This window comes from Micromonospora sp. NPDC050187 (assembly GCF_044459745.1).
Lineage (GTDB): Bacteria > Actinomycetota > Actinomycetes > Mycobacteriales > Micromonosporaceae > Micromonospora.
The window spans coordinates 1-56,533 of sequence record NZ_JBITJH010000001.1 but is presented as its reverse complement, the minus strand read 5'-3'; the positions used below and the strand labels follow the sequence as shown (position 1 = coordinate 56,533).

General features: G+C 73.5%; 55 protein-coding genes, 3 tRNA genes and 1 pseudogene (1 of these 59 cut by a window edge). 22 read left to right on the top strand and 37 right to left on the bottom strand.

Features of this window, described 5'->3' with window-relative positions:
- The 10 genes from mutM to ACIBJE_RS00250 form a co-directional block, all read right to left on the bottom strand.
- Positions 1–771: the 5' portion of a bifunctional DNA-formamidopyrimidine glycosylase/DNA-(apurinic or apyrimidinic site) lyase gene (gene mutM / locus ACIBJE_RS00295; RefSeq protein WP_396741174.1), read on the bottom strand. It extends 87 nt beyond the left edge of the window; the window shows 771 of its 858 coding nt (coding positions 1–771); the start codon lies at positions 769–771; its stop codon lies off the left edge, out of view.
- Positions 764–1,657: a ribonuclease III gene (gene rnc / locus ACIBJE_RS00290; RefSeq protein WP_396741172.1), complete on the bottom strand. Its 894-nt coding sequence runs from the start codon at positions 1,655–1,657 to the stop codon at positions 764–766. The genes mutM and rnc overlap by 8 nt, the downstream gene beginning before the upstream one ends.
- Complete coding sequence (locus ACIBJE_RS00285) at positions 1,654–2,631, bottom strand: phosphate acyltransferase PlsX (RefSeq protein WP_396742195.1); 978 nt, start codon at positions 2,629–2,631, stop codon at positions 1,654–1,656. The genes rnc and ACIBJE_RS00285 overlap by 4 nt, the downstream gene beginning before the upstream one ends.
- A 114-nt stretch (positions 2,632–2,745) precedes the next feature.
- Entirely contained in the window at positions 2,746–2,919 is a 174-nt protein-coding gene (gene rpmF, locus ACIBJE_RS00280; RefSeq protein ID WP_088963525.1) for a 50S ribosomal protein L32, read from the bottom strand.
- A 5-nt stretch (positions 2,920–2,924) separates the two neighbouring features.
- Positions 2,925–3,488, bottom strand: a complete 564-nt coding sequence (locus tag ACIBJE_RS00275) for a YceD family protein (protein WP_396741170.1) — start codon at positions 3,486–3,488, stop codon at positions 2,925–2,927.
- A gap of 112 nt (positions 3,489–3,600) precedes the next feature.
- Positions 3,601–4,098, bottom strand: a complete 498-nt coding sequence (locus ACIBJE_RS00270; protein WP_088980218.1) for a hypothetical protein — start codon at positions 4,096–4,098, stop codon at positions 3,601–3,603.
- Positions 4,099–4,245: 147 nt separating this feature from the next.
- Positions 4,246–4,734, bottom strand: a complete 489-nt coding sequence (gene coaD, locus ACIBJE_RS00265; RefSeq protein WP_396741168.1) for a pantetheine-phosphate adenylyltransferase — start codon at positions 4,732–4,734, stop codon at positions 4,246–4,248.
- Complete coding sequence (rsmD, locus tag ACIBJE_RS00260; RefSeq protein ID WP_396741166.1) at positions 4,731–5,294, bottom strand: 16S rRNA (guanine(966)-N(2))-methyltransferase RsmD; 564 nt, start codon at positions 5,292–5,294, stop codon at positions 4,731–4,733. Before rsmD ends, coaD begins: the two co-directional genes overlap by 4 nt.
- Before the next feature lie 45 nt (positions 5,295–5,339).
- Complete coding sequence (recG, locus tag ACIBJE_RS00255) at positions 5,340–7,538, bottom strand: ATP-dependent DNA helicase RecG (RefSeq protein ID WP_396741164.1); 2,199 nt, start codon at positions 7,536–7,538, stop codon at positions 5,340–5,342.
- Positions 7,535–9,160 (bottom strand): DAK2 domain-containing protein, encoded by a 1,626-nt coding sequence (locus tag ACIBJE_RS00250; protein ID WP_396741162.1) that lies wholly within the window; start codon positions 9,158–9,160, stop codon positions 7,535–7,537. The genes recG and ACIBJE_RS00250 overlap by 4 nt, the downstream gene beginning before the upstream one ends.
- A gap of 259 nt (positions 9,161–9,419) precedes the next feature.
- On the opposite strand from ACIBJE_RS00250, the gene rpmB reads away from it, so the two are divergent.
- Both rpmB and ACIBJE_RS00240 read left to right on the top strand, forming a co-directional pair.
- Positions 9,420–9,611, top strand: coding sequence for a 50S ribosomal protein L28 (gene rpmB, locus ACIBJE_RS00245; RefSeq protein WP_011905179.1), 192 nt, complete (start codon positions 9,420–9,422; stop codon positions 9,609–9,611).
- A gap of 240 nt (positions 9,612–9,851) precedes the next feature.
- Positions 9,852–11,105, top strand: coding sequence for an ATP-grasp domain-containing protein (locus ACIBJE_RS00240; protein WP_396741160.1), 1,254 nt, complete (start codon positions 9,852–9,854; stop codon positions 11,103–11,105).
- Positions 11,106–11,227: 122 nt separating this feature from the next.
- On the opposite strand, the gene ACIBJE_RS00235 is transcribed toward ACIBJE_RS00240, so the two are convergent.
- A complete protein-coding gene (locus ACIBJE_RS00235; RefSeq protein ID WP_396741158.1) occupies positions 11,228–11,695 on the bottom strand; it encodes a GNAT family N-acetyltransferase in 468 nt (155 codons plus the stop codon).
- A gap of 197 nt (positions 11,696–11,892) precedes the next feature.
- The gene (locus ACIBJE_RS00230) at positions 11,893–12,882 is read right to left on the bottom strand and encodes a thiamine-phosphate kinase (RefSeq protein WP_396741156.1); all 990 of its coding nucleotides are present in this window, start codon (positions 12,880–12,882) and stop codon (positions 11,893–11,895) included.
- Positions 12,883–12,977: 95 nt separating this feature from the next.
- Here ACIBJE_RS00230 and ACIBJE_RS00225 point away from each other — a divergent pair, with 95 nt between their 5' ends.
- Together ACIBJE_RS00225 and ACIBJE_RS00220 are read left to right on the top strand one after the other, a co-directional pair.
- Positions 12,978–13,211, top strand: a complete 234-nt coding sequence (locus ACIBJE_RS00225) for an Lrp/AsnC ligand binding domain-containing protein (protein WP_088980226.1) — start codon at positions 12,978–12,980, stop codon at positions 13,209–13,211.
- On the top strand, positions 13,212–13,934 hold the full coding sequence (locus tag ACIBJE_RS00220) for a DUF3515 family protein (RefSeq protein ID WP_396741154.1): 723 nt from the start codon (positions 13,212–13,214) through the stop codon (positions 13,932–13,934).
- A gap of 147 nt (positions 13,935–14,081) precedes the next feature.
- Here ACIBJE_RS00220 and ACIBJE_RS00215 read toward each other — a convergent pair whose 3' ends face one another.
- Positions 14,082–15,176: a D-alanine--D-alanine ligase family protein gene (locus ACIBJE_RS00215; RefSeq protein ID WP_396741152.1), complete on the bottom strand. Its 1,095-nt coding sequence runs from the start codon at positions 15,174–15,176 to the stop codon at positions 14,082–14,084.
- 206 nt (positions 15,177–15,382) lie between these two features.
- Between ACIBJE_RS00215 and ACIBJE_RS00210 the strand changes: the two genes are divergently transcribed.
- The gene (locus ACIBJE_RS00210; protein ID WP_396741150.1) at positions 15,383–16,636 is read left to right on the top strand and encodes an ATP-binding protein; all 1,254 of its coding nucleotides are present in this window, start codon (positions 15,383–15,385) and stop codon (positions 16,634–16,636) included.
- Positions 16,637–16,674: 38 nt separating this feature from the next.
- On the opposite strand, the gene ACIBJE_RS00205 is transcribed toward ACIBJE_RS00210, so the two are convergent.
- Complete coding sequence (locus tag ACIBJE_RS00205; RefSeq protein ID WP_396741148.1) at positions 16,675–16,893, bottom strand: hypothetical protein; 219 nt, start codon at positions 16,891–16,893, stop codon at positions 16,675–16,677.
- Positions 16,894–17,522: 629 nt separating this feature from the next.
- Here ACIBJE_RS00205 and ACIBJE_RS00200 point away from each other — a divergent pair.
- Positions 17,523–18,368: a helix-turn-helix domain-containing protein gene (locus ACIBJE_RS00200; RefSeq protein WP_396741146.1), complete on the top strand. Its 846-nt coding sequence runs from the start codon at positions 17,523–17,525 to the stop codon at positions 18,366–18,368.
- 2 nt (positions 18,369–18,370) lie between these two features.
- Positions 18,371–18,607: a DUF397 domain-containing protein gene (locus ACIBJE_RS00195; protein WP_396741144.1), complete on the top strand. Its 237-nt coding sequence runs from the start codon at positions 18,371–18,373 to the stop codon at positions 18,605–18,607.
- A 32-nt stretch (positions 18,608–18,639) separates the two neighbouring features.
- Here the strand turns inward: ACIBJE_RS00195 and ACIBJE_RS00190 are convergent, their stop codons facing one another.
- The 4 genes from ACIBJE_RS00190 to ACIBJE_RS00175 are packed head-to-tail and all read right to left on the bottom strand — an operon-like array spanning position 18,640 to position 22,393.
- Positions 18,640–19,449, bottom strand: coding sequence for a putative protein N(5)-glutamine methyltransferase (locus ACIBJE_RS00190; RefSeq protein WP_396741142.1), 810 nt, complete (start codon positions 19,447–19,449; stop codon positions 18,640–18,642).
- Positions 19,450–19,459: 10 nt separating this feature from the next.
- Positions 19,460–20,602: a cystathionine gamma-lyase gene (locus tag ACIBJE_RS00185; protein WP_396741140.1), complete on the bottom strand. Its 1,143-nt coding sequence runs from the start codon at positions 20,600–20,602 to the stop codon at positions 19,460–19,462.
- 13 nt (positions 20,603–20,615) lie between these two features.
- Complete coding sequence (locus ACIBJE_RS00180) at positions 20,616–21,614, bottom strand: NAD(P)H-dependent glycerol-3-phosphate dehydrogenase (RefSeq protein ID WP_396741138.1); 999 nt, start codon at positions 21,612–21,614, stop codon at positions 20,616–20,618.
- Between the two features lie 23 nt (positions 21,615–21,637).
- Positions 21,638–22,393, bottom strand: a complete 756-nt coding sequence (locus tag ACIBJE_RS00175; RefSeq protein WP_396741136.1) for a lysophospholipid acyltransferase family protein — start codon at positions 22,391–22,393, stop codon at positions 21,638–21,640.
- A 123-nt stretch (positions 22,394–22,516) separates the two neighbouring features.
- On the opposite strand from ACIBJE_RS00175, the gene cofC reads away from it, so the two are divergent.
- The 5 genes from cofC to ACIBJE_RS00150 all read left to right on the top strand — a co-directional run bounded on the left by cofC (position 22,517) and on the right by ACIBJE_RS00150 (position 28,266).
- Positions 22,517–23,158: a 2-phospho-L-lactate guanylyltransferase gene (gene cofC, locus ACIBJE_RS00170; protein WP_396741134.1), complete on the top strand. Its 642-nt coding sequence runs from the start codon at positions 22,517–22,519 to the stop codon at positions 23,156–23,158.
- A 25-nt stretch (positions 23,159–23,183) separates the two neighbouring features.
- Positions 23,184–23,381, top strand: a complete 198-nt coding sequence (locus ACIBJE_RS00165; protein WP_396741132.1) for a cold-shock protein — start codon at positions 23,184–23,186, stop codon at positions 23,379–23,381.
- A 234-nt stretch (positions 23,382–23,615) separates the two neighbouring features.
- Positions 23,616–25,838: an RNA degradosome polyphosphate kinase gene (locus tag ACIBJE_RS00160; protein WP_396742193.1), complete on the top strand. Its 2,223-nt coding sequence runs from the start codon at positions 23,616–23,618 to the stop codon at positions 25,836–25,838.
- A gap of 26 nt (positions 25,839–25,864) precedes the next feature.
- Complete coding sequence (locus ACIBJE_RS00155) at positions 25,865–27,400, top strand: CHAD domain-containing protein (protein WP_396741130.1); 1,536 nt, start codon at positions 25,865–25,867, stop codon at positions 27,398–27,400.
- A complete protein-coding gene (locus ACIBJE_RS00150) occupies positions 27,388–28,266 on the top strand; it encodes an NUDIX domain-containing protein (RefSeq protein WP_396742191.1) in 879 nt (292 codons plus the stop codon). Before ACIBJE_RS00155 ends, ACIBJE_RS00150 begins: the two co-directional genes overlap by 13 nt.
- A gap of 205 nt (positions 28,267–28,471) precedes the next feature.
- Here ACIBJE_RS00150 and ACIBJE_RS00145 read toward each other — a convergent pair whose 3' ends face one another.
- The 3 genes from ACIBJE_RS00145 to leuC form a co-directional block, all read right to left on the bottom strand.
- On the bottom strand, positions 28,472–29,266 hold the full coding sequence (locus tag ACIBJE_RS00145; RefSeq protein WP_396741128.1) for an HU family DNA-binding protein: 795 nt from the start codon (positions 29,264–29,266) through the stop codon (positions 28,472–28,474).
- 173 nt (positions 29,267–29,439) lie between these two features.
- Positions 29,440–30,027 (bottom strand): 3-isopropylmalate dehydratase small subunit, encoded by a 588-nt coding sequence (gene leuD, locus ACIBJE_RS00140; RefSeq protein ID WP_396741126.1) that lies wholly within the window; start codon positions 30,025–30,027, stop codon positions 29,440–29,442.
- 16 nt (positions 30,028–30,043) lie between these two features.
- A complete protein-coding gene (gene leuC, locus ACIBJE_RS00135; RefSeq protein ID WP_396741124.1) occupies positions 30,044–31,489 on the bottom strand; it encodes a 3-isopropylmalate dehydratase large subunit in 1,446 nt (481 codons plus the stop codon).
- Positions 31,490–31,538: 49 nt separating this feature from the next.
- Between leuC and ACIBJE_RS00130 the strand changes: the two genes are divergently transcribed.
- Entirely contained in the window at positions 31,539–32,225 is a 687-nt protein-coding gene (locus ACIBJE_RS00130) for an IclR family transcriptional regulator (RefSeq protein ID WP_091458257.1), read from the top strand.
- A 174-nt stretch (positions 32,226–32,399) separates the two neighbouring features.
- On the opposite strand, the gene ACIBJE_RS00125 is transcribed toward ACIBJE_RS00130, so the two are convergent.
- From ACIBJE_RS00125 to ACIBJE_RS00110, 4 genes are all read right to left on the bottom strand, one after another.
- A tRNA-Glu gene (locus ACIBJE_RS00125) sits at positions 32,400–32,475 on the bottom strand.
- 153 nt (positions 32,476–32,628) lie between these two features.
- Positions 32,629–32,701: transfer RNA gene (locus tag ACIBJE_RS00120), tRNA-Glu, on the bottom strand.
- A gap of 138 nt (positions 32,702–32,839) precedes the next feature.
- A tRNA-Gln gene (locus tag ACIBJE_RS00115) sits at positions 32,840–32,911 on the bottom strand.
- Positions 32,912–33,040: 129 nt separating this feature from the next.
- Entirely contained in the window at positions 33,041–33,841 is an 801-nt protein-coding gene (locus ACIBJE_RS00110; protein WP_396741122.1) for a fumarylacetoacetate hydrolase family protein, read from the bottom strand.
- A 150-nt stretch (positions 33,842–33,991) separates the two neighbouring features.
- Between ACIBJE_RS00110 and ACIBJE_RS00105 the strand changes: the two genes are divergently transcribed.
- Both ACIBJE_RS00105 and ACIBJE_RS00100 read left to right on the top strand, forming a co-directional pair.
- Positions 33,992–35,476, top strand: a complete 1,485-nt coding sequence (locus tag ACIBJE_RS00105) for a hypothetical protein (RefSeq protein ID WP_396741121.1) — start codon at positions 33,992–33,994, stop codon at positions 35,474–35,476.
- A gap of 35 nt (positions 35,477–35,511) precedes the next feature.
- On the top strand, positions 35,512–36,372 hold the full coding sequence (locus ACIBJE_RS00100) for a 3-methyladenine DNA glycosylase (RefSeq protein WP_396741119.1): 861 nt from the start codon (positions 35,512–35,514) through the stop codon (positions 36,370–36,372).
- Between the two features lie 97 nt (positions 36,373–36,469).
- On the opposite strand, the gene ACIBJE_RS00095 is transcribed toward ACIBJE_RS00100, so the two are convergent.
- From ACIBJE_RS00095 to ACIBJE_RS00060, 8 genes are all read right to left on the bottom strand, one after another.
- Positions 36,470–37,594, bottom strand: coding sequence for a cellulose binding domain-containing protein (locus tag ACIBJE_RS00095; protein WP_396741117.1), 1,125 nt, complete (start codon positions 37,592–37,594; stop codon positions 36,470–36,472).
- A 135-nt stretch (positions 37,595–37,729) separates the two neighbouring features.
- A complete protein-coding gene (locus ACIBJE_RS00090; RefSeq protein WP_396741115.1) occupies positions 37,730–38,335 on the bottom strand; it encodes a GNAT family N-acetyltransferase in 606 nt (201 codons plus the stop codon).
- 50 nt (positions 38,336–38,385) lie between these two features.
- Entirely contained in the window at positions 38,386–38,811 is a 426-nt protein-coding gene (arfB, locus tag ACIBJE_RS00085) for an alternative ribosome rescue aminoacyl-tRNA hydrolase ArfB (protein WP_396741113.1), read from the bottom strand.
- A 66-nt stretch (positions 38,812–38,877) separates the two neighbouring features.
- Positions 38,878–39,738 carry a S1C family serine protease gene (locus tag ACIBJE_RS00080; RefSeq protein WP_396741111.1) on the bottom strand — a complete coding sequence of 287 codons (861 nt, stop codon included), beginning with the start codon at positions 39,736–39,738 and terminating at the stop codon, positions 38,878–38,880.
- Positions 39,739–39,851: 113 nt separating this feature from the next.
- A complete protein-coding gene (locus ACIBJE_RS00075) occupies positions 39,852–40,811 on the bottom strand; it encodes a VWA domain-containing protein (RefSeq protein ID WP_396741109.1) in 960 nt (319 codons plus the stop codon).
- Positions 40,808–41,854 carry a DUF58 domain-containing protein gene (locus tag ACIBJE_RS00070; RefSeq protein WP_396741107.1) on the bottom strand — a complete coding sequence of 349 codons (1,047 nt, stop codon included), beginning with the start codon at positions 41,852–41,854 and terminating at the stop codon, positions 40,808–40,810. The genes ACIBJE_RS00075 and ACIBJE_RS00070 overlap by 4 nt, the downstream gene beginning before the upstream one ends.
- Positions 41,851–42,900, bottom strand: coding sequence for an AAA family ATPase (locus ACIBJE_RS00065; RefSeq protein WP_396741105.1), 1,050 nt, complete (start codon positions 42,898–42,900; stop codon positions 41,851–41,853). Before ACIBJE_RS00065 ends, ACIBJE_RS00070 begins: the two co-directional genes overlap by 4 nt.
- 195 nt (positions 42,901–43,095) lie before the next feature.
- Positions 43,096–43,596, bottom strand: a complete 501-nt coding sequence (locus ACIBJE_RS00060) for a hypothetical protein (protein ID WP_396741103.1) — start codon at positions 43,594–43,596, stop codon at positions 43,096–43,098.
- Positions 43,597–43,986: 390 nt separating this feature from the next.
- On the opposite strand from ACIBJE_RS00060, the gene ACIBJE_RS00055 reads away from it, so the two are divergent.
- The gene (locus ACIBJE_RS00055; protein ID WP_396742189.1) at positions 43,987–44,928 is read left to right on the top strand and encodes an endonuclease/exonuclease/phosphatase family protein; all 942 of its coding nucleotides are present in this window, start codon (positions 43,987–43,989) and stop codon (positions 44,926–44,928) included.
- A gap of 162 nt (positions 44,929–45,090) precedes the next feature.
- On the opposite strand, the gene cimA is transcribed toward ACIBJE_RS00055, so the two are convergent.
- Complete coding sequence (gene cimA, locus ACIBJE_RS00050; RefSeq protein WP_396741101.1) at positions 45,091–46,671, bottom strand: citramalate synthase; 1,581 nt, start codon at positions 46,669–46,671, stop codon at positions 45,091–45,093.
- Between the two features lie 344 nt (positions 46,672–47,015).
- Between cimA and ACIBJE_RS00045 the strand changes: the two genes are divergently transcribed.
- From ACIBJE_RS00045 to ACIBJE_RS00030, 4 genes are all read left to right on the top strand, one after another.
- The gene (locus tag ACIBJE_RS00045) at positions 47,016–47,570 is read left to right on the top strand and encodes a peroxiredoxin (protein ID WP_396741100.1); all 555 of its coding nucleotides are present in this window, start codon (positions 47,016–47,018) and stop codon (positions 47,568–47,570) included.
- Positions 47,571–47,573: 3 nt separating this feature from the next.
- Positions 47,574–48,104: a carboxymuconolactone decarboxylase family protein gene (locus tag ACIBJE_RS00040; protein WP_396741098.1), complete on the top strand. Its 531-nt coding sequence runs from the start codon at positions 47,574–47,576 to the stop codon at positions 48,102–48,104.
- A 352-nt stretch (positions 48,105–48,456) separates the two neighbouring features.
- A complete protein-coding gene (locus ACIBJE_RS00035) occupies positions 48,457–48,912 on the top strand; it encodes a PRC-barrel domain containing protein (protein ID WP_396741096.1) in 456 nt (151 codons plus the stop codon).
- 57 nt (positions 48,913–48,969) lie between these two features.
- The gene (locus tag ACIBJE_RS00030; protein WP_396741094.1) at positions 48,970–49,710 is read left to right on the top strand and encodes a tyrosine-protein phosphatase; all 741 of its coding nucleotides are present in this window, start codon (positions 48,970–48,972) and stop codon (positions 49,708–49,710) included.
- Between the two features lie 269 nt (positions 49,711–49,979).
- Here ACIBJE_RS00030 and ACIBJE_RS00025 read toward each other — a convergent pair whose 3' ends face one another.
- Both ACIBJE_RS00025 and ACIBJE_RS00020 read right to left on the bottom strand, forming a co-directional pair.
- Positions 49,980–51,077, bottom strand: a complete 1,098-nt coding sequence (locus ACIBJE_RS00025; protein WP_396741092.1) for a branched-chain amino acid aminotransferase — start codon at positions 51,075–51,077, stop codon at positions 49,980–49,982.
- Positions 51,078–51,238: 161 nt separating this feature from the next.
- Positions 51,239–52,270, bottom strand: coding sequence for a 3-isopropylmalate dehydrogenase (locus ACIBJE_RS00020; RefSeq protein WP_396741090.1), 1,032 nt, complete (start codon positions 52,268–52,270; stop codon positions 51,239–51,241).
- A gap of 219 nt (positions 52,271–52,489) precedes the next feature.
- Here ACIBJE_RS00020 and ACIBJE_RS00015 point away from each other — a divergent pair, with 219 nt between their 5' ends.
- Together ACIBJE_RS00015 and ACIBJE_RS00010 are read left to right on the top strand one after the other, a co-directional pair.
- Complete coding sequence (locus ACIBJE_RS00015) at positions 52,490–53,329, top strand: FAD:protein FMN transferase (RefSeq protein ID WP_396741088.1); 840 nt, start codon at positions 52,490–52,492, stop codon at positions 53,327–53,329.
- A gap of 470 nt (positions 53,330–53,799) precedes the next feature.
- Positions 53,800–54,144: pseudogene (locus ACIBJE_RS00010) on the top strand (hypothetical protein); the annotation flags it as partial.
- A gap of 242 nt (positions 54,145–54,386) precedes the next feature.
- Here the strand turns inward: ACIBJE_RS00010 and serA are convergent.
- Positions 54,387–55,982: a phosphoglycerate dehydrogenase gene (serA, locus tag ACIBJE_RS00005; RefSeq protein ID WP_396741086.1), complete on the bottom strand. Its 1,596-nt coding sequence runs from the start codon at positions 55,980–55,982 to the stop codon at positions 54,387–54,389.
- Between the last annotated feature and the right edge of the window lie 551 nt (positions 55,983–56,533).

Sequence of the window (56,533 nt, the reverse complement as noted above, 5' to 3'; positions counted from 1 at the left end):
CGCACCGCACCGCCGGCAGGGCTCGCCCTCGCGGCCGTAGACGTTCAGGGACCGGTCGAAGTAGCCGCTCTCGCCGTTCACGTTGACGTACAGCGCGTCGAAGCTCGTGCCGCCGACCGTGATCGCCTCGCCGAGCACGTCCCGGACGTGGCCGAGCAGCCGCGTCACGGCCGGGCCGGTCAACGCGTCGGTGGGACGGGCACCGTGCAGCCCGGACCGCCAGAGCGCCTCGTCGGCGTAGATGTTGCCGACCCCGGAGATCAGGGTCTGGTCGAGCAGGGCCCGCTTCACCTCGGTACGCCGCCGCCGCAACGCGCTGATGAACCCGGCGTCGGAGAACTCCGGGTCCATCGGGTCCCGGGCGATGTGGGCGATCTCGGCGGGCAGCTCCGCCCCACCGGCGGAGACGGCGAGACCGCCGAACGTGCGCTGGTCGACGAAACGCAGCTCGGGCCCGTCGTCGGCGAAGGTGAACCGGACCCGCAGGTGCAGCTCGTCCGGAGCCTCGGCGGGTTGGACGAGGAGCTGACCGGACATGCCGAGGTGCCCGACCAGCGCGTCCCCACTGTCGAGCGGAAGCCAGAGGTACTTGCCGCGTCGCCGGGCGTCCCGGACGGTGCGGCCGGTGAGCACGTCCGCGAAGTGCACCGCGCCGGGCAGGTGCCGGCGTACCGCCCGAGGATGCCGCACCTGCACCGCGTCGACCCGTCGCCCGGTGACCCAGCGGGCCAGCCCCTGCCGGACCGTCTCGACCTCGGGCAGTTCAGGCACGGCCGGACTCCGGGCGCCCGTCGGGGGTGGCGTCGGCGGGGACCCGGTCGTCGGGCAGGTCGACCACGACCACCTCGGCGACGGCGGCGGGCACACCGGTCGCGGCGGTCCCGGTGCGGGCCTCCGGGGCGGTCGTCTCCCGGGCGGCGGCCTCCGAAGCGGCGGCGTCGGCCTCGGCCTGGTCGGTGAGGGTGCGCCAGGCCGACTCGGCCGCCCGCTGCTCGGCCTCCTTCTTGCTGCGCCCCTCCGCACCGCCGTACCGGTTGCCGGCGACCACCACCCAGGCGGTGAACGTCTTCAGGTGGTCCGGGCCGGTCCCCTCGATGCGGTACTCCGGCACGCCCAGGCCGAGCGCCGCGGTCAGCTCCTGGAGGCTGGTCTTCCAGTCCAGCGCCGCACCCCGCCCGGCCGACTCGGCCATCAGCGGGTCGAAGAGCCGGTGGATGACCTGGGCTGCGATGTCCAGGCCGTACTGGAGGTAGATCGCGCCGAGCAGCGCCTCCAGGGTGTCCGCCAGGATGCTGGCCTTGTCCCGGCCGCCGGTCGCCTCCTCGCCCTTGCCGAGGAGGAGGTACTGACCGAGGCCCTCCGGCCCCAGCCCCCGGGCCACCTCGGCCAGCGCGCGCATGTTGACCACGCTGGCCCGCAGCTTCGCCAGCTGCCCCTCCGGGAGGTCCGGGTGGTTGCGGAAGAGCGCGGTCGTGATGACCACCCCGAGCACCGAGTCGCCGAGGAACTCCAGCCGCTCGTTGGTGGGCAGGCCACCGTTCTCGTACGCGAACGAGCGGTGGGTCAGCGCGCGTTCCAGCAGCTCCGGATCCAGCGACACGCCGAAGGCCGCCTCCAGATGGCCCACCGGGGCGCGGCGGCGCTTGTCGTTGCTCATGGGATCACCTCGGTGTGCGTGGTGCGTTCGGGAGTTTCGGCGGTGAGCAGGGAGGCGACCCGGGACGTGGCGTCGCGCCGCCACAGGTGGGCGGCGAGCGCGATGCCGGAGGCGATGTCCTCCCCGCGCGCGGCGCCGTGGCACACGACCACCGTCCCGGCCACGCCGAGCAGGGCTGCGGCCCGGGGCACACCACCGCCCTCCGGCGGCCCACCGGCCATCGCGTACGCGCCCTCGATCGCCTTGAGCAGCACGTTACCGGTGAAGCCGTCGGTCACCACCACATCGGCACGCCCGCCGAGCGCGACGTCGTAGCCCTCGACCAGGCCGACGTACCGGCCGTCGCAGGGCAGCGACAGCGCGGCCAGGAGCGGGTCGGCGGCCCGGCGGAGCCGGTCCCCCTTGCCGGGCTCGGTGCCGACCGAGAGGAGGCCGACCCGGGGGCCGGCGACCGTGTGGGCGACCGCGGCGTACACCGTACCGAGCACCGCGTGCCGGGCGAGCGTGGTGCTCCGGGGTTCCAGGGAGCCGCCCACGTCGAGCAGCACCACCGGACCGGCGACCGCCGGGAGGGTGGCGACCAGGGCCGGACGGCGCACGTCCGGCCAGCGGCCGAGGCCGAGCGCGGCGGCGGTGACCGTCGCGCCGGTCGATCCGGCGGAGACGACCGCGTCCGCCGTGCCCTCGGCCACCGCGGCGACCGCCGCCCGGACGGTCGTCACGGCCCGGGGCGCGCGGGTGGGCTGGTCGGCCATGGTGACGGCGTGCCGGACCTGGCGCACGGTGACCCGGCTGCGCTGCTCCGGGGTGAGCGCGTCGACGAGCCCGCCGGCCACCTCGGAGGGGCCGACGAGCAGCAGATGCAGGTTCGGGTCGGCGCGCAGGGCCCGCAGAGCGCCGTCAACCACGACGGCGGGTGCGTGGTCCCCGCCGAGGAGGTCAACGGCGATCCGCGCGGTGCCCGGCTCCTCCACCGGAACGCCGGCCGGGAAGACCCGACCGGCGTCGGAGGGAGCCGGCGCACCGGGCGATCGCCTGGACGTGCGCGCCACCCGACCCGAGGTCGGAGGCGTCACCCGGCGTCCAGGTCAGACCTCGAGGACCTGGCGGCCGTTGTAGGTGCCGCAGACGGAGCAGGCGGCGTGCGGCAGCTTGGCCGACTTGCACTGCGGGCAGGCCACGGTCGCGACCACGGCCGCCTTCCAGTTCGCCCGGCGGGACCGGGTGTTGCTGCGCGACATCTTGCGCTTCGGGACGGCCACGGTTCTTACTCCTCTTTACGGGTCAGTTGCGACAGGCCCGCCCAACGCGGGTCGACCTGCTGGTGACTGTGGTCGGCCGGCAGCTCGTCCCAATGCACCCCGCACTCGGGGCACAGTCCTGGGCAGTCCTCCCGGCAGCGCGGGTTGGTCGGCAGCGTGAGCACCACCGCGTCCCGCAGTGCCGGCTCCAGGTCGATCAGATCGCCCTGCATCCGGCCCACCTCGTCCTCCTCGGTCGTGGCGTCCGTGGTGCTGTTCTCGTACGCGTACAGCTCCTGGATCGTCACGGCCATGGATTCGTTGATCTCCCGGAGGCACCGGCCGCACTCGCCCCGGACGGGACCGGAGACCCGCCCTGAGACGAGCACGCCCTCGGACACCGACTCCAACCTCAGATCGAGGTCGAGGTCCGCGCCCTCCGGCACGCTGATCAACTCCACGCCGAGATCCGACGGCGCCCGGACCACCCGCTTGACCGTACGCAGAGCGCCAGGCCGGCGCGGTAGCTCCCTCGTGTCGAGGACCAGCGGCGACCTGGGGTCGAGGTGCGATGGCGAGTACTTGGGCATAGTCAGACTCCGGCCGTGGACAGGCCGACACAAGAGGTTACCTGGACCGTCGCCCCACCGTCGAACCGGGGGCGACAGCCAGCCGCACCCCGGCCGGCCGCTGAGGTGCCGCTCAGAAGGTTAGCGGGCGCTCCGAGTCGTCGCCCCCGAAGGTGCCGATCTCACGCAGCGCGTGCATCTTGTCCCGGCCACGCTCGATCGAGGCGAGGGCCCGGGTCAGGAACTGCTCGAAGTTGGCCAGCGCGGTGTCGACGTAGTCGTCGACCTCCTCGCGCAGCCGCTGGGCCTCGGCGCGGGCCTCGGCGATGATCCGCGCGCCCTCGTGCTCGGCGGAGACGGTGATCTCGTTGACCGAGACCAGCCGGGCGTGCTCGGCCTCACCCTCACTGATGATCCGGTCGGCCTCCCGCTTACCGGCCTCCATGATCTTGTCCCGCTCGCCGAGGAGCACCGCGGCCCGGCGCAGGTCGGCGGGGAGCTCGGCGCGCAGTTCGTCGAGCGCGGCGATCATCTCTCCCCGGTCGACCATGCAGTTGTTCCGGGACATCGGGACGGAACGGGCCGTCTCCACCATGGCGATCAGTTCGTCGATGCGGTCGAGCGGGTCCACCGGTGTACCTCACTCCTGTCGTCGTCGGCCGACCTCCATGATGCGGTCCGCGGCCGGGTTCCTGCTGCACCATGATGCGGGGTACGGGCGAGAGCCGGGCCATCCCGCCCGCCCGGCGCGTCGCCGCGCCGCCCGCCGCCGGGCGGGTCAGCCCCGCCGCTCGACGGTCAGCCGGGCCCGCAGCTGTTCCCGGACCAGGTCGGGCACGTGCGGCGAGACGTCCCCGCCCCACTTCGCGACGTCCTTGACCAGGCTGGAGGAGAGGAACGAGTAGAGCGGGTTGGTCGGCATGAAGAGCGTCTCCACCCCGGCCAGGCCGATGTTCATCTGGGCCATCTGGAGCTCGTAGTCGAAGTCGCTGACCGCTCGCAGCCCCTTGACCAGGACGCTCGCCTGCTGTTCCCGACAGAAGTCGACCAGCAGACCCTGGAAGGACGCCACCCGGACGTTGTCGTAGGAGGCGGTCACCTCCCGCAGCATGGCGATCCGCTCGTCGACGGTGAACAGACCACTTTTCGACTGGTTGACCAGCACGCCGACGATCACCTCGTCGAAGAGCCGGCTGGCCCGGCCGATGATGTCGAGGTGACCGTTGGTGACCGGGTCGAACGAGCCGGGACAGACCGCACGTCTCATGATCGGCGACCGTACCAAAGAGTGGTCTCGCCGTAACGCCGGCTGCGTTCGGCGGTGACCCCCTCCACCCACTCGACCGGCCCGGACCGGCTCGCCCGCTCGACCACCACCAGGGCGTCGGGGGCCAGCCAGCCGCCGCCGACCAGCGCGGCCAGGACCGCGGTGACCTCCCGGTCCGGCACCGCGTACGGCGGGTCGGCGAAGACCAGGTCGTACGGGCCGCCCTCCGGGCCGGCGGCGAGCACGGTGGACACCTTCCCGGTCACCAGGCGGGCGGTCGGAGCGGCCCGGAGCAGCGCGATGTTCTCCCGCACCACCCGGGCGGCACGCGCGTCGGACTCGACCAGCAGCACGTGCCCCGCACCCCGGGAGACCGCCTCCAGCCCGACCGCGCCGGAGCCGGCGTAGAGGTCGGCCACCCGCGCCCCGGTCAGGTCGAGGCTCGCCTCGACCGCGCTGAACAGCGCCTCGCGCACCCGGTCGGAGGTGGGTCGGGTGCCGCTGCCGGGCGGCGCAGCGAGCCGCCGTCCGCCGAGCGTCCCGGCCACGATCCGGGTCACCGTCGCTCCCTGTCCATGGCCCAGACGCTACGCGACATGCCGGGGTCAGCCCTTCTCCAGGTACTCCGCCCGTTCCTCGTCCACCAGCGCGGCGACCGAGGCGGCCAGGGCGGGGTGGCGGGCCAACTCCGGGTCCCCCTCGACCAGGGTGATCGCCTCGGCGCGGGCGTCACGGATCAGGTCGGCGTCCCGCAGCAGGGAGAGCAACCGCAGGTGCGAGCGGCGGCCGGACTGGGTCGCGCCGAGCACGTCGCCCTCCCGGCGCTGTTCCAGGTCCAGCTCGGCGAGCTTAAAGCCGTCCGTGGTGGAGGCGACGGCGTCCAGCCGTTCCCGGGCCGGGGTGCCCTCGGTCGCCTCGGTGACCAGCAGGCAGAGCCCGGCGGCCGAGCCCCGCCCGACCCGGCCCCGCAACTGGTGCAGCTGGGAAACGCCGAACCGGTCCGCGTCCAGGACGATCATCACGGTGGCGTTGGGGACGTTCACGCCGACCTCGACGACCGTCGTGGCGACCAGCACGTCCAGGTCGCCGTCGGCGAAGGAACGCATCACCGCGTCCTTCTCGTCGGCGGGCAGCTTCCCGTGCAGCACCCCGATCCGCAGCCCGTGCAGCGGTCCCTCGGCCAGCAGCGGGGCCACCTCGGTCACCGCCAGCGGCGGTCGCCGCCCGGTGTCGTCGTCCTTCGGTGCCTCCTCCTCGGCGGTCACGCCCTCGCCGATCCGGGGGCAGACCACGTACGCCTGGTGGCCGGCGGCGACCTCCTCGCGCAGTCGGCGCCAGGCCCGGTCCAGGTAGGCCGGCTTCTCGGCGGCCGGCACCACGTGCGAGGCGATCGGCGACCGACCGCGCGGCAACTGGGCCAGGGTGGAGACCTCCAGGTCGCCGTAGACGGTCATGGCGACCGTCCGGGGGATCGGAGTGGCGGTCATCACCAGCACGTGCGGCGGCTGGTCGGCCTTGGCCCGCAGGGCGTCGCGCTGCTCGACGCCGAAGCGGTGCTGCTCGTCGACCACCACCAGCCCCAGGTCGGCGAAGTCGACGCCCTCGTAGAGCAGGGCGTGGGTGCCGAGCACGATGCCGGCCCGCCCCTCGGCCACCTCGGCGAGCGCCCGGCGGCGGGCCGCCGCGCCGAGCGAACCGGTGACCAGCTCGACCCGGGTGGCGTGCTCGGCGGCCCCCAGCTCACCCGCGCGCGCCAGCGGGCCGAGCAACTCCTGGATGCCCCGGTGGTGCTGGGCGGCGAGCACCTCGGTCGGGGCGAGCAACGCCGCCTGGCCACCCGCGTCGACCACCTGGAGCATGGCCCGCAGCGCGACGAGGGTCTTGCCCGAGCCGACCTCGCCCTGCAACAGCCGGTGCATCGGGTGCGCGGTGCCCAGGTCGGCGGCGATCTCCCGGCCGACGTCCCGCTGGCCGCCGGTCAGCTCGTACGGCAGGCCGGCGTCGAAGGCGGCGAGCAGCCCGTCCGGCTTCGGCGGCCGGGGTCGGGCCGGCCGGTCGGCGGCCCGGTGCTTGCGCTGCACCAGCGTCACCTGGACGGCGAACGCCTCGTCCCACTTCAGCCGCCGCCGGGCCCGGTAGAGGGCCTCCTTGGTGGACGGCCGGTGGATCTCCCGCAGCGCCACGTCCAGACCGCCCAGGTTGCGGGTGGCGCGGACGGTGGCCGGCAGCGGGTCGTCCGGCGGGGTGAAGGTGTCCAGCACCGTACGGACGCACTTGGCGATCACCCAGGTGGGCACCGCCGCCGCGGCCGGGTAGACCGGGATCAGCGCCCCGGCGAACTCCTCGACCTCCTCGTTCGCCGCCGCCTCCCCCTCGCCCCCCTCGCCGAGCAGGACGTACTCCGGGCCGTTGAGCTGCCGCTTGCCCCGGAACTCGGTGACCTTGCCGGCGAACAGCCCCCACCGGCCGGGCCGCAGCTCCCGCTCGCGCCAGGCCTGGTTGCCGAAGAAGGTGAGGGTGAGCGTGCCGCCGGAGCCGTCCCCGACGGTCACCTCCAGCAGGTTGCCCCGGCGCTGCCGCATCGGGCGCACCGTCGTGCGCTGCACCTGGGCCAGGACGGTCACCTGCTCGCCCACGTCCAGCGAGCGGATGTCGGTGTGCTCGCCGCGCTCGTCGTACCGGCGGGGGAAGTGGTAGACCAGGTCGCCGGCGGTGTGCAGGTCGAGATGGCCGGCGAGGGCCTTCGCGGTCTTCTCCCCGACCAGCTTCTTCAGCGGCGTGTCCACCGTGGACGACTCGGTCATTCGACCCCCACCAGGAGCGGATAGTGCGGTTGGCCCCCGGCGTACGCCTGGACCTCGACGAACGGCCAACGCCGGGTGACGTGCGCCCGGACCGCGTCGACCAGCCCGGCCGGGACGTCCGCCCCGGTGAGCAGGGTGACCAGCTCCCCGCCGCCGCCGAGCATCCGGTCCAGCAGCGCGGTGCAGGTGTCGAGCAGGTCGGCGCCGATCAGGTGCACCTCCCCCTCGACCAGGGCGAGCACGTCACCCGGACGGCACGGGCCGGCGACGGTGAGCGCCTCCCGGCGGGCGTGGCAGACCTCGGCGGACCGGCAGGCCCCGGCGGCCTCGGCCATCGCGATGACGTCGTCCTCGAAGGAGCGCTTCGGGTCACGGACGGCGAGCGCGGCGAGCGCCTGCACCGGGGAACGGGTCGGCACCACGCTCACCTTCACCCCGAACCCGTGGGCCTGGCGCACCACCTCCCCCGCCACCGCCGCCGTGGCGGGGTCGTTCGGCAGCACCACCACCCGGGCCGCGCCGGTGGCCCGGACCGCGTCGAGCAGTTCCCCGATCGACGGATTGGCGGGGACCACGGCCGCGCCCTCCCGGGAGACGACCGCGGCGATGCCCGCGCCGGGGGCGACCACCACGGCCGCCCGGGCCGCACCGTCCGGGACGGGCGGCGGGGCCGGCGCCGGCTGGTCGGCGAAGCGGGTCACCGAGATCCGGTACGGCCGCCCGGCCTCCACCCCGGCCTCGACCGCCGCGCCGACGTCGTTGACGTGGACGTGGACGTTCCAGGTGCCGGGCTCCCCCGGCGGCGGGTCGTCGCCAACCACCACCAGCGAGTCGCCGAGCGCGTCGAGGGTGGCACGCATCCGGGCCACCGCCGCCGGCTCGGCGTCGAGCAGGAACTGCACCTCGTAGGCGTACGCGTCGGAGCCGGTCTCGCGGGCGGCGGTGGACGGCGGACGGACCGGACGACGCTCCGGTGCCGGGCGGTCGGGCGCCTCCCCGGTGACCACCTCGACCAGGGCGTCCAGCAGCAGGCAGAGGCCGCGCCCACCGGCGTCGACCACGCCGGCGCGGGCCAGCGCCGGCAACTGCTCCGGAGTGCGCGCCAGCGCCCGACTCGCCGCGCCGGCCGCCGCCCGGGCCACCACAGGGAGGTCGTCGCTGTCGGCCTCCGTCGCCCCTTGGGCCGCGGCGGCCACCACGGTGAGCAACGTCCCCTCGACGGGGTGGGCGACCGCGCCCCGGGCAGCGGCGGACGCGTCCCGCAGCGCCTCGGCCAGGGCCCGGCCCCGGACCACCGGGACGGGGGCGAGGGTGTCGGCCAGGCCGCGCAGGATCTGCGAGAGGATCACGCCGGAGTTGCCCCGGGCACCCAGCAACGCCCCCCGCGCCACCAGCCGCAACGCGTGACCGTGCGGGGTGGCTCCGCCCTCCGGTGAGGTGTCGAGGTCCATCCCCAGGGCATGCTGGGCGGAGGTGAGGGTGAGCACCAGGTTGGTGCCGGTGTCGCCGTCGGGCACCGGGTAGACGTTCAGGTCGTCGATCTCGCCCTGGTGGCGTCGCAACGCCGCGAGCCCGGTGGCGCACCAGCGGCGCACCGCGGCGGCGTCCAGGGTCTCCAGCACGGCGGAAAGCCTACTGGCGGGCACCGACAGCCGCCGGACATCACCGTCGGTCGACCGCCGCGTCGAAGGGCCGGGAGTCGTTCCCGGCGGTCCGGTCGGGAGTCGTCCCGGCCGGCGGAGCGGGAGCCGTACGGGACCGCCCGGGGGTCCCGCCGGGAGCCGGTTGGCTGGTCTGCGGGGGCATCGGGTAACCTGACCAGGTTGCCCGGGCAGCACCTGCCGGCGACCCTCGTGAACGAACAAATCCCAGGAGTATCCCGTGGCTAGCGTGTGCGACGTCTGTGGCAAGGGGCCGGGCTTCGGCCACAACGTGTCCCACTCGCACCGGCGGACCAACCGCCGCTGGAACCCGAACATCCAGTCGGTGCGTACCCCGGCCGGTGGCGGCAACACCAAGAAGCTCAAGGTCTGCACCTCGTGCATCAAGGCCGGCAAGGTCACCCGCGCCTGACGCGGTAACACCGCGCCCCACCGTCGTCACTGCCGGCGGACCCCCGTGGTCCGCCGGCACTGTCGTGTACGCCCACCACGCTCCTCCCCCACCGCGCTCTCCCCGCAGCGCGCATCGATCAAGAGCTTGGCGTCAGTTTCCGACCTCCCGGTGACGCCAACCTCTTGATCGACGCGAGACAGCGCCCGCCCGCGCGGGGCCGACCTCCCCGCGTATCGAACCACCCCGGAGGGCCGACCCGTGGCGCTGAACCTCACCCGAGACGAGATGATCATCGTCGGGGTGCCGCCGGGCGTGCTCGGGGTGCTGGGTGAACTGCTCCCCGCCGGCAGTGCCGTGATCGTCGAGGATCCCGAGCTGATCCGTCGTCGTGACCTGCACCGGGAGCTGGCCGGGATGCCGTTCGTCTCCCGGGTGGTGCCGGCGGCGTACCAACGGGACGCCCTCGACGTCGACGCGCTGCTGGCGGCCCAGCCGGCGCTCGCCACCGCCCGGCTGGTCATGCCCGGCGTGGAGTACGCGGTCACCGCCGCCGCACGGCTGGCCGAACGGCTCGGCCTGCCGGGTGCCGGGGTGGCCGCCGCCGAGACCTTCACCGACAAACACCGCCTGCGCCGGCTCGCCGCCGGCCACGGCCTGCCCAACCCGGCGTACGCGCTGGTCCGGACGTCGGCCGAGGCGGCGGCTTTCGTCCGGCGGGTGGGCGGACGGTGCGTGCTCAAGCCGACCCGGCGCGCCGGCAGCCTGGGGGTGCAGTTCCTCGACGACCCGGACGCCGTGGCCGCCGCCTGGGCGGCCACCGTCGACCCGCCCGGCTCCGAGGAGGAAGCCGGGGTGCCCACCGAGGTGCTGGTCGAGGCGGCGCTGACCGGTTCGGAGCACAGCGTCGAACTGCTGGTGGTCGAGGGCGAGGTGATCTTCGGCAACGTCACCGACAAGCGGGTGCTGCCCGGCCGGCACCCGGTGGAGACCGGACACACCGTCCCGTCCGGGCTGCCCGGGGCCCAGTGCCGCGCCCTGCTCGACGTCGCCGGCCAGCTGGCCCGGGCGGCCGGGTTCCGCACCGGCGTGCTGCACAGCGAGTGGATCCTCGCGAACGGGGTGCCGACCCTGGTGGAGTGCGCCGCCCGGCTTCCCGGCGACCTGATCGCCGCGCTGATCGCGGTGGCGTACGAGGCGTCGTTCGTCGAGGCGTACCTGCGGGTGCTCCTCGGGGAACGCCCGGCGCTGCCGGCCCGCGCGGTCGCGGCGGCGGCAGTGGAGTTCCTGATCGCCCCGCCCGGCACGGTCACCGCGATCCGGGACGTCCGTCAGGCCCACCGGGTGCCCGGTCTGCTCGACCTGCGTCTGGACGTGGCAGTCGGCGACCAGGTGGCCGAGGTGGTCTCCTCCCGGCAGCGCTGCGGTCACGTGCTGGTCTGGGGTGCCGACCCGACCGAGGCGGCACACGCCGCGCGGCGCGCCGTCGGGCTGATCCGTCTCGCGGTGGCCTGACCCCGACGACACGGTCCACACGCCCTCGGAACGGCCCGGTCGCCCGGCCGACAGAGCCGCCCGCCCCAGGGCGCGGCTGACCGGCGCAGGGCGCGGCCGGCCGTCAGAGGCGTGATCGGCCGTCAGAGGGTCCGGCCGAAGGAGACGCAGCCGGGCGCGTCCCGGTAGTAGCCGAAGTTGGCGATCCGCTCGTAGCCGGCCGCCTCGTACATGGCGATCGCCTCGGGCTGCCGGTCCCCGCACTCCAGGACGATCCGCTTGCGGCCCAGGTCCCGTGCCGAACGCTCCACCGCCGTCAGCACCGCCCGGGCCACTCCCCTGCCCCGGGCCGCCGGCGCGGTGTACATCCGCTTCACCTCCGCCACCTCACCGGTGCCGCCGTGGCTGCGCCAGCCCCCGCAGCCGACCGGCTCCCCGTCCCGGTAGGCCACGAGAAACGCGCCGTCCGGCGGCTCGAACTCGGCCGCGTCGACCGGGGTCTCGTCGCCGCTGCCGCCGTACCGGGCGCCCAGGTCGGCCAGGGCCGCCCGGACCAGTCGCTGCGCCACCTCGGAGTCGAAGCGCAGCACGCGGATCTCGATGTCGCTCACCCCCGCAGGGTACGACCGGTGCCGGCCCAGATCGGGGCCGGCCGGCCCGGACCTGTCGTACGTCACTGCCCGCCGGGCCGGTCGGCGCACGGTCGTGGGCGCGTCGAGCCGGCCCGGGTGTTTGCAGGGGACCCCTGCTCCTCAAAATGCGGTAGCAGGGGTCCCCTGCAGACACCTGGAGGGGCTGGGAGCACCGGTCAGCGGAAGTGGTCCCAGCCGGCCGGGCCGTCCCAGGGCTGGCCGTCCACGGTCACCCCGCTCCCCTCGGCCACCCGGCCGATCGCCCGCCACGGCGGGGGCAGCGCCACCGCTGGCGGGAAGGTCGCGGCCAGGGCATGATCGTCGCCGCCGCCGAGGATCCAGCGGTACGGGTCGACGCCGAGCGCCTGGGCGGCGTCGGCCATCTGCCGGGGCACCTCGAACGCGTCGCGCCGGACGTCGACGGCGACCCCGCTGGCCCGAGCCACGTGCCCGATGTCGGCCACCAGCCCGTCCGAGACGTCGATCATGGCGGTCGCGCCGAGACGGGCGGCGTACGGGCCGGCCGGGTAGGGCACCTCCGGCCGCCGGTACGCCTCGACCAGCAGCTTCGGCGTCCGGAAGCCCCGGGACAGCACGGTGTAGCCGGCCGCCGCGTACCCGATCCGCCCGGCCAGGGCGACCACGTCGCCGGGGCGGGCACCGGAGCGGAGCACCGGGGCCCGGCCCCCCAGGTCGCCGAGGGCGGTCACCGCGACGGTCAGTGTCGGGCTGGCGGACATGTCACCGCCGACCACTCCCGCGCCCACCCGGGCGGCCTCGGCGGCCAGCCCGTCGGCGAGCCCCTCCGCCCAGGTCACATCGAGGTCCGGCGGGACGCAGAGGGCGACCAGCAGGGCGGTCGGGCTCGCGCCCATGGCCGCGATGTCGGCGAGGTTCGCCGCCGCCGCACGGTGTCCGACGTCCACCGCGCTGGACCAGTCCCGCCGGAAGTGCCGCCCCTCCACCAGCACGTCGGTGGAGGCGACCACCCGGCCGTCCGGGGCCGCCACCACTGCCGCGTCGTCGCCCGGGCCGAGCAGACAGGCCGCCCCGTACGACAGCCGGGCGGTTACCCGGTCGATCAGCTGGAACTCTCCGCTGCCCACGACGCTCCTGTCGTTGTCGGCGTCACCGTTCTTACGCTCCACGCCGCTGCGCTCGCTCACCGCTTCTCCTTGACCACCGATCGGGGTCGGACCTGGTGGGTAGGGTAGTTTCACTCCTCGGGCCGCCCCTGGTGGCGACGGACGGAGGTCGAGTCGTGGTTCAGGCGTACATCCTCATCCAGACCGAGGTCGGCCGGGCACGTGACGTGGCCGGTGTGATCGCGGATCTTGCCGGCGTGGTACGGGTCGACGCCGTCACCGGGCCGTACGACGTGGTGGTGCTCACCGAGGCGAACAACGTCGACGAGCTCGGCAAACTGATTGTCAGCAAGGTGCAGATGGTGCCCGGCATCACCCGCACCCTGACCTGTTCGGTGGTGCGACTGTAAGTGGACGACGAGAAGACTCCCCCCACCGGCCCCGAGGAGACCACGGCGGCCACCGGCGCGGAGCCGAGCGGCCCGGCGAACACTGACGCGGACCGGCCCGGCCCGGCGAAAACCGGCGCGGAGCCGGCCGGCGGTCCGGTGAAGCGGCGCGGCGGCTGGGACCGGTCGACCCGGACAGCGGCCCTGGTCGCCGCGCTGGTCGCCCTGCCGGTCACCGTGGCTGTGGCCGGTTTCACCTTCAACGCGCTCTCGCCGGACGAGGCTGCCGCGCCGAGCCCGAGCGAGAGCGTGCAGGCGCTCGGGCCGAAGTCCACCGTCCCGGTGGAGATGGCCGCCCAGCCGCTGGCGGAACGCCCCGCGACGGTCTGCCGCGCACTGCTGTCGAAGCTCCCCTCGACCGTCCGGGAGCTGCCGCAGCGGCCGGTCACCGCCGGACCCGAGCAGAACGCGGCGTACGGCGACCCGGCGCTCACCGTGTCCTGCGGCGTTCCCGAGCCGACCATTCCCCTGACCGACACGGTCTGGGTGATCGAGCAGGTCTGCTGGCACGCCAGCGAGCAGGGCGACGCCACCGTGCTCACCACGGTCGACCGGGAGGCCGCGGTCCGGGTGACGGTGCCGAAGACGTACGAGCAGCCGTTGCAGTGGGTGAGCCCGATCTCGACGGCGATCGTCGAGTCCATCCTCAGCGCCGGCCCCGTCCCGTCCGGCTGCCGGGGCTGAGTCGTCCCCGTTGCGGCAGTGGTTCCCCGACCGGGGCCACCGCCGCAGCGGGATCGTCCGCCCCGGCCCGCCCGCCGGGAACGCTCAGCCGCCCGCCGGGAACGCTCCGCCGCCCGCCGGGAACGGTTAGCCGCCCGCCGGGAACGTTCAGCCGCGCCGCAGCGCGGTGCGGATGAGCCGGTTCACCAGCTTCGGGTACTCCAGCCCGGAGGCCGCCCACATCCGGGGGAACATCGACGACGGGGTGAAGCCCGGCATGGTGTTCACCTCGTTGAGGTAGACGTCCAGCTCCGGGGTGACGAAGAAGTCGACCCTGGCCAGGCCGGCACAGTCCAGGGCGGTGAAGGCGCGGGTGGCGTACTCGCGCACCCGCCGGGTGACCTGCTCGGGCAGCCCGGCCGGGACGTCGTACTCGCAGACCTCGTCGGCGTCGATGTACTTCGCCTCGAAGTCGTAGAAGTCGTGGTCGCCGACGACCCGTACCTCGGCCAGGACGGACGCCTCGGGTGCGCCGCCGGCCTCCCCCTCCAGCACGCCGCACTCGATCTCCCGACCGACGACCGCCGCCTCGACCAGCACCTTCGAGTCGATCTGACGGGCTGTGGCGATGGCCGCGTCGAGCTGGGCCCAGTCGGTGACCTTGCTGATGCCGAAGGACGAGCCGGCCCGGGAGGGCTTGACGAAGACCGGCAGGCCGAGGCGCTCCTTCTCCTCCTCGGTGAGGGTCGCGCCGCTGCGCAGCACCGCGTACGGGCCGACCGGGATGCCCTCGACGGCACAGAGCTTCTTGGTGAACTCCTTGTCCATCGCGGCGGCGGAGGCGAAGACGTTCGCCCCGACGTACGGGATGCCTGCCATCTCCAGCATGCCCTGGATGGTGCCGTCCTCCCCGTACGCGCCGTGCAGCACCGGGAAGACCACGTCCACCCCGGCGAGCGCCCGGGGTCCCTCGGTCGGGTCGAGCACCATCAGGCCGCCGCTGGTCGGGTCGGCCCGGAGCACCACCTCCACGCCGGTGGCCGTGGTGATCTCCGGCAACCGGCGGTCGGCGATCGCCAGGCGGGATGGGTCCCCATCGGCCAGCACCCACTGCCCGGCGCGGGTGATCCCAACCGGCACCACGTCGAACTCGTCCGGGTCCAGCGCGCCGAGCACGCTCCCCGCGCTCACGCAGGAGATACCGTGTTCGGGGCTACGGCCACCGAAGACGACGGCGACGCGGGTCTTGCCTGGGGTGGTCACTGGCTTCTCTCCGGTTCGGCGACTGCGGTGGCCCGCGAGGCCGCTGACGGCGCTCGCCTGGTCGACCTTACTGTGCGTGGCGGCACGCCGGTGCCGATACCCGGACCGGCCGCCACCGTCTCCGCAATCGGTCAGCGCAGCCTATACGGTGCGTGGTCGCCCCGGCGAGGACGCAGCGGCGCGGCGGCGGGCACTACCCTGCCCTGGTGACCGATGCCGACCCGTTGATCGCCAGTCTCACCGCCGCCGTCGACGCCCGTCCGGAGGACCTGCCGTTGCGCCTGCACCTGGCCGGGCTGCTGCTCGACGCCGGACGCAACGGGGAGGCGATCGCGCACCTCGGGCAGGCGCTGACCCGCGACCCGGGCAGCACCGTGGCGCAGGCCCTGATGCAGCGCGCGCTGGGCGTATCCCCCGCCCCGGCCGGAGGCGGCACCCCGGCACCGACCGGGTCCGCGGATTCCCCGGACTTCCCGGGCGATCCGCTCGCCGCGTACGAGCGGGAGCTGGCGGACGTCGTGCCGCCCCGTTTCGTCCGGTCCGGGGACGAACCGGAGCCGGTGACCGGCGACGCGGACCGGGCGTACGACGTGGAGACCTCGACGGTGCGGCTGGCCGACGTCGGTGGCATGGAGGCGGTGAAGGAGCGGCTGGAGCTGGCCTTCCTCGGCCCGCTGCGCAACCCGGAGCTGCGCCGGATGTACGGCAAGAGCCTGCGCGGTGGCCTCATGCTCTACGGCCCGCCCGGCTGCGGCAAGACGTTCCTGGCCCGCGCGGTCGCCGGGGAGATGGGGGCGAGGTTCCTCTCGCTGTCGATCGTGGACGTGCTGGACATGTGGATGGGCAACTCGGAGCGGAACCTGCACGAGCTGTTCCAGGCGGCCCGACGCAACGCGCCCTGTGTGCTCTTCCTCGACGAGGTGGACGCGCTGGGGCACAAACGGTCCAAGGTCACCTCCAGCTCCATGCGGACGGTCGGCAACCAGCTGCTGGCCGAGCTGGACGGCATGGAGGGCAACAACGAGGGCGTCTTCGTGCTGGCCGCCACCAACACTCCGTGGGACGTGGACGCGGCGCTGCGCCGGCCGGGGCGGCTGGACCGGATGGTGCTGGTGCTGCCGCCGGACGCGGAGGCCCGCCGGGCCATCCTGGAATACCACCTGCGGGACCGGCCGATCGCCGGAATCGACCTGCGGAAGGTGGTGGCCGCGACCGAGGACTTCTCCGGCGCGGACCTGGCGCACCTCTGCGAGACCGCCGCCGAGTTCGCGATGGCCGACTCGGTACGCCGGGGCGAGGTGCGGATGATCGGTCAGGGCGACCTCGACCGGGCGCTGAAGGAGGTCCGGCCCTCGACGCGTCCGTGGCTCGCCACCGCCCGCAACGTCGCCATGTTCGCCAACGAGGGCGGCGTCTACGACGACCTGGTCGCCTACCTCAAGCGGCGCCGGCTGCTCTGAGTCGGGTGCTCCGACGGCCGGGGCACGCCGTGGGCGGATCAGCAGCCACCGTAGCGACGTCCGACGGCGATCACCTTGACCCGCTGCCGGCCGGCGCGGACCATGCCGAGCGCCATGAAGGCGCCCGCGATCCGGTCGGCGGCAGCCCGGCTGCTCGCGCTGACCACCTGTCGTCGCCGCTCCGGCATGGTCCGCTCGTTACGGACCGTGCCGTCGAGCGGGCGGACGTCGGTGAGCACGACCAGGAACCGGGTCACCGGGGATCACCGCCGCTATACCCGGGGCCCCGTGCGTCCCGGGCCGGACCCGGCGACCCGCCGGGTGCCGCCGGCCCACCCGCGTCGTACGGCGCGTGCCGCGCCACGCCACCCCTCGCGTGGCGCGGCACGCCGTACCGGACGGCCGCTCCCGTCGTCCGGTCGTTTCCCGCGCGTCGCGCGCTCCCCTGCCCGGGCCGGCAGGGACGTCGCGGACGCCCGGGGTCAGGACGCACGGCGCACCTCCTCGGGCTCCGCCGTGGTGGCGGCGAGGCCACCGGAGGAGTCCCGGCAGACGTACGCAAGGTTGGCGTGGATCCACGTGCCCTCGTTGTCCCGTAGCACCGGGCACGCGCACCAGCGGCAACGCGACACCCGAGGCCAGCAACCGGTGGTCATCTGATCCCCTTCCGGTGCGCCGTGGTGGGAGACACGTGGTGGTCGGGTGGGGGAGTAGGAACCCGACCACCACGCGTCTCATTTCCCCTCCGTCACTCACCACCACCGTCGCCACGACCACCGGCGGTGAGGACTCCGCTACAGCCTGACACCTCGAACAGCGTGAATGCAACTCTCATGCATCCCTCTCTCATGCACGCATTCCCATAGATCTGTGCGACGATCGAGGCATGGCACCGAAGACCGCCCGGGCCCGTCGGCTCGGCATCGCGCTGCGCAGTCACCGGGAGGCGGCCGGCCTGACCCTCGAGGCCGCCGCAGACGAGATCAACAGCACCCGCAGCACCCTGTCCCGCTACGAGAACGCCCAGACGCTGATCAGTCCGGCCACCGTCCGGGCGCTGCTCACGCTCTACGGCGTCGGCGCCGAGGACATCGACGCCGCCGTCGCGCTGGCCAAGGACGCCCGCAAACCCGGCTGGTGGGTTTCCTACTCGTACGTCCTCGACAAACGGACCATCGACTTCATCGCCCTGGAGGCCGAGGCGAGCGCCATCGCCAACTTCGAGCCGTCGGTGGTGCCGGGCCTGCTCCAGACCGCCGACTACATCCGGGCGGTGATGCGGGGCGGCCCGCACACGCTCACCGACGAGGGGGTCGAGCAGCGGGTCAAGGCCCGGCTGGACCGGCAGCAACGGTTGACCGGACCGGAACCGCCCATCTTCGACGCGATCCTCGACGAGGGGGCGCTGCTCCGCCCGGTCGGTGACCAGGCGGTTATGGCCGCACAACTCGACCACCTGGTCAAGATGATCGAGCTGCCCAACATCACGGTCCAGGTCATCCCGCTGGCCGCCGGCTACCACCGGGGCACCCGGGGTTCCCTGCACATTCTGGAGTTCCCCGACCCGGAGGACCCGATCATCGCCTCGGTGGAGACGGTGGCCGGTCAGATGGTCCTCGACCGCCCCGGTGACCTGCGTACCTGCACCAAGATCATGGATCACCTGCGAAGCGTCGCGCTCAGCCCGGCGGCGAGCCGCGACCAGCTCGTCCGACTCCTGAAGGGACGGTAACGATGACACCGACGACCCACCCGGCGCTGGCCACGGCCCGGTGGCGCAAGAGCAGCCACAGTGGAGACGAGGGCGCCTGCGTGGAGATGGCGGTCGTCCCGGACACCGTCGCGGTGCGCGACTCCAGGGACACCGTCGCGGTGCGCGACTCCAAGGACCCGGCCGGGCCCGCGCTCCTCTTCCCCCCAGCCGCCTGGACCGCCTTCGCCGACGCCCCGCCCGCCCCACCGGTGGTCTGACGCCGGGTGTCTGCAGGGGCACCCTCCCGTGCCTATGCTGTAGGAAGGGGCCCCTGCGGACACCGTAGGCGCGCGGTCACCGCGGTCGCGTCGAGTTCCGCCGAACGGGTGACCGTGGGCACCAGGCCACACCGGGCCAGTTCCGCGCAGAGTGCGTCGACCTGGCTCTCACCGACCTCCACCACCAGGTGCCCGCCCGGGGCGAGCCAACGTACCGCGTCCCCGGCCAGCCGGCGCAGCACGGCGAGCCCGTCCGATCCGCCGTCCAGCGCCACGGTCGGCTCGTACAGGCGGGCCTCGGGCGGCATCAACTCCACCGCCGCCGTCGGCACGTACGGCGCATTGGCCACGATCAGGTCCAGCCGGCCCCGCCAGTGGGTCGGCAGCGGGTCGAACAGGTCGCCCTCGTACACCGGCACGCCCAGCCCGGCCAGGTTGCGCCGGGCGCATCCGACGGCGACCGGATCGACGTCGGCGGCGGCCTGCCAGCGGGGCCGCAGCCGCCGCGCCAGCAGCAGCGAGACCGCCCCGGAGCCGCAGCAGAGTTCCACCACCGCCGGTTCCGGCCCGGCCACCGCCTCGGCGGCGGTGGCCAGCAACGCGGTACGTCGCCGGGGCACGAACACCCCCGGGGCGACGGACACCCGCTGGCCACCGAACTCGGCCCAGCCGAGCAGGTGTTCCAGGGGATCGCCGGCCACCCGACGGTCGACGAGGGCCGCCAGCGCGGCGGGTGAGTCGGCGGCGGCGATGAGCAGGTCCGCCTCGTCCTCGGCGAAGACACAACCGGCGGCGCGGAGCCGACGGACGATGGCGGGACGGTCGCAGGTGGACGATGCCATGGTGGGGCGGTCACTCCGGGCGCACGGCGTCCAGGGCGGCGGTGAGGTCGGCCACCAGGTCGGCGGTGTCCTCCACCCCGCAGGAGAGCCGGACGAAGCCCGGCGCGGTGTCGTCGCCCCACTGGGCCCGGCGGTCGGCGGTGGTGTGCAGCCCGCCGAACGAGGTGGCGGCGGTGACCAGCCGGGACGCCGTCACGAACCGGGCAACCCGCTCGGCGTCGCCGAGGTCGAACGAGACGATCCCCGGCAGCCGGCGCATCTGGACCGACGCCACCGGGTGGGCCGGGTCGTCGGGCAGCCCCGGCCAGCGCACCCCGGTCACGTCGGGACGGCCGACGAGCAGCCTGGCCACCGCCTCGGCGTTCGCCGACTGTCGGGCCAGCCGCAGGTCCAGGGTGGCCAGCGAGCGGTGGGCCAGCCAGGCGTCGAACGCGCCGGGCACCGCGCCGGTGGTGGTGCGCCAGGTGGTCACCGTCTCCAGCAGGTGCGCCGACCGGCTGGCGACGTAGCCGAGGAGCAGGTCCGAGTGGCCGGTCAGGGCCTTGGTGCCGGAGGCGACCACCAGGTCCGCGCCGAGGTCCAGCGGACGCTGGCCGAGCGGGGTCGCCGTGGTGTTGTCCACCGCGAGCAGCGCCCCGGCCGCGTGCGCCCGCTCCGCCAGCGCGGCGATGTCGCAGACGTCCAGGCCGGGGTTGGCCGGGGTCTCCACCAGCACCAGGCGTACGCCGTCCAGCGCCGGGTACGGTCCGGCGGTCGGCACGAAGCGGACGTCCACCCCCGTCCCGGCCAGGGTCTGCGTGGCGAACGAGCGGACCGGGAAGTACCCGTCGGCGGGGAGCAGGACGGTGTCCCCGGAACGCAGCACGGCCAGCAGCAGCCCGGTGATCGCGGCCTGTCCGCTGGCGAAGACCCGGCAGTCGCCCCCCTCCAGCTCGCCGATCGCCGCCTCCAGCAGCCGACGGGTCGGGTTGTCGGGTCGGCCGTAGCCGTTCGGGCTGGCCGCCGGCCCCTGCCACGGGTCGAGGTGGTACGGCGCGGCGAAGACCGGGCCGGGGAGGAACGGCTGGCCGGGGGCCGGTTCGGGCAGCCCGGCGTGCACACACCGGGTGCCGTCGGCCCAGTCCGCCGGTGTCCCGCTCGTCCGCTCCCCCACGTCCGCCCCCGTCCTACTCCGGTTTCGTCGTCCGGCTCATCAGGGCCCGCACCGCCAGGCGCGGGTCGACACCCTCGTGGCAGACCCGTTCGACCTGCTCGGTGATGGGCATCTCCACCCCGTGCGCGCGGGCCAGGTCGCGGATCGCCAGGCAGCTCTTGACCCCCTCGGCGGTCTGCCGGGTGGCCACCTGCGCCTGTTCCAGGGTCTCCCCCCGGCCCAGGTGCTCACCGAAGGTGCGGTTGCGTGACAGCGGCGACGAGCAGGTGCCGACCAGGTCGCCCATGCCGGCCAGCCCGGCGAAGGTCAGCGGGTCCGCGCCGAGCGCCACGCCCAGCCGGGCGGTCTCGGCCAGCCCCCGGGTGATCAGCATGGCGCGGGTGTTGTCCCCGAAGCCCATCGCGGTGGCCATGCCGTACGACAGGGCGATCACGTTCTTGACCGCACCGCCCAGCTCGCAGCCGATCACGTCGTCGTTGGTGTACGGCCGGAAGTACGACGTGGTGACCGAACGCTGCACCAGCGTGGCCCGCCTGACGTCGGTGCAGGCGACCACGGTGGCGGCCGGCTGACCGGCGGCGATCTCGGGGGCCAGGTTCGGGCCGGAGACCACCACCACCCGGTCCGCCGCCACCTTGGCGGTCTCCACGATCACCTCGCTCATCCGCTTGGTGGTGCCCAGCTCGATCCCCTTCATCAGGGAGACCAGCGTGGCGTCCGGCTCCAGGTGGCCGGCCCACTCGGCGAGATTGCCGCGCAGCGTCTGGGACGGCACCGCCAGCACCACCACCTCGGCCCCGGAGACGGCCTCGACCGCGTCCGCGGTGGCCGTCACCCGCTCCGGCAGGTGCAGGTCGGGCAGGTACTCCGGGTTCCGCCCCCGGAGCCGGATCTCCTCGGCGACGGGTCGCCGCCGCGCCCAGATCGCCACCTCCCGGCCCGCGTCGGCGAGGATCTTGGCGAACGCCGTACCCCAGGACCCGGCCCCGAGCACCGCCACGTGCCCGCTCATCGCATCCGGATCCCGCCGCGCGCTCACGCGCCACCCCCGGGTCGCTCGACGCCGTCCCGGCTCGCCTCGAAGGCACCCGGCCGTCCCGGCCGCTCCCACAGCGGTGGGGGTGTGCCACCCCGGATCTCGGCAAGCAGATCGCGGATCCCGAGCATGATCTCGTCGGTCATCTCTTCCAGCGTCGCTTTCGTCGGTGGCGCGTCCGTCCAACGGTCCAGGTCGACCGGCGGTCCGGCGGCCACCGTGACCGGGATACGCGGGCGCAGGCTGACCCGGTTCCGCCGGGGGTCGATGATCCGCTCCGGCCCCCACATCGCCACCGGGACCACCGGCGCTCCGGTGGCCAGGGCGAGCCGGGCCGCGCCGGTCTTGCCGCGCATCGGCCACAGGTCCGGCTCCCGGGTGAGCGTGCCCTCCGGGTAGACGACCACCGCGCCGCCCTCGTCGAGCGCGGCGACCAGGGCGTCGAGGGATCGGGCCGCGTCCACGGTGCCCCGCTCGACCGGGATCTGGCGGCAGCGGCGCAGGATCGACCCCACCACCGGCACCCGGAAGACGCTGGCCTTGCCGAGAAAGCGCGGCCACCGGCCGGCGTCGTAGACGAAGTGCGCGGAGACCAGCGGGTCGGCGTACGAGAGGTGGTTGGGGACGATGATCACCCCACCGTCGCGCGGGATGTGCTCCATGCCGGTCCAGGTGCGGCGGGTCCAGACGGTCATCACGGGCTTGACGACCACCACGGCGAACCACTGCCAGAATCCCAGCCTGCGCCGTGCCACCCTGCCTCCTCGTTCCGCCCGCCCGCGACCGCGTCCACCGGTGACGCCCGCAGCGAAATCATGCCTGCTCCTCCCGGACGGGGCCAGCGAGGGTGCCGCCCCCGGCTGGGGCAGGATGAGGCCGTGAGCGAGCCGAGCTGGACCGTGGTGGTACCGGTGAAGCGCCTTGACGTGGCGAAGAGCAGACTACGCGGCGCGCTGCCGGGCGTACCGCACGAGTCCCTGGCCCTGGCCCTCGCGCTGGACACGGTCCGCGCGGTGCTCGCCTGCGACGCGGTGGCCGTCCTGCTGGTGGTGACCGACGACCCCCGGGTCGCCACGGCGGTCCGCGCGGCGGGCGCCCGGGTGCTGCCGGACGCCCCGGACGCCGGGCTCAACGCCGCGCTGCGGCACGGCGCGGAGGCCGCCGACGGTCCGGTGGCCGGGCTCACCGCCGACCTGCCCGCCCTGCTCCCGGCCGACCTGGGTGCGGCGCTGCGGTCCACCGCCGACGCTCCGGAGGTACGCCACTTCGTCGCCGACGCCCCGGGCGACGGCACCGTGCTGCTCGCCGCGCCGGCCGGCGTACCGCTGGACCCGCGTTTCGGGGCGGGCTCGGCCGCCGCGCACGCCGCCAGCGGGGCGCTCCCCCTGGCCGGCGGCTGGCCGAGCCTGCGCCGGGACGTGGACACCCCGGCCGACCTGGCGGACGCCGCCCGGCTCGGGCTGGGCCCGCACACGGCCGCACTGGCCGCCGCCCGCTGCCCGGCCGCCGCCCCAGGCTGACCCGCGCGGGTGTACGGTGCGGGGCATGCAGGGCACGGTGGCCACCTTCGACGGCACGACACGCACCGGGACGCTGCTCCTCGACGACGGCACCGAGCTGTCCTTCCCGGCCCCCGCCTTCGACGCCTCCGGGCTGCGCCTGCTCCGCCTCGGCCAACGGGTCCGCGTCGAACGGGACGCCGCCGGCGAGATCGTCAGGGTGACCTTGCCGACCATGGACTGACCTGGCCTGCGCAAGTTCATTTCGCGTTCACCCTCGTCGGGTCATGATGGCGAGGTGAGCACCCCTCCGCGCCGCCGACCGGTCCGCCCGCGCCGTACCCCCGAGCCGTCCGGCCCGACTGCCACCGGGACGGCCGACAGCACGCCGGCGGGCACCACCGACGCCGCCCCCACGCGGTCCGGCGCCACCCGGGGTGGCGGGGACGGGACGACCGCCAGCGACGTCGACGGCCGGATCAACGACGGCCAGCCGGAACAGGGTGCCGGGGGCGCCGCCTCCGCCGGGGTGGAGGAGGTCGCCGACCCGGGCCGGGTCGCGCCGGCCGACGCGGACGTCCCGACCGACGCGGGGCCGGACGCCCCCGACCCCACCGGAGGCGGGCCGGTGCGGGAGCCGCTGCCCGAGGACCGCTTCCTCAACCGGGAGCTCTCCTGGCTCGACTTCAACGCCCGGGTGCTCACCCTGGCCGAGGACCCGCGCACCCCGCTGCTGGAGCGGGCGAAGTTCCTGGCCATCTTCGCCAGTAACCTCGACGAGTTCTACATGGTCCGGGTCGCCGGGCTGAAGCGACGTCTCCAGGCCGGCCTGCCGGTCCGCGGCGGCGACCGGATGCCGCTGCGGACCCAGCTCGACCTGATCGCGGAGAAGGGCGCCGGCCTCGTCGCCCGGCACGCCACCTGCTTCGTCGACGACGTCCGGCCGAGGCTGGCCGCCGAGGACATCCACCTGCTGGACTGGTCCGACCTCGGCGACCCGGAGCGGGAACGGCTGCGTACCTACTTCCGCGAGCAGATCTTCCCGGTGCTGACCCCGCTGGCCGTGGACCCGGCGCACCCGTTCCCGTACATCTCGGGGCGGTCGCTCAACCTGGCAGTGACGGTCCGCGACCCGCACGGCGGGACAGAACTGTTCGCCCGGGTCAAGGTGCCGAACAACGTCCCCCGGTTCGTCCGGGTCTGCCGGGACCTGCCCGGGGTGCGGTTCCTGCCGGTCGAGGAGCTGATCTCGGTGCACCTGGGGCAGCTCTTCTCCGGCATGGAGGTGGTCGAGTGCCACCTCTTCCGGGTCACCCGTAACGCGGAGCTGGAGGTCGACGAGGACCGCGACGAGGACCTGCTCCAGGCCCTGGAGCGGGAGCTGGCCCGCCGGCGGTTCGGCCCGCCGGTGCGCCTTGAGGTGGCCGCCTCCATCTCCGACCACATGCTGGAGCTGCTCGTCCGGGAACTGGACATGGACGCCACCGACGTGCTGCGCGTGCGGGGCCTGCTGGATCTCTCGGCGCTCTGGCAGCTCTACGGCGAGGCGGACCGCCCCGACCTGAAGGACCCGCCGTTCGTCCCGGCCACCCACCCCCGGCTCACCGAGGGAGAGGTGCCCCGCAGCGTCTTCGCCACCCTGCGGGACGGGGACGTGTTGGTGCACCACCCGTACCACTCCTTCGCGACCAGCGTGCAGCGCTTCGTCGAGCAGGCCGCCGCCGACCCGAACGTGCTGGCCATCAAGCAGACCCTCTACCGCACCAGCGGCGACTCGCCCATCGTCGACGCGCTGGTCGACGCCGCGGAGGCCGGCAAGCAGGTGGTGGTGCTGGTCGAGCTGAAGGCCCGCTTCGACGAGGTGGCGAACATCGGCTGGGCCCGCACCCTGGAACGGGCCGGCTGCCACGTCGTCTACGGCCTGGTGGGTCTGAAGACGCACTGCAAGACCTCTCTGGTGGTCCGGCAGGAGGGCAACCAGATCCGCCGCTACTGCCACATCGGCACCGGCAACTACCACCCGAAGACCGCCCGGCTCTACGAGGACTTCGGCGTGCTCACCGCCGACCCGGAGATCGGCGCGGACCTGACCGACCTGTTCAACGTGCTCACCGGCTACAGCCGGCAGACCACCTACCGGCGGTTGCTGGTCGCCCCGCAGGGCATCCGGCGGGGCCTCATCGAGCGGATCGACCGGGAGATCGCGCACACCCGGCTCGGTGCGCCCGGACTGGTGCAGATCAAGGTGAACTCCCTGGTGGACGAGGAGGTCACCGACGCGCTCTACCGGGCGTCCCGGGCCGGGGTGCACGTGGACCTGGTCATCCGGGGCATGTGCACGCTACGTCCGGGCGTGCCGGGGCTGTCGGAGAACATCCGGGTCCGGTCGATCCTCGGCCGGTTCCTGGAGCACTCCCGGATCTTCCGGTTCGGCAACGACGGCGCGGCGGAGTTCTGGATGGGCTCGGCCGACCTGATGCACCGCAACCTGGACCGCCGGGTCGAGGCGCTGGTCCAGGTGAGCGATCCGGTCGCCCGCGCCGAGCTGGACCACGTGCTGACCGCCGCGATGAGTCCCGAGGTGGACGCGTTCGAGTTGGCCGCCGACGGCACCTGGAGCCGCCGGGAGAGCACCCCGGACGCGCCGGCGCAGCACCTTCAGGAGCTGCTGTTGCGCCGGGTCGGTGGCACCGCCGGTTGACCCGGCGGCCGACATAGTCTGGGGCGATGGTCGAACAGGAGCGCAAGTACGCGGTGCCGGCCGCCTTCCGGCTGCCGGACCTGTCCCCCGCCCTGCCCTCGGGAGGACGGGTCGACAGTCCGGCACCGGTGACCCTGGTCGCCACCTATTTCGACACCGCCGACCTGCGACTGGCCCGGGCCGGGGTCTCGTTGCGGCACCGGGAGGGCGACCAGCCGCCCTGGACGGTGAAACTGCCCACCGGCTCCCCCGGGGCCCGGCACGAGATCTCCCGTCCGGGGTCGGCCGACACCGTGCCGACGGAGCTGGCCGAGCTGGTCACCGTGCACCACCGGGGTGCGCCGCTGGCTGCGGTCGCCCTGATCAGCACGGTCCGGGACATTCGTCGACTGCGCGACGCCGACGGCGAACTGCTCGCCGAGGTGGTCGAGGACGCGGTGACCTCGCTGGCCGCCGAGGGCTCGACCGGCACCGTCGACCTGAGCTTCCGCGAGGTGGAGGTCGAACGCGGCAGCGCGGACACCGACCTGCTCGACCGGGTGGACGCGCTGCTCACCACGGCGGGCGCCCGGCTGGCCGAGTTCGTCCCCAAGCACGTGAAGGCGCTCGGCGCCGCCGCGCGGCAGGCACCGGATCTGGTGGCCCCCGGCGACCTGCCGGCGGAGCCGACCGCCGGTGACGTGGTCACCGCGGCGATCCGGCGCGGCGTGCGCCGCATCCTCCGCTACGACCCGCTGGTCCGCCTCGGCGAGGAGGCCGGCGACGTCGAGGCGGTCCGGAAGATGCGGGTCGGCACCCGACGGCTCCGCAGCGACCTGCGCACCTTCGCTCCGCTGCTCGACGCCACCTGGGCGGATCCGCTCGCCGACGAGCTGCGTTGGCTCGCCGGGGTGCTCGGCGAGGCCCGGGACGTCGAGGTGCTCCGCGACCGGCTGCGGCGTACCGCCGGAGCCGACCCGGTCAGCCCGCTCGACGCGGACGCGGTGGACCGGCTGGACGCCACGCTCGCCGCCCGGCAGCGGCAGGCCGCCACCGCCGTGGCCGATGCGCTGCGCTCGCCCCGCTACCTCGCCCTGGTGGAGTCCCTGGTGGCGGCGGACCGCGCCCCCCGCCTGACGGGCAAGGCGGACGCACCGGCGGCGAAGGCGCTGCCCCGACTGGTCCGGAAGCCGTGGCGCAGGTTGGCGCACGGCACCGACCGGCACGGCGGCGTGCCCGCGCTGGACCCGCTCGGGCCGGACGAGCAGTGGCACGACGTCCGCAAGGCGGCCAAGCGGGCCCGCTACGCGCTGGAGGCGGTCGCCCCGGTGCTGGGTGCGGGTGCGGCGAAACTCGCCCGGGCGGTCCGGGAGAGCCAGACGCTGCTCGGCGCGCACCAGGACGCCGCGGTGGCCGCCGACACCTGGACGGCGCTGGCCCTGGCGCACCCCGACGACCCGACCCTGGCGGTGACCGCCGGTCGGCTGGCCGAGCGCGAACGGGCCGACGTCCGCCGGGCCCGCGCCGACTTCCCGGACACCTGGCGTCGGGCGGTACGCCGCCGGAAGGGCTGGCTGCGGTGAGCGTGATCCGGGCGGCAGGCGGGGTGGCGTGGCGTCCCGCCACCGACGGCGGGGTGGAGGTCTGCCTGGTGCACCGGCCCCGGTACGGGGACTGGTCGCTGCCGAAGGGCAAACTGGAGCCGGGGGAACACCCGTTGCTCGCCGCACTCCGCGAGGTCGCCGAGGAGACCGACGTCCAGGGAGTGCCGCAGGTCCGCCTGCCGAGCGTCTCGTACCGCAGCGAGGGCCGCCCCAAGGTGGTCGACTACTGGTCGCTGCGGGCGGGGGCGGACGGGGGTTTCCAGGCGGGCACCGAGGTCGACGAGGTGCGTTGGCTGCCGCTGGCGGCGGCGCTGGAACTGGTGAGCTACCCGCACGACGCCGAGGTCCTGCGCGCGTTCGCGACCCTGCCACCGGTGACCGGGACGGTGGCGCTGGTCCGGCACGCGCAGGCCGGTACCCGGGGCACCTGGTCCGGACCGGACACCGCCCGGCCGCTGGACGCCACCGGTTGGACGCAGGCGCGGACGCTCGCCCGGCTGGTGGCCGCGATCCGCCCGGCACGCCTCGTCTCCGCCTCGCCCCGGCGCTGCGTGCAGACCCTCGGCCCGCTGGCCGAGTTGCTGGACCTGCCGATCGAGGTGAACCGCGACCTGGACGAGCCGGAGCCGGGGCAGCAGCCGGTGGAGCGCGCCCTGGCCGCCGCGGCCCGGCTGACCGCGCTGGCCACCGAAGGCGGGCCGGTCGTGGTGTGCAGCCAGGGCAAGGTGATCCCGCCGGCCCTGGAGCGGCTGACCGGCCGGTCGGACGACTTCGCCACCGCCAAGGGTGCCGGCTGGCTGCTGGCGTTCACCGCCGACGGACTGCTCCCGCCCGACCGTCTCTGAGCCCCGACCCGGCCCCGAGCATTCGTTGGCCGAACCGGCCCCGAGCGGTCGCCGGCCGACCGGCCCCGGTTGTTCGTCGGTCGACCCGACCCGGTTGTTCGCCGGTCGACCCGACCCGGGCGGTCGCCGGCCGGGGCCGGTCTCCCGGGCAGGGAACGACGAAGGGCGCCCACCTCGACGGTGGACGCCCTCGGCCGGTGCGGGATCAGCGGGTGGCGGTCTTCTTCGCCGGGGCCTTACGGGCCGGCGCCTTCTTCGCCGCCGTGCTCTTCGCCGCCGTGCTCTTGGCCGTCGTGGTGCCGGCCTTCTTCGCGGCGGCCGTCTTCGTGGCCGTGGTCGTCTTCTTCGCCGCCGTGGCCTTGGTGGTGGCGCTCTTCTTCGCCGGCGCGGCCTTCGCGCCGGCCGCCTTGGTGGCGGTGGCCTTGGTGCCGGCGGCCTTGGTGGTCGCCTTCGTCGCGGCCTTGGTGGCCGTCGCCGGGGCAGCCTTGGCCCCGGCGGTGGCCTTCTTCGTGCCGGTCGCCTTCGCCCCGGTGGCCTTCGTTCCGGCCGCCTTGGCCGTGGTCGCCTTGGCGCCGGTCGCCTTGGCCGTGGTCGCCTTGGCCCCGGTGGCCTTGGCGCCGGTCGCCTTCGCCGCCCCGGTCGCCTTGGTCCCGGTCGCCTTCGCCGCCGCCGTCGTCTTCGCAGCGGTCGTGGTCTTCTTCGCGGCGGTGGTGGCCTTCGGCGCCTTGCCGCTGGCCACCATCTCCTTGAACCCGGCGCCCGGACGGAAGGTCGGCACGGATGTCTTCTTGACCTTCACCGCCTCTCCGGTGCGAGGGTTACGGGCTGTTCGGGCGGCGCGTACGCGCTTCTCGAACGCTCCGAAACCGGTGATGGACACCTTCTCGCCCTTCGCCACCGCCGCCTGGACCTCAGCGAGGACCGCGTCGAGCGCCGCAGTCGCCGACTTCCTGTCCCCCAGGCGAGCGGCGAGCGCCTCGATGAGCTCGGCCTTGTTCACGACTTCCTCCCGATTGTGCAACTGACTCGACGCGAGCCATTCTGCGCGCACGGTATGCCCTCTGCTGCCTGGACACAAACATTCGGTGGAAAAAAGCCCTTGTGTCGTAACGGATTCGCCCCCGCCGGTGGACCGACGGGGGCGAAAACCCAAGGCGCGGGTGGACCTTCCGGCTAGCTCAGGACAGGCAGGAACGGCAACCGACGGGCCTCGTAGGCACTGATCTCCGACTCGTGGCGGAGGGTCAGTCCAATGTCGTCCAAGCCTTCCATGAGCCGCCAACGGCTGAAGTCGTCCATGGGGAAGGACCAGGTGTCCGCCCCGACCCGGACCTCACGCGCCGCCAGGTCGACGGTGACCCGGGTGGTCGGGTCGGCGTCGAGCCGATCCCACAACTCTTCGACCGTCTTCAATTCCAGCTCGACCGGGAGGAGTCCCTCCTTCAACACGTTGCCACGGAAGATGTCACCGAAGCGGGGCGAGATCACCGCCCGGAAGCCCCAGTCCCGGAGCGCCCACACCGCGTGCTCGCGGGATGACCCGGTGCCGAACTCGGGACCAGCGACGAGAATCGATGCCCCGGAATACGAGGAATCGTTCAGCACGAATCCCGGGTCCTCCCGCCACGCACTGAAGAGGCCGTCGGCGAAACCGGTCCGGGTCACCCGCTTGAGGTACACCGCGGGAATGATCTGATCCGTGTCCACATTGGAGCGCCGCAATGGCACGGCGGTGCCGGTGTGCGTGGTGAACCTGTCCATCGTCCCAGTCATCCCTTCACAGATCGGCCGGCGCGGCCAGCCGGCCGACCACGGCGGTGGCGGCGGCGACCGGGGGCGACACCAGATGCGTACGCCCACCCCGGCCCTGCCGGCCCTCGAAGTTGCGGTTGGAGGTGGAGGCGGACCGCTGCCCCGGCGAGAGGGTGTCCGGGTTCATGCCCAGACACATGGAACAGCCGGCGAAGCGCCACTCCGCCCCGGCGTCGGTGAAGACCTTGTGCAGTCCCTCCGCCTCGGCGGCCTGGCGGACCGCGGCGGAGCCGGGCACCACCAGCATCCGTACCCCGTCGGCGACCCGCCGGTCACGCAGCACGTCGGCCGCCGCGCGGAGGTCCTCCAGCCGGCCGTTGGTGCAGGAGCCGACGAAGACCACGTCCACGGCGAGGTCGCGCAGCGGCGTACCGGGACGCAGGTCCATGTACTCCAGCGCGCGGCGGGCGGCGGTCCGCTCGGCCTCGTGGTCGAACTCGTCCGGGTCGGGCACCCGCTCGGCCAGAGGCGCACCCTGGCCCGGGTTGGTACCCCAGGTGACGAACGGCGTCACCCGGGAGGCGTCCAGGGTGACCTCGGCGTCGAAGACGGCCCCCTCGTCGGTGGGGAGCGTCCGCCAGTACGCCACCGCGGCGTCCCAGTCGGCTCCCTGCGGCGCGTTCGGCCGCCCCTCGAGGTACGCGAAGGTCGTCTCGTCGGGGGCGATCATGCCGGCCTTCGCGCCCCACTCGATGGACATGTTGGCGATGGTCATCCGTCCCTCCATGGACAGCGACCGGATCGCCTCCCCCCGGTACTCCACGATGTGGCCGCGACCACCGCCGGTGCCGACCTGCGTGATCAGCGCGAGCACCAGGTCCTTGGCGGTCACCCCGGGGCCGAGCTGGCCGGTGACGTTCACCGCCATGGTCTTCGGGCGGGCCTGCGGCAGCGTCTGGGTGGCCAGGACGTGTTCGACCTCACTGGTGCCGATGCCGAAGGCCAGCGCCCCGAACGCACCGTGGGTGGCGGTGTGCGAGTCGCCGCAGACGATCGTCATGCCGGGCTGGGTCAGGCCGAGCTGGGGACCGATGACGTGGACGATGCCCTGGTTCTCGTCACCCAGCGGGTGCAGCCGGACGCCGAACTCGGCGCAGTTGCGGCGCAACGTCTCGATCTGGGTGCGGGAGGTCGGGTCGGCGATCGTGAGCAGGTCACCCCGGCGCTGGCGGAACGCCGGATCGGCGTACCCGGTCGGGGTGTTGTGGTCCTCGGTCGCGATGGTCAGATCGGTCCGCCGCACCGGGCGTCCGGCCAGACGGAGGCCGTCGAACGCCTGCGGGCTGGTGACCTCGTGCAGCAGATGCAGGTCGATGTAGAGCAGGTCGGGCTCGCCCTCGGCGGATCGCACGACGTGCGCGTCCCAGACCTTCTCGGCCAAGGTCTTTGGCTTCGGAGTGACTCCCACCATCTGGACATCCTAAATTCTGGGAGGTAAATTTCGGCTTGTGGGACACAGTATGAGCGGTGTCGGCGTTCTCGACAAGGCGGTGGTCATCCTGGCCGCCTGTGTCGACGGCGCCAGCCTGGCCGAACTCGTTGATCGCACCAAGCTGCCGAGGGCCACGGCCCATCGGCTCGCGCAGGCGCTGGAGATCCACCGGATGCTCGTCCGGGACACACAGGGGCGGTGGCGGCCCGGTCCACGCCTCGGTGAGCTGGCCAACGCCGCGCCGGACGTGCTGCTGACCGCGGCGGAGCCGCTGCTGGCCGCCCTGCGCGACGCCACCGGGGAGAGCGCCCAGCTCTACCTCAGGCGGGCCGACGAGCGGGTCTGCGTGGCCGCTGCCGAGCGGGCCAGCGGCCTGCGGGACACCGTGCCGGTCGGCTCGGTCCTGCCGATGACCGCCGGCTCGGCGGCCCAGATCCTGCTCGCCTGGGAGCCACCGGAGGCGGTGATGCCACTCCTGCCCCGGTCGAAGTTCACCGGCCGCACCCTCGCCGAGGTACGCCGACGCGGCTGGGCGCAGAGTGTCGCGGAACGGGAGGCGGGTGTGGCGAGCGTCTCGGCTCCGATCCGCGACCGCACCGGGCGGGTGATCGCCGCAATCAGCATCTCCGGACCGATCGAACGCCTCGGCCGCCGCCCCGGCGAACGCCACGCCATGGCCGTGGTGAGAGCCGGCCAACGCCTCTCCGGCCTCTGACCCCCACCCCATCCCGCCCACCCCGAGGCGTTGATCAAGAGGTTTGCGTCACCGGATCACCCGCTCCGTGACGCAAACCTCTTGATCAACGCGGACAAGGCGCGGACAAGGCGTGGAGGGGGAGATACGGGCGCGGCCCGGGCCACCTGTGATGGTGGACCGGGCCGCGTTGGTTGGTAGCCCCGACCGGATTCGAACCGGCGCTACCGCCTTGAGAGGGCGGCGTCCTGGGCCGCTAGACGACGGGGCCAAGACTTTTCCTGCTTCACCACCCTGCCGGGCGGTGCCGCCGTAGTCTAACCATGTCCCCCGGGCCGGGTGTCGACCGGGTGGGACCGGGTAGACCCGGCAGAAGCGAAACAGCCCGCCCCGTTGACTGACACGGGACGGACCGGTGACGCTGTAGCCCCGACCGGATTCGAACCGGCGCTACCGCCTTGAGAGGGCGGCGTCCTGGGCCGCTAGACGACGGGGCCAGAACTTCTCGTGCACCACCACCCTCGCGGGCGGCGATGCTGCACTCTAACAGAGATCGAATTCCCGTCTCCGTGTGGAGGCGGGAGGCGAACTCCGCAAGAATCCAGCGTCCGAGGCTCTCTCGAACCTCGGTTGCGCTGGGGTACCAGGACTCGAACCTAGACTAACTGAACCAGAATCAGTCGGGCTGCCAATTACCCCATACCCCATTGGTGCCTTGCGGCACCGGATCGGCACCTTCCGGCACCGGGGAGAAACTTTACTCCACCGGTGCCGACAGGCCAAATCGGGTTACCGAAACCGCGACTGAGCTGCGGCTTCACCCTCCACACCGGTCATCAGAGCGAGACCACCGGGTTCGAGAGTTCCCCGATCCCGTCGATACGTACCGTGACGGTATCCCCGTCCAGGAGCGGACTAACCCCGGCCGGAGTGCCGGTCAGCACGACGTCCCCGGGCAGCAGCGTCATCACGTGCGAGACGTACGACACCAGGGACGGCACGTCGAAGACCATGTCCTTGGTCCGGCCCAGCTGACGGACCTCCATCTCCTCCGGGTCGCGACCGACCTCACAGCGGACCTCCAGGTCACCGACGTCCAGCCCGGTGGTGATCCAGGGCCCGAGCGGACAGAACGAGTCGAAGCCCTTGGCCCTGGTCCACTGCCCGTCGTTGCGTTGCAGGTCACGGGCGGTCACGTCGTTGGCGCAGGTGTAGCCGAAGATGGCCCGCTCGGCGGCGGCCCGGTCGGCACGCCGGGCACCGGGCGGCCCGATCACCACGGCCAACTCCGCCTCGTGCTCGACCTGCCGGGAGAAGATCGGCAGCCGGATCGCGTCACGCGGACCGATGACGCTGGTGGAGGGTTTGAGGAAGAGCAGCGGCTCCTTCGGCACCTCGCTGCCGTGCTCGGCGGCGTGGTCGGCGTAGTTGCGACCGACGCAGACCACCTTGCTGGGCAGGATCGGCGAGAGCAGGCGGACGTCCGACAGAGCCCACCGGGCACCGCTGAACTGGATCTGCCCGAACGGGTGCCCCTCGATCTCGGCGATGGTGAGACCCTGCGGTCCCGCCCCCGGCTCCCCCTCGACGGCACCGAACGACATTCCCTTGGCATGAGCGAAACGAGCGATACGCACACCGCCAATCTAGCCCTGCCGCCCAGGCCACGGGCACCTCGCCACGGGCGGCGCAGCGTACCGGCGCCGCTGGTCGGACGGGCCGGCTTCGGCACTTTCCATCCGGGCGGGACGGCCATCCCCCTAGCGTCGGCCCGGGAGGTGGTTCGTATGCCTGCATCGACACGGCCCCACCGGACCCTCGCGGTGGTCGTCCACTGCCTCGGTGTCCTCACCGCGCTGCCGGCGCTGCCGACACCCGACCCGCCGCGTGCGGCGGTGACACCCGTGGTCACACCTACGTCACCACCGGCCCGTACGGCGCTCGCGGAGCTGGCTCCCCCGTCCACGGCCGGTCCGCCGGCCCCGGCGGCGGGGCCGGTGGCCGGGGCACAGGCCCGGCAGCCGGGCGCGCCGTCGGCCATCCCTGCCCCGGCGGCGGCGCGGCCGACGGGCCCGGCCACCGGACCCGGCACCCGGGCCACCCCCGGCACCGGGTCCACCGCCGGCGAGCGGAGCACGCGCCACGGAGCGGACCGGGGGGCACCGCCGGTGGTCCGGGTCCGCGTCGCCCCCGCCGGTACGCCGGCCCCGGCCTACCGGATCGAGGTACGCAACGACGGCAACGCCCCGGTCGACACCACGGTCCGCCAGGAACTGCCGCCCGGCGCGTCGGCGGCCACGGTCACCGCCGGGGGGCGGACGACCCGGGCCGCCGGCCGGGCCGGCTCGGCCGAGGTCACCTGGCGGCTCACCCTGCCGGCCCGCAGCACCACGACCCTGAACACCGCGCTGACCGCCGCCGCAGACCGGCCGCTGACCGCCCCGGCCTGCGCCTTCGACGGGGCCGGCAACCGGCCGTACGACTGCGCGACGGCGACCTGGCAGCAGGCCGCTGATCCGGGGTCCGGGGCCGAGTCGACGCCGCTCTGGCAGCGCCCCACCACCGCGCTGGCGGCGGGAGCGGCCCTGCTGCCGGTGCTGGCCGGTACCGGCTGGTGGCTGCTGCGCCGACGCCGCCGGTCGACCGACGCGACGACCGGACGCTCCGGTGCCATCCCTGACGGCGCCGGCCGCCCCGACGGCCGGGGCACGGTGTACCCGCGCGCGGCGGTGCCGTCGCCCGCGTACCGCCGCCGCCGGCCGCCGGTCTGGCTGGTGGTCGGGGTGGCCCTGGCGGTCCTGGTGGGGGTGGTCGGCGCGGCGGCCTGGACCGCCACCACGCGGGTCGCCGCGATCGACACCGGTGCGGCGCCCACCAGCGGCGCGTGGACCGGGCAGGGACGTGCCGGCGCGCTCGGGGTGCCCCTGCGGGAGGCGGCGTTCGAGTTCACCGTCTACCGGATGGCCTGCGACCCGGCGTCGGACCGCCGACGCTGCCAGGCGACGGTCGGGGTGCGCAACCTCACCCCGCAGCAGCAGGTCTGGCACGGGGAACTCCAGCGGGCGTACCTGCCGGACGGCCGGTGGGTCAACGCCGACGAGCCGGCAACCCGGGCCGCCAACCAGGGACGGGACGTCTTCGCCGAACCCGTGGCGGCCGACCAGCGGATGGTGGTGCCGCTGGTCTTCACGGTCGGCGGACCGGAGCCGCCGAGACAGGTGGAACTGCGCAGCGGGGTGTTCTCCGCCGGGGTGCGGGTGGACGTGCCCTGACGGCGACGCGGGGCGGCGGTCGTACCCTGGGGTCCGTGACCGCTGCCCTCGCCACCGTGCTCGACGCGCCGACCTGGCGGGCCCGTCGCCGGGCACACGAGGAGCGGGTCGACGCCTGGCTGGCCCCGCACCTGGCCCGGCGGCGCGACGGCGTGCGGCACCCGGTGGAGGACTTCCTCTTCACCTACTACTCGTACCGCCCGGCCCAGCTGCGCCGCTGGCATCCCGGGGCCGGGGTGGAACTGCGGGACGCCGACCCGGCGGAGTTCGGCCCGGACTACCGCGCCACCGCCGGCGGGATCACCCTCGACAATGACGCGGTACGCGCCCGCCGCGCCGGTTCCCTCGACTGGATCCGGGACCTGCTGGTCGCGACGGCCGGGCGACCGGCGCACCTCGGCTGCTTCGGGATGCACGAGTGGGCGATGGTCTACCGGCAGCCCCAGAACGAGGTACGCCACGATCTCTGGCCCCTGCGGCTCGGTCCGGAGCACACCGCCGCGGTCGTCGACGAGCGGGGCGTACGGTGCAGCCACTTCGACGCGTACCGGTTCTTCACCGCGCCGGCCCGGCCGCTGAACGTGCTCACCCCGACCCGGGAGAGCCAGCACGACCTGGAACAGCCGGGCTGCCTGCACGCCAACATGGACCTCTACAAGTGGGCGTACAAACTCTCCCCGCTGGTGCCCGCCGAACTCGTCGCGGACTGTTTCGCGCTGGCCCGTGAGATCCGGACCCTGGACATGCGGGCCAGCCCGTACGATCTGGCCGCCCTCGGATACCCGCCGGTGCGGGTCGAGACGGCGGAGGGCCGGGCCGAGTACGTCGCCGCCCAGCGTGGCTTCGCCGAACGTGCCACCGTGCTCCGCGCCCGCCTGCTCGCCGCCCTGAGCTGAGCGGGCAGCCCGCCGCGTGCCCGGAGGACGCGCCAGCCGGGCACGGGAGCCGGACCGGGCACGGGAGGGCCCCGCCGGGTGGCGGGGCCCGGTGCGCTCAGGACGCCGTGCAGGTAACCGCAGGTGCGGCCGGAGTGCCGGTGGCACCGCCCAGGAAGCCGAAGGTCGCCTCGGCGCCGGGAGCGAGAGCGCCGTTCCAGCCCACGTTCCGGGCGGTCACCGTCGCGCCGGTCTGGGTCAGCTCGGCGTTCCACACCTGGTTGATCCGCTGGCCGTCGGGAAGGGTGAAGGTCACCGTCCAGCCCCTGGTGGCGGCGGAACCGGTGTTGCGGACCGTCACCTCGCCCTGGAAACCGCCCTGCCACTGCCCGACGATCCGGTAGCCCGCGGTGCACCCGGTGCCCGAGGTCGGGGTAACGGTCGGGGTCGGAGGCGGCGTGCCGGTCGGGGTGCCCGTCGGCGTCGCGGTCGGGGTAGCGGACGGGCCGGGGGTGACGTCGGAGAGGGCAGCGGCCAGCGCCGGGTACCAGCGGTCGGACATCTTCTGATCGCCGGCCGCGTTGGGATGCACCCCGTCGTAGGTGTCGGTGACGGTGCTGAAGCCCGTCCACTGGTCGACCACCACAATCGGAGACCGCGCCGTGGTCTTCCCCGCCGCCCAGCCGTCGATCGCGGCGTTGAGGGCCACCGCCCGCTGCCCGCACTCGGCGCAGGTGGACGGAGCCATCGGGATGATTTTCGCGACCAGCACCCGCATCCCCGGGTTGCTCTCCCGCATCTGGTCCACCAACGTGGAGTACGCGGCCAGGATGGTCGCCGGCGGGATGTTACTCCACACGTCGTTGGTGCCGAAGTGCATCAGCACGATGTCGGGGCGGGTGGCGGCGAGCCAGCCGGGCAGCAGGTTCTGGTTGGCGACGTTGGTCACCAGATAGCCGCCGTGACCCTCGTTGTCGCCGTCGTGCGGCTGGCCGCAGCCCTGCGGGCCGAGGGTGCCGACGAAGTCCACGTCGGTGTGGCCGGTGGACTGGAGGCGGTTCCAGAGGATGGCCCGCCAACAGCCGGGCGAGCCGGTGATCGAGTCGCCGAGCGGCATGACGCGCACCGGTGACGCGGCGACGGCCGGACGGGCGGGCGACCCGGCGACCAGGCCGAGCAGCAGGATGAGCGGGACGGCTACGAGAGCCGCGAGCAGAGCAGGAAGGAATGGCCTTCGGGGCATGGTGGAGGGACTCCTGTCACGTGACGTGAACGTACGGTGACGGCCCTGGTGCTCCCGGAAGGATTCCACCAGAAAGCTGTCCCGCGCTCAACATGCCCGCTCTCAGGAGCTCGCTCCCGGGTGGTTGCGGCTTCGTCAGCGCTCGGGGTGTCCCCGGTGCACCGCCCACTCGGGAGCCAGGATGGACATGACGGTCGCGTCCACCCAGCGGTTGCCGTCCCGCAACGCGTCCCGCAGCACGCCCTCGGCGACGAAGCCGACCTTCTCGTAGACCCGGCGGGCCCGGGGATTGAGGTGGTAGACCTCCAGCGATATCCGGTGCAGGCCGAGACGCTCGAAGCCGTGGCCGACGACGAGGCGCACCGCCTCGGTGCCGAGGCCACGGTCACGCCCGGCGGCATCGATCAGGATTCGGAGGTTGCAGCTGCGGTTGTGCGCGTCCCACTGGTTCAGCACCACCTCGCCGACACACGCGCCGGTCGCGCGGTCCACCACCGCCAGGTCGAGCCGGTCGGTCTGCGCGTTGCGGCTGGCGTACCACCGGCGCAGATGCTCCTCGTCGTGCTCGACGCCGGCGCTGCCGGTCAGCCGGATCACCTCCGGGTCGGCCAGTGCCGTCCGCAACGCGGGCAGGTCGTCGGCGAGGAAGGGGCGCAGTAGCACCCGGTCCCCGGCCAGCGTGGGCTTGTCGGCGAAGTGGGGGACGTGGTCGCGCGCGGCGGACGTCGGATCGGTGTGCACCAACCGATCCTCGCCGTCGCCGTCCCGCCGGCCAACCGGATTCTCCCCGGTCAGTCGCCGTCCGCCCGACGGTTGCGTTTGACCTGCGAGCGCCGCTTCTTCTCGTCCAGGCGACGCTGTTTCGCCGCTCGGGACGGGCGGGTCGGTCGGCGGGGCGGCGGCGGAGCGGCGACCGCCTCGCGCAGCAGCGCGGCCAACCGTTCCCGGGCCGCCTCGCGGTTGGCCAGTTGCGCCCGGTGTTCGCTGGCGGCCACGGTCAGGACCCCGTCGACCAACCGGCCGGCGAGCCGCTGGAGGGCCCGCTCGCGCAGGTGCGGCGGGAGGCTCGGGGAGGCGGCGAGGTCGAAACTCAGCTCGACCCGCGAGTCGGTGGTGTTGACGCCCTGACCGCCCGGCCCGGACGACCGGGAGAACCGCTCCCGCAGCTCCGCGCCGGGCACCACCAGTCGGTCCGTCACCCGCAGTCCGTCGTCCATGTCCCGAGGCTAGTCGTCGGCGCGGCGGGCACGCCTGCCGATTCGGCCCGGCCCGGCCGGCTACGGTCAGCCGCCCCGGCCGATGATCGTGTCGGCGGTCTGCTGGACCTGGTCGATCGGAATGGCGAAACCGATGCCGATCGAACCGTTGCCGTCGATGGTGGCGATCGCGGTGTTCACCCCGACCACCTCGCCCCGAGCGTTCACCAGCGGCCCGCCGGAGTTCCCGGGATTGATCGACGCATCGGTCTGCACCGCCGTGTGCCGGTTGTCGCCGAGCCGTACCTCACGGTCCAGAGCGCTGACGATGCCGGCGGTCACGGTGCCGGAGAGGCCGAGCGGGGAGCCGACGGCCAGCACCGGCTCGCCGACCCGGGTCGAGCCCGGTTTCGCCAGTGGCAGCGGGGCCAGCCCGGCGGACGCCGGCACCCGCAGCACCGCCAGGTCGCTGTGCGGCTCCCGGCCGACCACCTGGGCCGGAACGCGACGGCCGTCGGGCAGTTCCACGGCCACCGTCCCGCCGCCCCGGGCCAGGATGTGGTCGTTGGTGACGATGTGCTGCTGGTCGTCCACCGCGAATCCGGAACCGGTCGCACCCCGGCCCCGGCCGTTGCCGGCCAGTACCGACACCACCCCCGGCACGGTCCGCTCGGCGGCGGTGACCAGTTCCGCCGGTACCGGCGCGGCCGTGGCCGCCGGCGGGTCGGTCAGTTCGTCCAGGTTGGCCACCCAACCGCCGGCCACCGCTCCGGAGGCGGTGGAGAGGGCCACCACCGCCGCCGCGGCGACGAGGAGTCGCCCCGGGCCGTGCGGACCGGGGCGCGGCCCGGTCTCGGGTACGGCACTGGGAGGACGCCCGTCCGGATCCAGTTCGGGTGAGACGAACCAGGGTCCGCGCGGCTCGCCGAGTCCGGTCTGCACCGCCATACGTCCGCTCCTCACGTGAAGTCCACTGCTGCCCTCTGGTCCGCCCGGAAGGCGCCATCTCCGTCGCTGTCGTCCCGCCCGACGACGACGCCAGCCGTCGAATCGGCGCCCGGTCAGGGCAGGCGCGAGAACCACCGCATCGAGCCGGCCGCCGCCCCCATGGCGAGGATCAGACCGAGCCCGATGAAGCGGGCCGACACGTCCTGCCGCACCGTCCGGTACCCGACCGAGGTGCCGATGTCCTCGTAGACGGCGCGCAGCTCGTCGCTCGTACTCGCCTCGTGGAAGCCGCCGCCGGTCTCCTCGGCGACCGCGCGCAGGGTCTGCCCGTCGACCGGCACCTGGATCGGCCGCCCGCCCCGGTCCACGAACCCACTCGGGGTGCCGAACGAGATGGTGTGCACCGGCACCTTCGCCGACACCGCGTCCCCGGCCGCCTCGATCGGGTCCTTGCCCGAGGTGTTCGCCCCGTCGGAGAGGAGGATGATCCGGGCCGGCGGCGGATCCGTCGCCGCTTGGCCGTCCAGCGCCCGGACCGCGCCGAGGGAGGTGTTGATCGCCTCGCCGATCGCGGTGCCCTGGACCCCGGTGGCCCCCTCGACCAGCCGTTCGATCCCCTCGTGCAGCGCCTCCCGGTCGGTGCTCGGCGGGACCAGCACGGCGGCGCTGCCGGCGAAGGCGACCAGCCCGACGTTGAACTCCTCGGGCAGGCCGTCGACGAAGCGCCGGGCCGCCTGCTTCGCGGCGGTCAACCGGTCCGGGGCGACGTCGGCGGCGAGCATCGAGGTGGAGACGTCCACCGCCACCATCACGGTGGCCCGCTCCCGAGGCACCCGGACCTCGTCGGTCGGCCGGGCGAACCCGACCACCAACAGCGCCAGCATGGCCAGGAAGAGTCCGGCCGGCAGGTGCCGCCGCCAGGTCGGCCGCTGCGGCGCGACCCGGTCGAGCAGGCGCAGGTTGGTGAACCGTACGGCGTAGCGGCTGTGCCGGCGCTGGGCCAGCACGTACGCCACGAGCAGCGCGAGCACACCGAGCAGCAGCCAGAGCCGGACCGGGGACTGCCAGATCACGTGCCACCTCCCCCGGTCGGGACGCCGCGACCGCCCGGGACGAGGGCCAGGCGACGCTGGGCGTGCACGTGCCGGACGATGTCCGCGCCCCAGTCCCGGTCGGTGCGGAGCGCCAGGTGCGTCGCCCCGCTCCGGCGCAGCGCCTGACGTACCTGTTCCCGTTGGGCCGCCGCCGCCTGGGCGAAGCGGGCCCGCAGCACCGGATCGCCCGTCCACACCTCGCGGCGCCGTCCGGTCTCCGGGTCGACCAGGGTGACCAGTCCGACGTCCGGAAGCTCCAGTTCGCGCGGGTCGGTCACCTCGACGGCGAGCACCTGGTGCCGGGCGGCGAGCCGACGCAGCTGCGGTTCCCACCCGGCCTCGGCCTGCGGGTCGTCGGGAAGGGTGTCGAGGAAGTCGGAGACCACCACGACCAGCCCCCGGCGGGACGCGAGGCGGTGCACCGAGGACAGCGCCCCGGCCAGCGACGATGCGGCGTCCGCCATGGCGTCCGTCGGCGCACCGGCGGCGGTCCGGTCGCCGCGCGGGGCGGTGAGCAGGGCCCGGAGCAGGTTGACCAGGTGCTGGCGGCCGCACCGGGCGGGGAACCGGCGCACCCCGTCACGGGTGAGCACCTGGGCGCCGAGCCGGTTACCGGCACCGGCGGTGAGGAATCCGACCGCCGCGACGGCGGCCACCGCCAGTTCCCGCTTGTCCAGGTCGGCGGTGCCGAACTCCATGCTCGGACTGGCGTCCACCAGCAGCCAGGTGGTCAGTTCCCGGTCGGCGTCGACCTGCCGTACGTGCGGCACGGCGGTGCGGGCGGTGACCGCCCAGTCCATCCGGCGTACCTCGTCCTCGCCGGGCCGGTACTCCCGGCTGCCGGCGGCCTCGCTGCCCGGCCCGGGGAGCAGGCCCCGGTGCTGGCCGTGCAGCAGCCCGTCCAGCCGGCGGGTGACGGTCAGTTCCAGCCGGCGTAGTCGCTGGTCCGGGGTCAGTTCGGTCAGCCCCGGGTCGCGCTGCGGGGAAGCCACCCGATTCGGGGGGCGGCGGAACCCGCTCATGCCGCCGCCAGGTCGGGAGCGACCGGTCGGTGGTCGGGGGCGATCCGGGGCGGGGGTACGGCCTCGACGAGCCGGTGGACCAGCGCCTCGGCGGACACCCCGTCGGCGACCGCGTCGAAGGAGAGCACCAGCCGGTGGGCGAGCACGTCCACCGCCAGTTCCCGGACGTCCTCGGGGAGGACGTATCCACGACCGCGGAGCAGGGCCTGCGCGCGGGCGGCGGCGACCAGGCCGAGGGTCGCGCGGGGACTCGCGCCGTAGGCGAGCATGGGGGCGAGCCCGGGCAGGCCGAAGCGCCCTGGGTCGCGGGTGGCGAGGATGAGCCGGACGACGTACTCGGCGAGGGCGTGGTGCACGAAGACGTCCCGGGCCCGGGTCTGGAGGGCGCGCAGCCGGCGTGGGTCGAGCACCCGGCCCGGACGCGGCCGGTCGGTGCTCATCCGGTAGAGGATGGCCAGTTCGTCGGCGTCGTCCGGGTAGTCGACGACCACCTTCATGAGGAAGCGGTCCCGCTGCGCCTCGGGCAGCGGATACACGCCCTCGGACTCGATCGGGTTCTGGGTGGCGAGCACCAGGAACGGTTCGGGTACGCCGAAGCTGCGTCCGCCGATGGAGACTTGTCGTTCGGCCATCGCCTCCAGCAGCGCCGACTGCACCTTGGCCGGTGCTCGGTTGATCTCGTCGGCGAGGACGAGGTTGGCCATGATGGGGCCGAGTTCGACGTCGAAGGTCTCCTGGGAGGCCCGGTAGATCCGGGTGCCGACGATGTCCGAGGGGACCAGGTCGGGCGTGAACTGGATCCGGGAGAAGGTGCCGCCGACCACGGTGGCGAGGGTCTGCGCGGCCAGGGTCTTGGCCACCCCCGGCACGCCTTCGAGCAGGCAGTGTCCGTCCGCCACGAGTGCGGTGAGCAGGCGCTCGACGAGTCGGTCCTGCCCGACGATCACACGTTTGACCTCGTGGAGGATCTGGTCCAGATCGACGCCGGGCGCGGCGGGTTCGTCCGGGGTGGGCACGCTGGCCAAGGTGTCCGAGATGTCCGTCACGGTGCTTGCTTCCCGGGGCGCTACCACGACAAACGTCGGAATTTCAGCCGCTAACCTGCCTTTTTCCCCTGTAACGGGACGCCTTTCGTCGGCCGAGACCCCGTCCCGACAGCCGACGGCGTCGGCCCCCGTGGCGTGCGGAGGCCGACGCCGGCCGGGTGGCCGGTTTCCCGACCACCCGACGTCCCGCCCGGGTCAGCCCGCCACGTGCAGGTGGAAGGGCCGGTCGGCGGCGGTGCCGTTGTAGTTGCGGGTCTGGACGAAGACCGCGTTCGGAGTGCTCAGTCGGGGCGCCACCGAGACTTCACCGCCGCCCGGGACGCAGCAGTCGCTGGCGTCGCCGATGGTGGCCACGTAGGCGCCACGGGAGACCACCCGGTTGAAGATGACCTCGTACTGCCCGGCGCCGTACTTGATCACCGCGACGGCGTCCTGCCCCCGGGCCAGGGCGCCGTTCGACGCGACGACGGCGAAGGAGACGGTGGTGGCAAGGGTGCCCGCGTCCTCCTTCAGCGCCTCCCGCGCCTTCCGGGTCGACTCCGGCGTCAGCGGCGGCTGCTGCTGGCCCTGCTGAGCCACCGGCTGGGTGCCGTTGCTCTCGGTCGGCTGGGCGGCGGCGATCCCCCCTCCGGCGAGGGTCAGCCCCAACACGGCGAAGGTCACCGCGACCGCCTTACGTGAGAACATTCTGGCCATGACAGGTCTCCCTTGCTTCGAGCGAGGCGAGTAGAACCGTTCCGCAATTTACGGAATGGATTGTTACCAAATCAACAGACCGGGAAGAATAGCGTCGAACAATCCCGTCCGAGCAAGATTTCTCGGATCCGCGTGAGCTCTGAACTGGTAAAACTACGGAGAGTGCCGGCTACAACCACACAGGAAAGTAGCATCGGGAAAAGCGTAGAGTCAACGCTTGATCATGGCTTTCGAGACTTTTCCGGCCAACCCGCGGGTCGCCGCCAAGAAATGAAAGAATCGTTCACGGAAGCATGCGGCGGCCGGGCGGGAACCCGGGGCGGCTAGCGTGTCGGGGTGACCGTACGCGCCGAGGAACGACCGACGACCGGGGCGCGACGCCACGGCACCGTGCTCTGCTGGCTCGCCATCGCGCCGGGGCTGGCCTTCGCGGCCGTCCGCCTACCCGGCCTGGAACGGGGCGCGCTGGTGCAGGCGGTGGCCTTCACGCCGTACGTGGCGGGCTGGACCCTGCTGCCCCTGGTGCTGGCACTCGCCCTGCGGCGGCGCGGCCCCGCTCTGGTCGCGGCCCTCACCGCGCTGGCCCTGGTGGCCGTGGTCACGCCCCGCGCCCTGCCCACCGACCAGCCGGCCACCGACGGGCCGACACTGCGGGTACTCACCGCCAACCTGCTGGCCGGCGCGGGCGACACCGGGCGGCTGGTCGACCTGGTCCGGACCGGGGACGTGGACGTGCTGGCGGTGCAGGAGTTCACCCCCGACGCACAGGCCGAACTCGACCGGCTCGGCCTGGCCGGGCTGCTGCCGTACCGGCAGCTCAACCCCGAGGTGGGCACCACGGGCTCCGGGCTCTACGCGCGCTTCCCACTCACGGCGGTCGGGATCCGGCGCAACGTCGGCTTCGGCTTCAGCCAGGCGTACGGCACCCTCGCCGTGCCCGGCGCACCCCCGGTACGGGTCGAGTCGGCGCACCCGGCCGCCCCGCACTCCCCGTCGGTGGTGCCGGACTGGCGGACCGACCTCGCGGCCCAGCCCCCGGCGACCCCGGACGGGCAGTTGTCCGTCCTCGCCGGGGACTTCAACGCGACCCTCGACCACACGCTCCTGCGGGACCTGCTCGCCACCGGCTACGTCGACGCGGCGGACGCGGTCGGGGCCGGGCTGACCGGCACCTGGGGACCGTACGACGGCGACCCGATCCCGCCGGTCACCATCGACCACGTGCTGGTCGACCGGCGGATCGCGGTCCACGCGGTCACGGTGCGCGCGCTGCCGGGCAGCGACCACCGCACCGTCCTGGCCGAACTCCGCCTGCCGAGCCGCACCGCCTGAACCGGAGCACCCGCTGAGGCAGGCACCGGCCGAGGCTGAGGGTGGAGGGTGGTAGGAGGGGTCCCCTGTTACCGCGTTTTGTCGTGCAGGGGACCCCTCCTACCACCCCACCCCAGCGCACCGGTGCGCCCGGCGTACTGCGGCCTACCACGGAGGAGCGGGTCAGACGTGGGCGCGGTCGAGGCCGTAGGTGAGGGCGTCGACCAGGGCGTGCCAGCTCGCCTCGACGACGTTGGGGTGTACGCCGACGGTGGTCCAGTCCCGACCGGAGCCTGCGGTCTCCACCAGCACCCGGGTGACCGCGCCGGTGCCCTGGCTCCCCTCCAGGATGCGGACCTTGTAGTCGGCCAGCCCGAAGTCGCGCAGCTCCGGGTAGTGCCGGGCCAGCCCGGCTCGCAACGCCTCGTCCAGGGCGTTGACCGGGCCGTTCCCCTCGGCGGTGGCGATCACCCGCTCCCCGCGTACCCGGATCTTCACGGTCGCCTCGGAGACCACCGCGCCGTCCTCCCGGTGCTCGACGATCACCCGGTACGACTCCAGGGTGAACGGCTTCGCCGGGACGCGGTCGGGCAGTTCGGCACGGACCAGCAGCTCGAAGGAGGCGTCCGCAGCCTCGAACGACCAGCCGCCGGCCTCCAGTTCCTTGACCCGGTTGGTGACCCGGGACAGGGTCTCCGGACGGCCGGCCAGGTCGAGCCCGAGCTCGCGGCTCTTGAGTTCGATGCTGGCCCGGCCGGCCATCTCGGTGACCAGGATCCGCATGTCGTTCCCCACCACGGCGGGGTCCACGTGGTTGTAGAGCAGCGGATCCACCTTGATCGCGCTCGCGTGCAGCCCCGCCTTGTGGGCGAAGGCCGCGGCCCCGACGTATGCCTGGTGGGTGTCGGGGGCGATGTTGGCGATCTCGGCGATGGCGTGCGAGACGCGCACCATCTGCTCGAGGCACCCGTCCGGTAGGACCGGGATCCCGAGCTTGAGCTGGAGGTTGGCGACGACGGCGAAGAGGTCGGCGTTGCCGGGGCGTTCGCCGTAGCCGTTGGCGGTGCCCTGGAAGTGGCGGACCCCGGCTTCGACGGCGGCGACGGTGTTGGCGACCGCGCAGGCGGTGTCGTTCTGGCAGTGGATGCCGAGCCGCTCCGGGCCCACGCCGGTGCGGGCGGTCAGGTCGGCGATGGCCGCGGTCACCTGGGAGGGCAGCATGCCGCCGTTGGTGTCGCAGAGCACCATCACCTCGGCCCCGGCGTCGAGCGCGGTCTCCACCACCGCCGCCCCGTACGCCGGGTCCGCGCGGTAGCCGTCGAAGAAGTGCTCCCCGTCGACGAAGACCCGGCGTCCCTCGGCGACCAGGTGGGCCACCGTGTCCCGGATCATCGCCAGGTTCTCCGCCGGGGTGGTCCGCAGCGCCCGTTCGACGTGCCGCAGGTCCGCCTTGGCGACCAGCGCGATCGCCGGGGTCTCGGCGTCGAGCAGCGCGCGCACCTGCGGGTCGTCGGCGACCGCCAGACCGGCCCGGCGGGTGGCACCGAACGCGACCAGCAGCGCGTGGCGCAGGTCGAGTTCGGTACGGGCCCGGCGGAAGAACTCGGTGTCCTTGGGCACCGCGCCCGGCCAGCCGCCCTCGATGAAGCCGACGCCGAACTCGTCGAGCAGCCGGGCCACGGCGAGCTTGTCGACCACGGAGTAGCTGATTCCCTCGCGCTGGGCACCGTCGCGCAACGTCGTGTCGTAGACCTGGTACGTCATGGGGAGACCTTTCTGGAACCAACAAAAAGACCCCCCGCGGGGTGCGGGAGGTCTGCGCGCTCGGCGGAGGGTTGCCGGCGCGCTAGGTGCCAATAATCAGGGCGGTGCTGGTCACGTTCCGTACTCTGCCACCCGCAACTCAAATCTGGGAGGAAAAATCCACATCGCGGGACAGCCGGTGGCGGAGGGTTGCGTGGGCAAGTGGCCGGCCAGACGCGTGGTCGGAACGCCTAATCGGTGATCGACTTCACAAGTAACCCGGCCGCCACCTGCCCGTCACGGGGCTGGGGCAATATCTGGAACCAGTCCAGTTACGGCCCCGTGCCACTCGTCAAGGAGGACCTGTGCTCACCGTCGGTGACAGCTTCCCGGAGTACGAACTCACCGCCTGCGTCTCCCTCGACGCGGACAAGGCGTTCGAGACGATCCACCACAAGTCGTACCAGGGCCAGTGGCGGGTCGTCTTCTTCTGGCCGAAGGACTTCACGTTCATCTGCCCCACCGAGATCGCCGAGTTCGGCCGGCTGAACGGCGAGTTCGCCGACCGCGACGCCCAGGTCCTCGGCGTCTCCATCGACAACGAGTTCGTCCACTACGCCTGGCGCAAGGACCACCCGGACCTGCGGGAGCTGCCCTTCCCGATGCTCAGCGACATCAAGCGCGAGCTGACCGAGGCCTGCGGCGTGCTCGGCGAGGACGGCGTGGCCCAGCGCGCCACCTTCATCGTCGACCCGAACAACGAGATCCAGTTCGCCATGGTCACCGCCGGCTCGGTCGGCCGGAACGTCTCCGAGGTGCTGCGGGTGCTCGACGCCCTCCAGACCGACGAGCTGTGCCCGTGCAACTGGAACAAGGGCGGCGACACCCTGGACGCCACCAAGCTGATGGCCGGGGTCTGACCGATGGGCCTCGACGCGATCAAGGCGGCTCTGCCGGAGTACGCCAAGGACATCAAGCTCAACCTCGGGTCGACCGTCGGCACCTCGACCCTGAGCCCGGTCCAGGCCTGGGGCACCGCGCTGGCCTGCGCGGTGGCCGCCCGGAACCCGGTGGTGCTGCGCGAGATCGCGGCCGAGGCGACCGACCACCTCAAGCCGGAGGCGGTCGAGGCGGCCAAGGGCGCGGCCACCATCATGGCGATGAACAACATCTACTACCGGTCCAAGCACCTGATCGGTGACGAGTCGTACGGCTCGATCCCGGCCCGGCTGCGGATGCAGATCATCGCGAGGCCCGGGGTGGACAAGGGCGACTTCGAACTCTGGTGCCTGGCGGTCTCGGCGATCACCGGGTGCGGGGTGTGCCTGGAGTCGCACGAGAAGACCCTGCGCGGAGCCGGGTTCACCCGGGAGCAGGTGCACGAGGGGCTACGGATCGCCGCCGTGGTGCACGCCGCCGCGGTGGCGCTCGACGCCGAGGCCGCGCTGGGCTGACGTCCACCCGTCCCCCGGCACTCCGACCGGGGCCGTCCGACCGACGGACGGCCCCGGTCGCGTCGTTTCCACCGGCTCCCGCCACCGGGAAGCGCCCCACCCGACCCGCGCCCGTTGCGCCCGGTGCGAGCCGGTGCGAGCCGGTGCGAGCCCAGTGCGGGCGGTGCGGGCCGGCACGTCGCCGGTCGCGGCGTTCACGGGACGCGCCCGCCCACCCGCGCCTCTTGCGCCCGGCGTGCGGGCCGGCACGTCGCCGGTCGCGTTCAGGTGTGCGACCGCGACCAGGGGGTACGAAGAGCCCTGACGGGACAGCATCCCCGATACGACGCAGTCGAGGCAGGAGGGCGGCGGAATGGACAGGCTCGATCCGGGTGCGGCGCATGCCTCGCCGAAGCCCGTGACCGACGACGGGCAGGGCGGCTTCGCGGGCGGCGCGCCCGCCGGGGCCTTCGACCCCTGGCGCTACCGGGACGAGGCCGGGGTCACCGACGCCGACCTGACCGGCTACAAGGTCGAGGCGACCGACGGGTCGATCGGGAAGATCGACAAGGCGAGCCACGACGTCAACGCCAGTTACCTGGTGGTGGACACCGGCCACTGGATCTTCGGCCGGAAGGTGATGCTCCCGGCCGGCACGGTCAACCATGTCGACCACGACGTCCGTACGGTGTTCGTCGACCGGACCCGCGACCAGGTCCGGGCCGCTCCGGAGTACGACGAGACCGACACCGACCCGGCATTCCGGGACCGGCTGGGCGGCTACTACGACGACACGTACGCGCCCGTGCCACCGGGCACCGCCCGGTAGGTGACCACGACGTGACGGCCGGTGGGGTTCCGCCCCGCCGGCCGTTACCGTGTCGGGGTGGACACCCCTCAGGCGAGTCGACGGATCCCCTTCTCTGCGATGTTCAACTTCCGCGATGTCGGCGGCTACCGGGGCCACGACGGACGCACCGTACGGTGGGAGCGGCTCTACCGCTCCGACTCCCTGCACCGCGTCGACGAGACCGACCGGGCGGCGTTCGCCGCGCTCGGCGTCCGGACGGTGATCGATCTGCGGCGGCCGTTCGAGGTGACCCGCGACGGCCGGGTGCCGGCGTACGACGGTCTCACCTACCGCAACATCCACCCGGAACACCGGTCCTGGGCCGAGCAGATGTACGACCCGGCGACCAGCCTGGCCGGCTTCCTGGTCGACCGGTACGTGGAGCTGGCCACCACCGGCGCGGCCGGGCTGGGCGAGGCGGTCGGACTGATCGCCGACGCCGACAACGCCCCGGTGGTGGTGCACTGCGTGGCCGGCAAGGACCGCACCGGCATCGTCTGTGCGCTGACCCTGTCGGTGCTCGGGGTGAGCGACGCGGACATCGCCGCCGACTACGCGTTGAGCACCGAGGCGTCGGCCCGGTTCAGCGCCTGGCTCGCGGCCAGCATGCCCGAGGCGGCGGACCCGCCCGCGCCGTTCCTCGCCTCACCGGCCGAGGCGATGCCGCTCTTCCTCGACGAGCTGCGCCGACGACACGGCTCGGTCGAGGGGTACCTCCGCCACGCCGGACTGACCGACGCGCAGTTCGACGCGCTCCGGGCTCACCTGCTGGAGTGACCCGCCGGGTGGAGCCGCCACCGGGGGCCCGCCCAGGACCGGAGGTGGCTCACGCGGGGACCGAGAAGTGCCGACATGCTGACTCCCTATGACGCAAACGGTTCTGCGTCTGCAAGATAGGTCAACATGGATGACGGCCGGTAGTCCGGCACGCCCGTAACGCACCGTCATCAGAGTCGCTACCGGCTGAAACAGCGACATCCCGGGGGTGAGTCCGATATCGGACATCACACCCGGGATGCACTGGCGGCGGGGCCGCGCCCGGCGGGTCAGAGCACCTGACGGACCCAGCCGTACGGGTCGGCGGCGACGCCCCGCTGAAGGTCGACGAGCTGCTGACGCACGCCCATGGTGACCCGACCGGGTTCCCCCGCCCCGATGGCGAACTCGCCATCGGGGAAGCGGACGTGCCCGATCGGCGTGATCACCGCAGCGGTGCCGCAGGCGAAGACCTCGCGCAGCCGCCCGCTCTCGGCGTCGGCCTGCCAGTCGGCGAAACTGACCGGACGCTCCTGCACGGTCAGGCCGGCCTCGGCGGCCAGGACCAGCACGGACTCCCGGGTGATGCCCGGCAGTATGGTGCCGGTCAGCGGCGGGGTGACCAGGGTGCCGTCGTCGTAGACGAAGAAGACGTTCATGCCGCCCAGCTCGTCGACGAAGCGCCGCTCCACCGCGTCCAGGAAGACCACCTGCTCGCAGCCGTGCTCGATCGCCTCGGCCTGGGCGGCCAGCGAGGCCGCGTAGTTCCCACCGCACTTCGCCGCGCCGGTGCCACCCGGCGCCGCCCGGGTGTAGTCCGGGGAGATCCAGACCTTGACCGGCTTGACCCCGCCGGCGAAGTACGCCCCGACCGGGGCAGCGATCAGGACGTAGAGGTACTCCCGGGCCGGCCGGACCCCGAGGAAGACCTCGCTGGCGAACATGAACGGTCGCAGGTAGAGGCTGCCGTCCGCATCGGACGGGATCCATTCCCGGTCGATCTCGATCAGCCGGTGCAGCGAGTCGAGGAACGCCTCCGGTGGCAGCGGGGGCATGGCCAGCCGCTCGGCCGAGGTGACGAACCGGTCGGCGTTGGCCTCCGGCCGGAAGAGCGTCACCCCGCCGTCGACGGTGCGGTACGCCTTGAGCCCCTCGAAGATCTCCTGCGCGTAGTGCAGCACCGCGCTGGCCGGGTCCATCGGTATCGGGGCGCGGGCCTCGACGCGGGCGTCGTACCAGCCCTTGTCCTCCGCATAGCGGATGGTGACCATGTGGTCGGTGAAGACCCGGCCGAACCCGGGGTCGACCAGCAGGGCGGCCCGGTCGGCGGCGGATACGGGCGCGGGGTTCCGACGGATCTCGAATTCGAGCTTGTCACCACCGCTCATCGCGCTGACCTCCCTGGGACGGCACGGCATGCCGGAGCGCACGCCGATGGACTGGTGCTGTGGAACTTACCCCGAACGGCCGTCGCATGGGAGGGCCGGCCAACGGGTCGGCGCTACGTACCGTGACGTCAGATCGTCCGGGTGGCGGGCTGAGCGAGCGGTCAGCCGGCGGCGTACTCGGCCAGGCGGTCGCCGACCTCGTCGGTGCGCAGCGGTACGCCCGGTGCCCGGTTCGCCAGTTCGTTGGCGACCGCCTCGGTCACCCGGTTGGCGGCGTCGGGGTGGCCGAGCTGCTCCAGCAGCAGCGCGGCGGAGAGCACGGCGGCCACCGGGTCGGCGAGCCCCTTGCCGGCGATGTCCGGGGCCGAGCCGTGCACCGGCTCGAACATCGAGGGGTAGCGCCCCTCGGGGTTGATGCAGCCGCTGGCGGCCAGCCCGATGCCGCCGGTGACGGCGGCGGCGATGTCGGTCAGGATGTCACCGAAGAGGTTGTCGGTGACCACCACGTCGTACCGCTGCGGCTGGGTGACCAGGAACATCGCGGCGGCGTCGACGTGCTGGTACTCGGTGGTCACGTCGGGGTGCTCGGCGGCGACCGCCGCGAAGGCACGGGCCCAGAGGGACCCGGCGTGGGTGAGCACGTTGGTCTTGTGCACCAGGGTCACCTTGCGCCGCTCGCGGCGGGCGGCCCGGGCGAAGGCGTCCCGGATCACCCGCTCCACGCCGTGCCGGGTGTTCAGGCTCTCCTCGGTGGCCACCTCGGCGGGGGTGTCCCGGTGCAGTGAGCCGCCCGCGCCGGCGTAGAGCCCCTCGGTGCCCTCCCGGACCACCACCAGGTCGACCTCGCCCGGCTTGACGGTGGCGAGCGGCCCGGTCACCCCCGGCCAGAGCCGGGACGGGCGGAGGTTGACGTACTGGTCGAAGGCGAAACGGAGCTTGAGCAGCAGGCCGCGCTCCAGCACGCCCGGCGGGACGGTCGGGTCGCCGACCGCGCCGAGCAGGATCGCGTCGTGCCCGGCCAGCTCGGTCAGGACCGAGTCCGGCAGCACCTCGCCGGTGCGGTGGTAGCGGGCGGCGCCGAGGTCGTACTCGGTGGCCGCCACGCCGGGAAGGACGGCGTCGATGACCTTACGGGCCTGCGCGACCACCTCGGGTCCGATCCCGTCCCCGGCCACCACCGCGATCCGCGCCACGTTCCACTCCTCAGCTCACCGTTGAACTCGTACGTTACGACGCTGTCCCGCCTCCCGGTACGTTCCGCTCACGATATGGGATATGGAATGCACAGCAGCTTTCCAGGTGACATTCATTGTCCGGTCAACTCGGCACCGTAGGGTGAGATTCGCGCGGGTCACGGGGGCCTGTGACGGAGGGTCGGCGACGAGGCGGCACCATCCGGAGGGAGCAGGCACATGCGGATCGAGGAACAGACCCGGAGCCGGTGGGTGGACCAGCCCGCCCACGTCAGCCGCCGTCCCGACCTGCGGCTCGGCGGTCGCGGCCTGCTCGACCGCTGGGGTGGGGTCGCCACCGACCGACTCACCGTCACGCACACCGTGCGCACCTCCACCGCCGAGTACACCCTCGTCCTGAACGCCCCCGAGTGGCTCGGACGACGCGGGGTCGGCGACGCGTTGCGCGACGCCGTCGCCGAACTGCGCGCCATCGACCTGACCTACGGCCCCGGCCGGCCGCAGAGCCTCGTCTCCCGGCTGCGCCGAGGGGAGATCAGCCCCGAGTCGTACGCCCCCCTGACCGACCTGGTCGACCGCTGCGCCGCGATGCGGGCGGCCACCGACGGCTGGTTCGACGCCTGGGCGGTGCCCGGCGGTTTCGACCCGGGCGGCCTGCTCGGCGGGTGGGCGGTGGAACGGGCCGCCGCCCGGCTGCGGGCCGCCGGGGTGCACGACTACGCCGTGGTCGCCGGCGCGGACCTGGTCGTCCGGGGCCATGCCCCGCACGGCGGGCCGTGGCGGGTCGCCGTGCACCACCCGGACGGCGACCGCGCTCCGTTGGTGCTGGAGATGACAGCCGGCGCGATCGGCACCTCCGGGGTCAGCGGGCGGCGTGACCACGTGGTGGACCCGCACACCGGGGAACCGGCCCGCCAGATGACCGCCGCCACCGTGGTGGGGCCGGACCTGGCCGTCGCCGACGCGTACGCCACCGCCCTCTACGCCGCCGGCCCGGCGGGACTGGTCTGGTTCGCCGACGGCTCCAGCTACCGGCCGCTCTTCGCCCATCGGCGCTGAACCACCGGCGACCGCTTCGGACCGGCTGCTGGCTCAGCTGCGACGGGGCACCGCTCGACGGGGCACCTGCTCGACCGGTGGGCGACGTCGCCGACGGCAGGGCACAGGGCATCGTCCGCAGTGGCCGGTGGTCATGCGCCACAGAGGTGCGGACCGGCGGAGAGTGGGGACGACCGCGATCGGCTCCCACGGTCGCGGCAACGACCGTGGGAGCCGTCAGCGACGAGTGCGCGTGGCTCGCACATCCGAGGGGTGCGGAACCGACCGGCCGGACGCCGGACACCGCCACCCGAAGACGGGTCGACACCGTGAGTTCGGTCAGTAACCGCACGGATACGCTAGCGAACCGTCGTGTGCCGCCGCAAGGGTCTCCACAGCCGACTGTCCCGGTATGACGCTGCGGGTTCCCCTCCGGACGGTCCACGGGGTCCGGTGACGAGGCGGGTCGACCGGATGGCACGCTGTCCGCCGTGAGTTTCGATCTGAGCGTGTGGGCCCTACCGGAAGGGGCCTCCCCCGCGGACGTGCGGGCGGCCGTGCAGCGGTGTCGACAGGGACAGCACGTCGAGAGCTACCCCGACCCCAGGGTGGTCGCCTTCTACCGGGCGATCACCGCCAGCTACCCGGACCGTCCCGGGCCGGGATCGCCGTGGGAGGTGACGCCGTTGCACGCCGCCGCCGACCACGTGGCGATGAACCTCTACCCGACCTGCGAGGACCAGGTGCTCCTGGACATCGAACGGTTCGCCGCCGAGAACGGCCTGATGCTCTTCGACCCCCAGGACGGTTCCGTCTACCCGCCACCGGCGGCCACCCTCTCCCCCGCCCACCACGCGACCTCCCCCGCCCACCACTCCGCCGCCCACCACTCCGCCGCCCGCGCCCGCTAGGACCGGTCACCGAGCACGGTCCGCCCGGCCGGCAGACGCCGCGAACCCGGAACCTCCCGGGGCCGGGGGACGCCCCGGCGGCGGCCCGGACGACGAGCGCGAGCCCGACAGCGAGCAGGGGCCCGGCCAGTGCTGGCCGGGCCCCTGCGCCGTGCGGGGACGGAGAACTACTCGTCGCGCAGGTCGGCGGCGGAGGCGGCCGTCGCGCCGATCGAATCGGCGGCGGAGGTGAGCAGATCCGCGCCGAGGGCCTGGTCGACGGTGAGCGTCATCAGCGTCTCGCCACCGGCCTCGCGACGGGCCACCTGCATGGCCGCGATGTTGATGCCGGCCTCGCCGAGCAGCGTGCCGACGGTGCCGACCACGCCGGGACGGTCGACGTAGCGGAGGAAGAGCAGGATGCCCTCCGCGCCGATCTCCACGTCGAAGCCGTCGACCTCGGTCAGCTTGATGACGTCCCGCCCGCCGCTGGTGACGACGGTGCCCGAGACGCTGACCGTACGACCGTCGGGCAGCGCGCCCCGGACGGAGACCAGGCTCGGCTGGTCCGCCTCGGGGTGGCTGGTCAGGGTGACCTCGACGCCGCGCTCGGCGGCGAGGTGCGGAGCGTTGACGTAGGTGACCTGCTCCTCGACGACCGAGCTGAACAGCCCCTTGGTCGCGGCGAGCTTGAGCACCGACACGTCGTGGTTGGCGATCTCGCCGCGCACCTCGACGGTGACACTGGCGGCCACCCCGCCGGCCACGGCGGTGAAGGCCCGGCCGAGCTTCTCGGCCAACGGCAGCAGCGGCCGGACGTCCTCGGCGACCACACCGCCGGCCTGGACGTTCACCGCGTCCGGCACGAACTCGCCCTGGAGGGCCAGCTTGACGCTCTTCGCCACGGCGAGACCGGCCTTGTCCTGCGCCTCGTGGGTGGAGGCGCCCAGGTGCGGGGTGGCCACCACGTTGTCGAAGGCGAACAGCGGCGAGGAGGTGCAGGGCTCCTTGGCGTACACGTCGACGCCGGCACCGGCGACCCGGCCCTCGGCGATGGCGTCGGCGAGCGCCTGCTCGTCGACCAGGCCGCCCCGGGCCGCGTTGACGATCCGCACGCCCGGCTTGACGATCGCCAGTTCCTTCTCGCCGATCAGGCCGACCGTCTCGGGGGTCTTCGGCAGGTGGATCGAGATGAAGTCGCTCTCCCGCAGCAGCTCCTCCAGCCCGACCAGGCGGACTCCGAGCTGGGCCGCGCGGGCCGGCTGGATGTAGGGGTCGTACGCGATCAGCCGGGTGCCGAAGGCGGCGATGCGGGACGCGAACAGCACGCCGATCCGGCCGAGGCCGACCACGCCGACGGTCTTGCCCTGGATCTCGACGCCGGTGTACTTGGACCGCTTCCACTCCCCCGCCTTGAGCGCGGCGCTGGCGCTGGCGGTGTTGCGCGCCACGGCGAGCAGCAGCGCGACGGCCTGCTCGGCGGCGGAGACGATGTTCGAGGTGGGCGCGTTGACCACCATCACGCCCCGGGCGGTGGCGGCGGGCACCTCGACGTTGTCCAGCCCGACGCCCGCCCGGGCGACCACCTTGAGACGGGGCGCGGCGGCGACGGCCTCCGCGTCGATCTGGGTGGCACTGCGCACGATCACCGCGTCGGCCTCGGCGAGGGCGGAGAGCAGCGCCGGACGGTCGGTGCCGTCGACGTGGCGTACGTCGAAGTCGTGGGCGAGCACCTCGATGGCGGCGGGAGCGAGTTCTTCGGCGATCAGTACGACAGGATTCATCGGTCCTCGTAGATATCGTCAGAGCGGGTCGGCGGCGTCGACGGACGCCGCGCTGCGCCCTGTGCTTGACCGGGGCCATGGGCCGTGCGGGTGCCCGGGACCACCTACCGCAGTGGCTTGCGGGTGCCGGGAACACCTACCCGCGATGGTAGGCCGCTGGCCACCGCAGCCGTCCCAGGGACCGGGGTGAGGGCCCTCACACACCAGTCGGGCATCGGGCGACTCTCGACCAACCGTGCGGTCCCGGCACGAGGAGCACCAGAGGTCACCCCTGGTCGTCCTCTGTTCATCCGGGGACGGCGGTTCGGGAGCCGGCCACGAGGACGGCCGCCGACCACCCGGGCGTGGGCCGTCGGTGTCGTCTGGTCGTCCCGGGCCCGAGTCCTTCGTCACCCGGTCCCATCAGGTGAGCGACCTGCCCGCCTCGGTTTCGCCGAACCGGGGGTCTCCGGGCGGCTTGGGTTCAAGTGGTTGTTGCAACGGGGTGGATTCTCGTGAGGATGAGGGTTCATGCCAGGGAGACGGTTGTCGTCCGCGGAGCGGGCGCAGAT

Excerpts from the sequence above, each read along its gene's own strand:
- rnc (WP_396741172.1), bottom strand. The coding sequence starts at position 1,657 with ATGAGCAACGACAAGCGCCGCCGCGCCCCGGTGGGCCATCTGGAGGCG.
- ACIBJE_RS00275 (WP_396741170.1), bottom strand. The coding sequence starts at position 3,488 with ATGCCCAAGTACTCGCCATCGCACCTCGACCCCAGGTCGCCGCTGGTC.
- coaD (WP_396741168.1), bottom strand. The coding sequence starts at position 4,734 with ATGAGACGTGCGGTCTGTCCCGGCTCGTTCGACCCGGTCACCAACGGT.
- recG (WP_396741164.1), bottom strand. The coding sequence starts at position 7,538 with ATGACCGAGTCGTCCACGGTGGACACGCCGCTGAAGAAGCTGGTCGGG.
- ACIBJE_RS00200 (WP_396741146.1), top strand. The coding sequence starts at position 17,523 with ATGGCACCGAAGACCGCCCGGGCCCGTCGGCTCGGCATCGCGCTGCGC.
- ACIBJE_RS00195 (WP_396741144.1), top strand. The coding sequence starts at position 18,371 with ATGACACCGACGACCCACCCGGCGCTGGCCACGGCCCGGTGGCGCAAG.
- ACIBJE_RS00190 (WP_396741142.1), bottom strand. The coding sequence starts at position 19,449 with ATGGCATCGTCCACCTGCGACCGTCCCGCCATCGTCCGTCGGCTCCGC.
- ACIBJE_RS00180 (WP_396741138.1), bottom strand. The coding sequence starts at position 21,614 with ATGAGCGGGCACGTGGCGGTGCTCGGGGCCGGGTCCTGGGGTACGGCG.
- ACIBJE_RS00165 (WP_396741132.1), top strand. The coding sequence starts at position 23,184 with ATGCAGGGCACGGTGGCCACCTTCGACGGCACGACACGCACCGGGACG.
- ACIBJE_RS00155 (WP_396741130.1), top strand. The coding sequence starts at position 25,865 with ATGGTCGAACAGGAGCGCAAGTACGCGGTGCCGGCCGCCTTCCGGCTG.
- leuD (WP_396741126.1), bottom strand. The coding sequence starts at position 30,027 with ATGGACAGGTTCACCACGCACACCGGCACCGCCGTGCCATTGCGGCGC.
- leuC (WP_396741124.1), bottom strand. The coding sequence starts at position 31,489 with ATGGTGGGAGTCACTCCGAAGCCAAAGACCTTGGCCGAGAAGGTCTGG.
- ACIBJE_RS00130 (WP_091458257.1), top strand. The coding sequence starts at position 31,539 with ATGAGCGGTGTCGGCGTTCTCGACAAGGCGGTGGTCATCCTGGCCGCC.
- ACIBJE_RS00105 (WP_396741121.1), top strand. The coding sequence starts at position 33,992 with ATGCCTGCATCGACACGGCCCCACCGGACCCTCGCGGTGGTCGTCCAC.
- ACIBJE_RS00095 (WP_396741117.1), bottom strand. The coding sequence starts at position 37,594 with ATGCCCCGAAGGCCATTCCTTCCTGCTCTGCTCGCGGCTCTCGTAGCC.
- arfB (WP_396741113.1), bottom strand. The coding sequence starts at position 38,811 with ATGGACGACGGACTGCGGGTGACGGACCGACTGGTGGTGCCCGGCGCG.
- ACIBJE_RS00080 (WP_396741111.1), bottom strand. The coding sequence starts at position 39,738 with ATGGCGGTGCAGACCGGACTCGGCGAGCCGCGCGGACCCTGGTTCGTC.
- ACIBJE_RS00070 (WP_396741107.1), bottom strand. The coding sequence starts at position 41,854 with ATGAGCGGGTTCCGCCGCCCCCCGAATCGGGTGGCTTCCCCGCAGCGC.
- ACIBJE_RS00060 (WP_396741103.1), bottom strand. The coding sequence starts at position 43,596 with ATGGCCAGAATGTTCTCACGTAAGGCGGTCGCGGTGACCTTCGCCGTG.
- cimA (WP_396741101.1), bottom strand. The coding sequence starts at position 46,671 with ATGACGTACCAGGTCTACGACACGACGTTGCGCGACGGTGCCCAGCGC.
- ACIBJE_RS00040 (WP_396741098.1), top strand. The coding sequence starts at position 47,574 with ATGGGCCTCGACGCGATCAAGGCGGCTCTGCCGGAGTACGCCAAGGAC.
- ACIBJE_RS00035 (WP_396741096.1), top strand. The coding sequence starts at position 48,457 with ATGGACAGGCTCGATCCGGGTGCGGCGCATGCCTCGCCGAAGCCCGTG.
- ACIBJE_RS00025 (WP_396741092.1), bottom strand. The coding sequence starts at position 51,077 with ATGAGCGGTGGTGACAAGCTCGAATTCGAGATCCGTCGGAACCCCGCG.
- ACIBJE_RS00015 (WP_396741088.1), top strand. The coding sequence starts at position 52,490 with ATGCGGATCGAGGAACAGACCCGGAGCCGGTGGGTGGACCAGCCCGCC.
- serA (WP_396741086.1), bottom strand. The coding sequence starts at position 55,982 with ATGAATCCTGTCGTACTGATCGCCGAAGAACTCGCTCCCGCCGCCATC.